The organism is Bradyrhizobium sp. 186 (assembly GCF_023101685.1).
Classification (GTDB): domain Bacteria; phylum Pseudomonadota; class Alphaproteobacteria; order Rhizobiales; family Xanthobacteraceae; genus Bradyrhizobium.
The window spans coordinates 6,143,624-6,201,294 of sequence record NZ_CP082164.1 but is presented as its reverse complement, the minus strand read 5'-3'; the positions used below and the strand labels follow the sequence as shown (position 1 = coordinate 6,201,294).

Sequence of the window (57,671 nt, the reverse complement as noted above, 5' to 3'; positions counted from 1 at the left end):
TTCTGCGTCTCCGATCAAATTGGCTTCACATTAGGTCTTCGGTTTTGCAATCGCGCGGGGCCACTTGCATGCTGTGCTCATTTTTGTGCGCACGCTCTCGAGGCCGCCGAGAGCGAACACTGCATCGGTGCCATTCCCAGTCCTGCTTGAAAGATGCACGGCTAGTTTGCCTTTGTCCGGAAGGGATTGCAGCAGCTGAACGACGTCGCCTCCGACAGCTACACCGGTCCCGGAGGCCACTGTGATTGCCGATACCGGAAGAGGTGGTCCATCGTTGATACGCAGAGAAATCGCATAGTCACCGCGGCCTGAGATGCCGGATCCTTCCACCGAGAGGTCGGTCCGCCCGCCGCGGCACCGGATCGAAAGCTTCATCGTGGGGCCGGGGCCGTCCCGGGATGATGTGGTTGCGTTGACTATCGGTGAATAGTCCACGGGCGATGTGGTTTCGCTAGTGATCCAGTTCTCTCCTTCAGCCTGGGGGCCGTCTCGAGGGACCATCGTGCGGGACAATCGGTCCAGGCATTCCTGGCGTTCCGCACGGTCCATCAGAGAGCACGCGCGAAGTTGCACCATGGGATCCTCTGCGCCTTGCGCCAACACAGCACCGTTTGTGATCGCGAGCGTGGTTGCGAGAGCGACCACTACTGACGTCATTGCGATGCCTGAGTCGAACGCGGCCGATCGAGCCAGGCCTGCGCTGCGGGAAAGCGCGTAAGGCCAGGCACCGTCGCGGCCAAGTTGATCGATTTCCACTTGGGATCAAAGCCTGGCTCCTGCAGCTTTTCCATCCGCGAAAATAGGCGATCGACGAAACGTGCGACCCGCTGAAAGCGGTTTGACTTCACCGGCCAGTTGAAGGCAACGAGGACAGTTGGAACAGCAATGGTCGCCACGTGTTCGCCTTGCTTGATCAGGTTGGGGTAATCAATTGCCTGGAGCGAAGATGGCAGATAATAATCCTCGAACTTGCTCTCATACGGGGTCGCCAGGAACTTGAATCCGGACTCCCAACGGCCACGCACAAAGGCATCCACGGGCTTTGACGTAATGAAAACGACGGCCGCCATCTCGCCCCTGCGCATCTGCTCGAGTGCGACTTGATGGGGAATGAAGGTCTTTTCGACCTCGAGGCCAAGCCGACTGAATATCAGCGGGCCTGAATAGGCTGCGGCGGTGCCCTGGGTGTTGAAGTTGACCTTCTTTCCGGCGAGATCGCTTAAAGTCTGAATTTCCGGTCGAACGAAGATGTGCAGTTCGGATGGAAACAGGTTGAGCACATAGGCAATCCGCTGCTGGATATCCGGGACCTGGCTCTTGTACTCTTCGAGCGCGTCGGAATTGATGACTGCCGCATCGATCCCTCGCAAATAGAGCAGCGAATTGACGTTTTCCGTTGCGCCGCGTGTCACGATGGGCAAGACATGGAGGTTGTTTCCATCATCGACCACCCGCGCCATTTCGGCGGCGAGCCGAATGGGAGCTCCTTCCAAGAGACCTCCGGCAAGTCCGACTGTCCAGGCGTTCATCGCCGTAGTTTCTGGCCTTGCTCGCTCGGCCGCGTTTCGGGCCGGTTGCGTCTGGAGCGTTCGAGAGTTCTGGGTCTGGGCGATCGCGGGGCAAGGCTCCGTGATGTGGAGCAGTGGGGCCAGCATGATGGCAAGAAACAATGCGCGCACTTCAACTACCCCGTTCATTGACGAACTCCCTGTCGAACTCAAATCCGGTCCGCCGCAAGTTTCGCCTGGAGATGTTGAGGCAGGTCGGCCCGATAGTGGATGTCAGCGCATGAGGATATCTCGTCCCTGCGCGACGATGCTGCTATTGACCAAGTGCGTCGACCCGCTCCTTTGCCTCCCTGATTCCTTTGGCTTCAGCTTTGGCGTAGAGTTCACGAGCCTTGGTCGCGTCGCTGCGCGTTCCATAGGCGCCCCATCTCGCAAGGACGTTAGGGTCATACGTTTCGGCAAGTGCGAAATGCGCCTGAGCACTACCCAGCTCGGCAGCGCGCTCCAGCACAGCTCGTGCCGCACCGATGTCGCCCTGCCCAAGCAGTCCGGTTGCGCGGGCCGTCAACCAGATAAGCTCCGGTGTGTGTTCATGCTCGAGTTTGGCGGTGCTGGGGACAGCCGCGGGTTGAACCGAACCGGTCGTCTGCGTTTCAATAGGTGGTACGCGGCCGACTTCGCCGGCCGTGACGACGCTAAGACTGGGAGAGGGGGCCTTCGCCTTGTTTGGCGTCGCCGCAACGTCTCGCAGCGACTGCTGAAACGGCTGCAGCGACAAGCCAAGCAGTCTGGCCCACGGCGGGCCCCACGGCGGGGGCATTCCCGCAGCTTCTTCGCTTGATTTGCCTGCCGTGGCACTCGTCTCAAGAATCCGGTGTGCTGTCGCAAGTTCTTGCTCAAGTCGGCCGGATCGATCGCGTTCTTGCCGAAGCAGTTCTTGCATCTCTATGGCTCCATCGTCGTTCGCCGCTGCTTGAGCTTCGTGCGCGAATAATTTGGTGCGCGTCAGCGAGAACTCCTGCGCCAGCCCTTCGGCTCTTTCGTGTTCCTCCTCAAGTGATAACCTCAATTTAGCGACGCTGTTTTCTGCGGTTCGCCGGATTTGTGCCATTTCCTCGTTCGCCTTGGCGATCTGCAAGGATCGGTTCTCGAGCTCGTATTGCATTGTTGCAAGATCCTCTTCCAGCCGCTTGGCACGGTTGCGCTCCTGCTGGAAGGTCTTCTGCAGCTCCACAAGCGCGGTCTCCGCTGCCTCTTTCGCGCTGATCGCTTCGGCGCTGGTCTTCGTAACCAGTGCCGACTGAGTCTCGAGCTCGCGGCGGGCGACTGTCAGAGTCTGCTCCGACCGGCTCGCTCGATCTCGCTCCTGCTGCGCAACCTTTTGCAGCTCCTGCAAGTCGCGCTTTGCTGCCTGCTTCAGCTCGCCACTGTCGTTGCCGGCTGTCAGCGCCGCTTGCAGTTCGAGGTCGTGTCGCGTCTGGACCAGTTCCTGCTCCAGCCGCTGCCCGCGTGCGCGCTCCTCATGTAGCGATTTTTGCAGCCTTTCCGATTCATTCCCGGCTGCTTCCGTAATGCTGAGCCATTGCTCGCGTACATGCTGTAGTAGTCCCAGGACGGAGTCCATCTCCTGCCGAGACGTTCGAAGGTCGCGCGCCAGCGTCTGCACCTTCCGCTGTTCCTGGGCGAGTGCTTGCCGCAACTCCTCCGTATCGCCGGTTTTTGCTTGTGCAAGTTGCACGGCGGTTGTGTTGACGGGTTGCGTGATCTGTGCCGGACGCGGCTGGCCTTCCCTTGTCGTCCGATCGAAGTCTGCCATCGCAGCGTTGGGCCGTAGCGTTGGCGAACTTAGCTGAAGGTCCTGCCATTCCGCGTAACCATTGGTTGTCGATACCCACGTTGCCGTCAGCATGGCCGCTGCAAACCATACCGGCTTAGTTCGCGCCCCGGCGGTTACATGCCAAAGGGAATGCGACGCAAGCCGCGCCTTGTCGCGGGGTTTGGGCAATTGAACCAAAAATCCCGCAGTTGATCCGAGATCATCGGTGGCAATGCCAGATTGTCCCCGCCGCGGCGCTTCTGCACCGATCAGCCACATGAATGTCGTGCCTCTATTCCTGCATTCCTGCCTAATCCGAGACGTCGAGCCGTTCCATATAATCAGATTACTATTTAAATTCAATATATAATTTAAATTAATCTGGCTATTAGCCGCGCTGGACTGCTTTCCCCGAGCCACGAGGTCAGCGCTCACACGCTCGCCAGCGGGGGGAGGTGCCTAAACGATTATGATGTCGGAGATTGCCAAAAATCGTTGGCGCGCGCCTCGATTCTTGAACTCGATCACTGCTCGAATTGCCAACAAAACGACGGCAACCGGCGTCGGTTGCGGCTCTCACGGTCTGTTACCATCGAGCCCGCGTGCGGCAGCCCGCCCCTGACCGGGATTTCCGTCCACGCGAGAACGAAACTGATCTCCGTCTATGTCCGGCGCCTCGCGCCTCGGCCCTGAGGACTCTTTCTCGGAGGCTTTCTAATTGGATAAGCTGTTGAATGAGTTTGAGCGCCGTATGGCGCAGAACAGCCAAGCTGCTGCAAAGCCGATTACTCACTGCGATACCCCCAAAAGACGTCCTTGCTGAGTCGATGCCCGGAAGCTCGGGTCTGTAGAACCATCTTTTTGGATAGCTATTCCGCTGACCGTTGGTCGTCAGTTCGGTTTACGACCATGCCGGAAGTATTTCGAGTATTCTCCGGTTGCACGCCAATTCGGTGGCAGCCATAAAGGCGCCTTCCAAAGGAAAGAGCGTAGATTCATCAACTGGCGAAAGGAACTCGTGAAATTAGCTAGCGTTCATCTTAGCGATGCTTGCGCGATTATCAATATCGGCACACGCTAATGAAAGCTCATTAAGGACACTTTCGTGGCGCTGGGCCAGCGTTCAGAACAGAGTTTTAGCGGCACTGCCGTCGCCTGATCGCGGATTGCTTACACCCCATTTGCAGCGGATCTCGTTTGGTGCAGACACGGTCCTGGTGCGTTCGGACGAAGAGCTCCGCGACGTCTATTTTCCGCACAGTGGAGCGGTCGCTTTCATGCTCGATATGCCGGATGGTCAGACTGTCGCGACCGCCTTGGTTGAGCGCGACGGGGCAGTGGGCTCGCTTTCTGTGCTGGGCCCGTCTGGCTCGCCGGTTACCGCGGTCGGCCGTGTAGCAGGTACAGCATCGCACATTAGTTCGGCCAACTTCCATGCCGCCTACATGCAAAGCTTAGCCATCCGGCAGATCGTGCAGGTTCATTGTACGCATACGACGAAGACCGCCTGATTGACGCATGCGCGCGGGCACGGCGAGCTCTATGATGGCGTTGCGAGAAGGTCAGGCAGCCTGCTGATCGGCGGGCTTGTCGGCTTGGCGCAGGAGCTTCCATTCCCAGGGCAGCAGTTCGTGCAGGTGCGAAGCGGGAAGATCGGCGATACGGGCGAGGACGTCGGCGAGCCAGGCCTTGGGATCGACGTCGTTGAGGCGACAGGTCGTGATCATCGTCAGCATGATGGCGGCACGGTCGGCGCCACGCTGGCTGCCGGCGAAGGTCCAGTTGCGCCTTCCCAATGCGATGCCTCTCAATGCGCGCTCAGCACAATTGTTGGTCAAGCAGATCCTGCCATCGTCGAGGAAGCGGGCGAAGTCGTCCCAGCGCCTGAGCATGTAGTTGATCGGTTTCAGGACCTCGGAAGAGCGCGAGAGGTTTTCGCGCTCACGCAGCAACCAGACGTGCATGTCCTCGAGAAGCGGCTTGCTCTTTTCCTGGCGCACGGCGCGCCGCTCGTCGGCGCCGCGGCCGTTGATGGCGCGCTCGATCTCGAACAACGCATCGAGGCGTCTGACCGCCTCCAGCGCGATCGGAGAGACCGGTTTGCCCTTCTTACCTTCCCGAGCATTTTTCTCGATGTCAGCCAGCTCGAAGAAGCCCCGCCGCGCATGGGCAAAGCAAAACGCCGGCGTAATCGGCAGCACCTTCTTCCGCGGGTCGAACAGCGGCTCGAAGCCGTTGTAGCAATCGGCTTGCAGGATACCGGCGAAGGCGGCCAGATGCTTCTGGGGATGCTCGCCTCGTCGGTCGCTCGAGGCGTAATAGACCGCCGCCGGCGGCGCAGGCCCGGCGAAGGGCCGGTCATCCCGCACATAAGTCCAGATCCGCCCGGTCGTGCACTTGCCCTTCGCCAGGACACGGATGGTGGTGTCATCGCCATGAAGGCGCTCGGCCGCGAGCACATGGCGTTCGATCAAGTGGAAGAGCGGCATGACGGCGAAGGTCACGTGGCCGACCTGGTCGGCCAGCGTCGACAACGGCAGGTCGATCCCCTCGCACTTGAAGCGCGCACTCTGGCGGTTGAGCGGGATATGCATGCCGAACTTGTCGAACACGATCGTCGCCAGCAATTGTGGGCCGATGAAGCCGCGCGGCGTGGCATGGAACGGCGCGGGCGGCTGGCTGATCTTCTCGCAATCGCGGCAGGTGAACTTCTCGCGTACCGTCTCGATCAGCTTGAAGCGGCGCGGGATCTCCTCCAGCGTCTTGGTCACATCCTCACCGATCTTCGCCAGCCGCGATCCACCGCAGCAGGCGCAGGTCGTTGGAGCCTCAATGACGACGCGCTCGCGTTCGATGTCATCCGGCCATGGCTTGCGCACCGGCCGCTTGCGCATGAAGGGGCGGACGTTCTGCGTCTTCGCCGCTGCGGCCTGCGCGGCAAGCTCATCCTCGCTCGCCGTGGTGACGAGTTCTTCGAGCTCCAACTCCAGCTGCTCGAGCAGCCGTGCCGTGCGCTCGGAGCGCTGCCCGTACAGTTCGCGTTTGAGCTTCTCGATCCGCAGCTCGAGATGCGCGATCAGCGCCTCGTTGTCCGACAGCTCCGCCCGCGCACTGGCAGCCACCGCCTCGGCTCGCAGCCGCGCCTCACGCTCGGCCCGCAGCGCCGCCAGGGCACTCACAAGGTCCGATGGAAGATCGTCTGGCTTCGATATCATGAAGCCATTGAATCAGATCAAGCAGCAGATTCAAACCGTAAAAGCGGCTATCCGACCCGCGTCGGACGCTGGGTTTCTTGAGGGTTGCGCCAATCGATCCCGGACAACAGATAGCTCAACTGCGCCGGAGAGATCGTTACCGATTCACCGGCAACCGATGGCCAGATAAACCTTCCTCTCTCGAGTCTTTTGGTAAACAGGCATGCTCCCTGGCCATCGTGCCAAATGACCTTCAAAAGATCGCCGCGTTTGCCCCTGAAGCAGAAAAGACCGCCGCCCATGGCGTCGCGCTTGAGCACTTCCTGCACGCGCAGAGCCAGGCTCGGAAAGCCGCACCGCATGTCGGTATGGCCCGTCGCCAGCCACACTCGCACGCCCGTCGGGATCGGGATCACGGTAGTGTCTCCAGCCCTCGCATGATCCGTAGCAAAACCGCGACATCGACGTTGCGATCCACGATCACGCGTCGGCCATTCGCGGTCACGACTTCCAGAGTGCCAGTCGCCGCCGGTGCCGCACGCTCCGTCGTCGACTGGACCTCCGACACAATCCGGGCCGGCACAAATCCACCGACCTGACAGCCGCCAAGCTGTCCTTCGCGATAGGCCTTGCGCCACGAAAACAGAAGCTGTTTCGAAAGCCCATGATGCCGTGCTGTCGCCGACACCAGCCGCGGACCCGAACAACTTTCCTCGACAATCCGCAGCTTCTCCGCAGCCGACCAGCGCCGACGCCGACCAGTCTCCACAATTTCAAGGCGACTCACTTGGCGACTATCAGTAAGGATATCCATACCGACAGTCAGCTACAGACCGGATGAACTCGCAAGACGGCCGTCCTCGGACGAGTACGGTTCATTCGCGTGCGCTGCTGCTGCAGCTTCAGCACGTCGCGGCTTGCAACGCGCTCCATCCCGCCGGATGGCGCGCTGGTTGCTGCAGCTACACCATATCATTCCCAATGGCCTGCTTCCGTTAACGCAGGAAGCACTTGCTCAGTTGCTCGGTGTTCGTCGGACCACGGTTACGCTGGCAATAGCCCGGCTGCGTACTGCGGGCGCAATCAAGTCGGACCGACGCGGTCTGATTGAGATCGACCGCGCGCGGCTCGCCATCTTGCATGTGAATGCCATGACATGATGCAGGCGCGGATTGATCGTATGTACAGCCGGGAACTATCCGAAGCCAGGATTGCGATTGAACCGGCGCACGCACCCGGCAATATTGCTCCAGGCCAACTCAGCAAGCGCGGCGCGCCCTAAGCCCTCGTCCGGCCAGCATTTGCGTGGCGTCACTTGCTTTTGGGCTTTGGCTCCGCGCCTCCGGCCGAAATATGCCGCGCGTCAGCACAGCGGAGCTGTGCCGAAGAGCTCCACCGGCCGGGTGACCGGCTCCTCGACCCAGGCTTCGCGCGCAAACCAGTTGTGGTTGGCACGACAGACCGGACAACGGGTATTCGCGTAAAACACGACGCTCCGCAGAAAAGTCTCCCCGTCGGATTCGATCCCGGTGGGGATCGCGTGTCCGGTTTGCGGGCATTTGACCATAATCATACCCATGTGAGCCTCCCTCAAATTGCTTGTTGTCGGTTCAAAAAAGACCGGCCGATTGGACTGCGCGTTTCTGACAGTGCGGGTTACTTGGGGGGCATCGCGCACTGCAACAGTTTGTCCGAGCTAGGGGCGGCTTGCTCGCGATCTCGCTTGTCCAACCGGCCGGATCGCTGCTTCAGCGAATCCCGGGCGGGTCCTTGGTGGCTGGGTAGCCGCGGATGCTGATTAGCCTGGCGCTATCAAAAGCTGCTGGGGCGGCTCTAACAATTGACCAATCTGAGTGCATGCGGCCTCGGAGCGGACTGAGCCACTCGCTGCGGAAAAGATCAGGATTTCTTCGATGGACCAATCGGCCAACGCTCTCACTGGCTTCACTCCACTCTTGATAAACCGTAAAATATTCTACGACCGGGTTGGGTGATGTGTCGTTCTTGCGCGACCATCAGATTTTATATGAGCCTCAACACCAGCCTGAGATCATTCGCGTTCGCAATCGTCGGGTTCGCCGATCCTTCGTAGGAACGGGATGAAGCGCGCCATTGCGGTCGTTGAACCAGGACGAGGCTTGCCTGTGCCGGCAGAACCATGCGCCCTGGTCGATGTGCTCAAAACTCCTTTGCTCAATCCTTCGCAGAAGAATCTGGTCTCAGCGGCGCCGCGCCAAGCATGTCCGCTATTTAATCTGGCTCTGTTTTATCGTGAAACAATTTGTGAAAGAAATTTTAAATTATAAAGCCTGTTGTTAATTTTCGCCAATGGCGTAAGCTAAAGTAACAAATTCCGTCCGACTGGAGGAAACGATGTGGGAGTTGGTTCATAAGAACGCATCCACCTCGACTGCGCGTCAGTTGGCCCAAGTTCGCCTGAAATTGTTAAGCATAGGCGAGCGGGAGCGCATTCTGCGAGAGCGGAGTGCTGATCGGGAGGCCCACCGATATCTGCTCAACGCTCACCGCCTGCTGGCGCGGAGGAGCTTTGTCGAAGACCAAATATTGAATATTGCTCCATCTGAAACGCGCGAGGGCGATCAGCTGGCGGCGTGAGGGACCGGATAATCGCATCGAAATCAATTGCAGCCTGAGGATGCGCCCCTACCGCACCAGGATGAGCGCATTGAGGCCGCAGGCAGATCAAACGAGTTGCGGCGCCAGCATCTCTGGGGGAGCTGCCGTTGAGTTCATCGGCCGCGCGAGTTTGTTTGGTGACGAGCACAGGGAGACGGACGTGCTGTCGCCGGCCAGAGCCCGATCGAACAGTGACGAGATAGATCTTTGTCAATATTGGCTGAAGCCGTGCTGGGTAAATCATCGCCCGAGAATATTTTGAGGCCGGCCGCAGATGCACTCTTTGCTCTGCTGGACGGCCGATCGGTTCTTTTCAGCGAGACAAAGCAGACGATCTACGAACTGGACCAAGTGGGGGCGTTCATTTGGTGCAGGTTGGTGGAAGATGCTTCCTTGGATGGCATTTGTCAGGAGCTTGGAAAGCTAGGTATTGACGAGCGCACAGCGCGCCAATTCACGCACCAAGCTATGAACGCCTGGCTTGACCGAGGGCTGCTCAATCTGGTCTGGCGAATGTCGACCCATTGTGCCTTATCGGCGACTTTAGGTCGACGCAGGATCAGCATCCGGGGTGCCAATCGGGACTTGTTGAAAGAGTTGGCGTGCCTGTTTTGTGCCCAGGACCACGGAGCAGACGACGACATCGTCATCGAGGTGATGGCGTTCGGAAATCAGGTGTACTTTCGCGGAGATGACGCGCGCGTCCAGAGATGCGGGGTCGACGCCCTGGCACCTACGATCAAAGCCTATCTCACCGACCGAATTATCCGGAGCGATCACTGCGCCTTCGCCCTGCATGCCGCCTCTCTCACGAAGGGCGATATGGGCTTGCTGCTGTGCGGTGAACCGGGAGCCGGAAAGTCAACCCTGACGCTGGAGCTGATGGATGCGGGATTTCAGTATGCTGGCGATGATGTCGCGCTGATCGGGGCTGATGGAATGATCTCCGGAATTCCGTTTGCTCTCACTCTCAAGGCGGGCTCGTGGGGATTGCTCTCGCGACTATATGGCGACTGGAAGGACGTGACGCATTGCCGGTCCGATGGCGCTCAGGTGCGGTATTTGCCAATTCCGGACGCGCACAACGGATGTCTTTCCGCCAGCTGGATCATCTTTTTGAACCGGGTTGCAAGCGGCTCCGTCGAGCTGACCGCGCTGGATCAGCTTGATTCAATGAAGCGACTCATTGAGAGCGCATTTGCCGTCGATGGGAGAATGTCGCAGGCCGGCTTTTTCGCTTTGAGGCGGATTGTTGCGGGCGCGCGATCGTTTCAACTTACCTATTGCGAGTCGGCGGAGGCTCGGGGGCTGCTGATGGATTTATGCAATGGCAAAGCATAGTGCGGCACTGACGAGCCTGTGCAATTGCTTGCGGGGCTTGCCGCCGGTCGATGTGGAGTGGACGTCCGTAATCGGGCTTGCAAACCAGACGTTGACGACGCCGGCGCTTATTGACTTCGTCGATCAATTTGCATCGGTGTTGCCGGAGGACGTCTGCACGTATATCCGCCAGATCTATCGCCGAAACGTGCTGCGCAACGATCGGTTGGCCGGTCAATTGGAAGAGGCTGTCGTTGCGATGAACGGCCAGGGAGTGACGCCGGTGTTGCTCAAGGGGGCCGCAGCGCTGGCCACCGCGCCTGATGAGCGACGCGGAGTTCGGCTGATGTGTGATCTGGATATTATGGTTGTCCCGGACGAAGCTGAAAGAGCGGTCGCCGCTCTGGGCGCGATCGGCTATGAAATTCATGATCAGGCGCCCCCCGAAAGCCGAAGATGGTATGTCGAGTTAAATCGGTCGCGGGATGTCGGAACCATCGATCTGCAGCGCGCCGCTCCAGGCCCTGCGTACCGCTACCGTGGCCCCGGACATGCTCTGAACCACTGCGTCCGCGCGCTGCTGGGGCGGGGGAGCGTATACATCCCGACGCCCACCTACCGAGCGCTCATGTTGATCATCCATGATCAGTTTCAAGACTATGGTTATTGGCTCGGCGATCTCGATCTGCGGCATCTTGTCGAATTGCGCGACCTGAACAATTCCGTCGAGGGCCTGGACTGGAAGGAGCTTTCCTCTCATGTCTCGGGCGAATTGATGAAGAACGCAGTCGAAACCCAGCTGCTCGCTCTCGCTGCGCTGCTTGGGGTCGAGATCCCACACTCGATGCGCTCCCGACTGATTCCTCGCCTCCAGTTCATGCGGCAATTGATGCAGGCACGCTTTCCGGCCACACGTGTGCCTTTTCTCGCAATGACAGTCCTGGACCTCAGAAATTATCGGAGGGAGGCGACCACTGGCTACGCGCCACCCACCGCGCGCCGGCCTGGATTGTGGTCGATGCCAAGAGCGGACACCTTACAGTTTTTGTTGAGGGCGGCCACCGCTATTCGTGTGGGAAAGGTCTGAAGCCAGCAACGTCACACGAGCGCCTTCGAGGGAGTGTGGAGCAGATTCCTTGACGGAACGGGTTTTCAATCAGCTGCGTTCCCGAACGTGCTCCAGGTCGGCAGGCTTCCGGATTCCGCCAAGCATTTTCAGGCAACTCTGCATCTGTGCAGTTGCGCAGGGTTAGGAATGCCCTTGACCACCAGCATTCCGATCGGACGAGTCGCCGTTCTCGCGAATCCTGAACTCCTCCAGCGTGTGCCCCGATTGAAGCGCGGCAACCAGCCAGCGAGGCTGCTTACCACGTCCCGACCAAGTCTCTGTCGGCTGGAGTGGATTGACGTATTTCGGCACGACCTTCGGGTATTTGCGGCGCGGCGGCAGGCCTTTTCCTGTCTCGGCCCCTCTTTCAACTCCACCGAATTGATCCGGCTGGTTGAGTTGCGCAAGACGTTTTTCGAGTTCCCGCTTCTCGGCCGTGATCTTTTCGGCAAGTATCTTTGTCAGCTCCTCGTGGAGGAGCCACAGTTCCTCAAAGTCCATGGCTTCGAGATCTTGCCGACGCATAGCATTCTCGTCACCGTTCGACTGACACCTGATCCATCTGTCATCCTCACATTTCGAGTATCGTTGCCCGACCGGCGAATGAACGATGGACCAAAGTCAGTCACTGCAAATTGACGCGACAATAAATAAATAATATATTATTTAATAATTATTGCGAGAATTATTTTATTAAATGGTCCGGGCAGATCATAATTTGCAGCGGATGCAAAGAGGAGGGGATAACCTTGATCGAGCATCCTCTTGGGCGGCTTCAAGATTCGATCAGCCGGTTTATCGTTCCCTCGGCTGCATTATCGGACATTCAGACCCTAAAGGCCCAAATCGAGCTCAGACGACGTGCGCTGAGGGACATTGAGGTTATTCGCTCCCGTTTGCGGCCATCCGAAGGTCGCGCAGCGATAAATCTGCCCAGAAGAAGGAATAGCAGCCTCACGCGCCAACGACATTCGTCGAGAATGTGGCGTTGTAGATTGCTCGTGTGGCCCGCTTGATGCATCCCTTTTGCCTTGAGTGGCGCTTGAACGGTTCCGCGGATGCACGTAGGGCGTGTGGTATTACCCCCTCCGCCATTAAATTATGCGGATAGCTCATTTTTCCGGCTTGATTGGCGGTTACGACGCAGTTATCTGGAACGCGAACTTTAGTTCGGTTCCATACATTTTTCTGGGTAAGTCGAGTTCACCGTCTTGATTAATGTCAGTTGGGGCATTATTAGATGGGCGCAACCACACGGTGCAAACATGTCAGCTAAGAAACTCGAATTAGAATCAATGTCCCTTGACGATCTCTGGTCGCTTCATGAGGAAATCAGCGGGATTCTATCGGACCGGATTAAGGCGGAAAAGCACGAGCTGGAGAAGCGCCTGGCGGTTCTCGGGGGCGGGATGGCTGTTTTGGCGGACTCAAGCGGGTCGGGCATGTCTCCGACTGCCAAAGCCAGACGCAAATATCCGCGGGTGCTGCCGAAATATCGGAACCCCCAGACGTCCGAGACCTGGTCGGGGCGTGGCAAGCGGCCGCGGTGGTTGGTTGCTGCCATGAAGTCTGGCCGGAGGATTGAGGAGTTCCGTATAGGGGATGCAAGTCCGAAGCTTCGTCAGCGGGCGTGACCTGATCTGCATTGAACGGTGGGCGGTTGTGATCAACTAGCCGGCGCAGCGCCATGATTCTGTACGCCTAATAGGCGTTGCGCCCCCGCAGCACTTCCATGGGAGTTCGCAGCAGGATTACGAGATCCAGCTGAAGGCCCCAGTTGTCGATGTACCAGAGATCGTATTGTACACGTGTTTCGATCGTGACGGCTGTGGGGGTTGGGCCGCGGCAGCCGTGCACTTGGGCCCATCCGGTCAGTCCTGGCCTAACCCTGCGGCGAAGGGCGTAGTTCCGCACGAGCTTGTCAAATTCTCCGTCGTGAGCCAGGGCATGAGGACGCGGACCCACCAGCGACATGCTGCCGTCGAGAACATTTAGCAGCTGTGGCAGTTCATCGAAGCTTGTCCGGCGCAGCCATTTGCCGACGCGGGTGACGCGTCGATCGACGGGGTTGGCCTGAAGGATCACTGGACCATCCTCGAGCACATGCATCGTCCGGAATTTGCGGATCAAGAATATCCGGCCGTTAAAACCACAGCGTTGTTGGCGAAAGAATATAGGGCCTGGGGAATCCAGCTTGATCGCGACCGCAGCCAGCGCAAGCAGCGGTGCCAATATCGTCAAGGCGAGTCCCGCGCCGACAAGATCAATCGTTCGCTTGGTCGCGCATTCGAGCGGCGTAAGGGGACCGCGCTGGAGTTCTACGCAAACGGCACTTCCAAGACTCCGCGTCGGATGTCGAAGTAATTCGGATGTTGTGCCGACCGGCACGAACATGATCGGGAGCGGCAATACCCGTAAATCGGCAACGAAGGCCCGAAGTTCGTGCCATCGCTCCGGGTTAGTTTCCACCACCACCTGGTCGAGCTGGGAACTGCGAATGTAGTCGACCACGCGGGCGGTGAGCCGCCTTCGACAGGCCGCACCGAATCCAATCGGAGGCAGGCTGAACCGTCCCTTGACGCAATAACCGTGCATTGCCAACGTTTCAGACAACCCGGCGTTTTTCGAGAGCGGTTGATCGCTGATCAGAACAATATTTGTGCTGGCGAATTTTCTGCCGCTCAGGCCCCTTCCCAGAAGCGCCCTAACTCCCCACCGCTCGGCCATAAGCAAGCCGAGGCCGAAGGCGGCGAAGAGTGGGCCTGCTTCTTGAGAAGAGCCCGGACGAATTGCAAAGCCGGACACGGCCCAAATCAGGACGAACAATGACGTCCACGCCAAACAAACCGCCCGAATCTGATTTCGGAGGACGAGGAGCTCAAATGGCCGATACAGGCCGCGGGTCTTCAACAGGCAAACGAGACAAGCTGCGCTGACTAGCGCCAAGCCAAGTGCGTTACTCAAGTCGCCTGCAGCCTGCCCGTTTTGAACTTGGTACAGCAACGTAGAAACGAGGCTCGCAAATAGAATGGTCGCGATATCCGCACACAGCGCCACGTATTCGATCGAGTCATAGCGGAGGGGCCATTTGTGCTGGCGCGGTACTGCCGGCGTGGGACTGACACGATCCGTCTCATCCCGGTCGGGGAAATGTCTGTTCACGAAATTCATTGTCGGGACACCCCGAGATTTACTATTTAATTTATTATTAAGTGATTGAATCTATCAAGTAGAAAATCGCGATTCACGCCATTTAAATGTGCGTGCGCTATCCCGTTGTCTCCGGATCCTCCTCGATCGCCTGTTCATTGAATTAAATAGCCTGGGAACTACCCGCGCCGTTCCCTGTCCCGGGGTCCTGGTCAGCGGCGGCAATCCCGTTCCGGGCGCTGGAGCTCGCAACGCAGTCGGATGTTGTTTCCGTCCTCAGGTCTTGAGGTCGCAATTTCATTCGCTGAGGGCTGTGCCTCGGAAGTGAGATTTCCTGCACGCAAGTCGCCGTCACGGGGCCAGAGGAACTTTATCGAGAACCCTGTCGAGAATGCCGCGCGCGCATGCTATCGAGGTAGGTCGGATCCAACTCCGAAATTAGGCTCTCGAGATAGATCTTTCCCTCGCCTGAGGCTGACCGGTACGCGGCCACAAGCGCTGGTCTGATAGTAGGTCGATGCGTAACGACGAGGCTGACGTCCCGCTTGATTAAATCCCGAAATTCAGGCTCCCGTACCACAGCATCTGTAGCGAGCGCGACGGATAGCCTTAACGGAAGCAGAAACATATCGTTCGGCGCAGTATAGTACGACATCTTGAGCATGGCTGCCGTCTGGGTCGAATTCTGCTTAGACGCCGCCGCCAGAATGAGCCAAATGTCGCCGCGAAGCGGCGAAGAGCGCAATGACCGGGCAAACGCATTCGACGCTGCTGGAAGTGCCGTCTTTTGCTCGTCCGCGGCGAGAGCCGGATCCCCGCGGGACGCTGAGGGCCATGCTGCTGCGGCCGAAAAAGCTGCCGACAAAGAAGACTGACCTCCGAGATACCACCCAGGGAGGACCATCCATATCGTTTGCATGATCAGCGCTATTCCAAAAACCATCAGGGCAACGCGTGGCAAAATGGTGACAAACGCTGACGCGAGCCTTGGACGAGACGCCGGAACTGGGCCGGCCATCCAGTCCGACGCCTCTGTCGATTCCAAGGATATGACCTCCCGGCTCGCACCGGGGACGCTTTGACCGAACGCCAACCCAAAAAGCGCAGCGACCAAAAGCGATGCGCCCAACCCCAGAATTCCATGGTCGGCAAAGGCTAGTATTGGCAGTGCAATCGAAGCGCCGGCGCCCAAGGCTGGGTACACATAATTGTAAGCTCGTGACAGAGAACGCCTGATCAGAATACAAGCGCCGAGCATTGCTATAACTACGAGGCCGCAAAGGAAGGCCCAGCCCATGTCTATAACAATTGTGGCGGCAGCCGTTGGCCTTTCTCGCGGGACGCCGATTCCAATGTCCCGATAAAGCGGCAAAAGGACCGTCGAAGCGCCGGCACCGGATCCCGCCGGCCTGACGTCCTGTAGCATCCGTTCTGTCGCGATCTGACTGCTCGTTGACAAGGCGATCGTCAGATCGGTGTTCGTCCTGAACGGAATGACCGTTACGCTGGCAATAAAAAATATTGCGGCGGTTGCGAGAACGCCAGCGGTACCCCACACGCCCAAGAACCACCTGCGAATAGCGAACACCGAGAGCAAGATTCCTGATCCCAGGAGGGCGGCAACGACGGCGGTGGAGTTAGTTCGAATGAGCAGCGCGGCCAAGCAGACAATCATTGCGATGACCGCGGCGGACAGAGCAGGGACCGCGGCTGGCGCAATTGTTCCTGGCCGACTGTGCCGCCGTAATTGATCGACTGCGCGTATTGCCGTCGCGCAGGAGAGCAAGACGCCGAGCACTGCGACGGTTGAGCCATCGGGCCCGGCGATAACGGTTGCTTCCTTGCCGAACCACATGGCTGTCGCAATAGTGGTTATCGACAGTAGAATGTGCAGGACTTGCGCCGCGCGATATCGGTCAAGCGTGATGACTGCAGTGACGAGGGCGGCGGTGAGCACAGCGCAATACTGCGCGAGCGAGAACATAGTCGCCCCGGTATCGACCGTGATTTTTTCGACGAGAGGCTCGTTCAAGGCCGCCGATGCAGTCGCCCAGATCGGATTGCCGAGTGTGTCCACGGGCATCGGCACTGCCTGTAGCGCCATCCAGAGCGCGGGAGCCGCGAGTACAACGACCAGACCAGGTCGGAGCAGCCTGGCGAGCCCGAGGGAGGTGGATGATGGAAAGATCGCTACAACTAGCGCGGCTATTGCAAGTGTGAACGATGCCAATCCCAAGCTTTGCAGGCTTTCCGGCATTGCGAGCGCCGCGGTGATCGCCACTAACTCGGCCAACATGGCAAGCCGGATAATCATGTAAACACCATCATGTGGTGCGGCCACTCCGCTGATCCGCTCGCCGGAGAACGGGGAGGCCGCTACGAGACAGCCTCAAGAGCCGGAAAGACCATAACGGATGTAGTGGCTGTCATGATAGTAGTAGCTCCGGTGCCCGTCGTATCGAGCCATGGCCTTGGTATCCGTTTTGCTGAGAACTGCCCCAATCAGCGATTCGTGAACGTTGGGTGCGGTGTGTAGAGCGTGCTGCACGACATCGATTTTGGTCCGGCCCCATTCGACGACTAGAATGTAGCAGTCGATTAGAGATGAAGTGGCTCGGACATCAACCAACGGGGTCAGGGGAGGAAGGTCAACGATGACGTAGTCATAGTCAGCTCGCAAACGGTCGAACAGCTTGCTTATCGCGTCGGCGCACAGAATTTCGCTGGTGTGAAGCAGGGGGCCCCGCCGCACGGCGGGTAGAAATGCAAGGTTGGTCGTGGGATCCCGCCAAATTGTGTCCGCCAGGGATCGGCTGCCGTTTGCAACTTCGATGAGTCCGTTGACAGCCTTGGGCGCAAAGATCGCAGAAAGTGAGGGATTCCTGAGGTCGCAATCGACGATGATAGCTTTCTTGCCGGTGTGCCCGATCAATTGCGCGAGCGAGGCTGCAATCGTAGTCTTCCCCTCATTCGGCAGGGCCGAGGTAATGCCGATGACCTGAGAGGAGATTTTCGCCGGATTGTGGTCGATGGCTAGCTTGATGGAACGGATTGCCTCGGTATATCGAGATAGCGGCATCCCGACCACGGTCCGATGAATTGCCGTTGGAGACGGAACTATCCGTTGCTGAACATCATCATCGGTTGGCTGGGAGCGAACTGGTAGCTTCGCGGATTTGCGGGCCGGCAACAATGGTACCAAGGATAGGCAAGGCAATTCCAACACAGTTTCCACTTGTGAAGAGGTACGAAAGACGCGATCCATGAGGTCTCTGAGGAGCGCCAAGCCGAGGCCCAGCGCGAGACCGCCGAGAATGCCGAGCGCCAGTACCAGCCTTGTCTTCGGCTTGCTCTTGCTCGCCGGCGGCGAAGCGGGAAAAAGTAACCGCGTTTCTGAGATAGAAAATGTCTCCTGCTGTGCGGATCCCATGTAACGCTGCAGGAAGGTCTCGTACAAACTACGCAAGCCCTTTGCCCGGCTTTCCAAATCCTTGATAGTCAGCTCAGCCGAATTGACTGAGCGGGACCGCGAAACGGCCGCAGATAGCTGCTTTTCGACTTCTTGCTGCCTCTGGTTGGCGAGCTGGAACTCGCTTCGGCTGACTTCGGCAAGTCTTTTGACTTCGTCGAAAATGGAGACGCGGAATTCCCGCGCGCGGTTCCGGATATTGACAACTGCCAGGTGGTCGCGACCCACCCTGGCCGACAACTCGGCCTCACGCCTCGTGAGTTCTAGATACTGCTGACGCAGCCCCGTAATGATCTGACTGTTCATAGCATCGGCCCCGACAGCATCCATATTGGCCATCGAGGACGGCTTTGTCGGATCGGAGGCAAGGAGAGTTTCGTAGCGAGCCAACTTGGCCGTGGCCTCGGAGATCTGGGCGCGTGCGGCACCCAATCGATTGTTGAGTTCCGTGATCTGCTGTTCGTCGATGGGCTTTCCGTCCGAGGATACGATATTGTTCTGGGCCTTGTAGACGTCGACGGCACGTTGTGCAGCAAGGGCTTGGTCACCAAGATCGCGCAGCCTGTCCTGCAGCCAGCTTGTTGCCCTGCGATTGGCATCGAATTTTGCATTGAGCTGGTCCGCAACATAAGTATTGGCTACCGCGTTGACGATCTCCGCGGCTCGGGTTGCGGTGCTCGAATTGAAGCTGATCTCAATGACGTTGCTGAACCCGACACGCCCTGCCGAAAGCCGATTCAGAAATGCGTCTACGAGTGCGTCCGACAGTCCGGTCTGCGTATCGGACGGGTCATCCTTCTTCCGCTCAGGCGAGGCCCATGACCGAATTCGCTGCCAGAGCGACTGTAGAGATAGCCCTGACCCATTGAAGTCCGGATCGTCCGCCAGTTTCAACTGGTCGATGACCGCAACCGCAGTGGCCTTTGATCTAAGGAGTTGAAGCTGGGTTTCGGTTTGACTGAGATCGAAAGTCGGGTCGGCGATAAGTGACTGCTGCTGGACGAATTGAGGCTTTGGATTAGCCAACAGGATCTGAACCTGCGCGGTATAGGTTGGAGACGCCAACCGGAGGTAGAGCAGGCTGGCTGCAGTTACGAGCCCAGCAGTGACAAGGATCACGAGATATTGGCGTCGCAGGAGCCCGATGCCGAAATTGATGACGTCGCTGATTCCTCCGCTGTCCGCCTGAACGGGTTGGGCCAGCCCGGTCACAGGCAGCCGTACGCTATCCGTGTGTCGAAGATTGTTCTGGAGCATCACGTACCTGTCCGACGGTGGGTCACGTTGGGCCGCTCGCCCGCAGACCAACGTTTAAGGGGACGCGCGGGCGGTGGGGATTATATGCATATAAAAATCTGCTTGCCAAATTAAATAAATCATATATTAATTGAAATGAAATTGAAAATGACGATGGGTTTGCCGTTTTCGGCCCGGCGTTGGCAAAATAGAGGATGTTCTAGGGGTTACGGTCTGGCCGGCATTTGCATTCGAGAATAATGTCAGCGTTTCGAGACGGATCGGCGGGCGGATGATTAAATTCCGTCGGATATTTATGGTCCGTCGCAACGAACCCGCGATGGGGAAATTGAGCGCCGGCAGGAGGGTGCCCAATGCTGGAACTGCGATCCTTGGCGATCCCTGATGTCAAAGTAATTCGAACAGTCCGGTTTTCCGATGCCCGCGGCTACTTCTGTGAGACCTTTCAGCGATCGGCTTTTGCGGAGAAGGGAATCCTCCATGATTTCGTTCAGGATAATCAATCCGGTTCAGATCGGGTCGGCACGGTGCGCGGCTTGCATTTCCAGCGACCGCCCTTCGCCCAGGCCAAGCTCATACGGGTGTTGAACGGGGCCATTCTCGATATTGCCGTTGATCTCCGGCGTTCATCGCCCAACTTCGGCAAGCACATCGCCATCCAGTTGGATAGCGAAAGCGGTGAGCAGCTGTTCATTCCGAAGGGATTCGCGCATGGGTTCTGTACCCTGCAGCCCAAGACCGTCGTCTTGTACAAGGTCGACCAAGTCTACGCCCCGAGCCATGACGGCGGCGTCTATTGGGCTGATCCCGCATTAGCGATCAAGTGGCCGGTCACACCGTCAGAGGCTCAGATATCGCCAAAGGACCAGACCCTTCCTGCGCTCAGCCAGCTTGCTTGCGTTTTCGAATAGTGGAGATGAGTGGAATGCGTATCCTGGTGACCGGCGGAGCGGGCTTTATCGGTTCTGCTGTGTGTCGCCGTTTGGTGCTGCAGACCGGTGCCGCGGTGGTCAACATCGACAAGTTGACATACGCAGCCGACCTGACTTCGCTGGCGAGCATCGAGGGGCTGGGGTCTTATGCGTTCCTGCAGTCAGACATCTGCGATCGCGAGGCTATGGATCTCGCGTTCGCCGACTACGAGCCGGATGCGATCGTACATCTTGCCGCCGAAAGCCACGTCGACCGTTCGATCACAGGACCCGAGGCCTTCGTCAGCACCAATATAGTTGGTACCTACACGCTGTTGGAGGCGGCCAGGACCTACTACGAACGTCTGCCGCTTCCGCGGCGGAAGCAGTTCCGCTTCATCCACGTATCGACAGACGAAGTCTACGGGTCATTGGGGCCGGAGGACTTGTTTCGCGAGGACACGCCCTACAGGCCGAGTTCGCCGTATTCGGCCAGCAAGGCGGCCTCGGACCACCTCGCACTCGCGTGGTTTCGAACCTACGGTCTGCCGGTGATCGTATCGAATTGTTCGAACAATTACGGGCCGTACCAGTTCCCGGAAAAGCTCATCCCGCTGACGATCCTCAATGCGCTCGACCGGAAGCCGCTACCGGTCTATGGCGACGGCAGAAATATTCGCGACTGGCTTCATGTCGATGATCATGCCGCTGGCTTGATAAGACTTCTGTACGAAGGAAGACCGGGCGAGAAGTACAATTTCGGCGGAGATGGCCAGCGATCCAACCTGGAGGTGGTCACCCGGATTTGTGACCTGGTGGATCGGTTATCCCCGGGCGCGGGAGCGAGACGATCTCTCATTACGTTCGTGCCGGATCGTCCGGGACATGATGCGCGCTATGCAATCGACGCGTCGAAGGCGCATCGCGAACTTGGCTGGGAACCGACCAGAACCTTCGAACAGGGCTTGGCCGAAACGGTCGGATGGTATCTCAACAATCGTGCATGGTGGCAGCATGCTCGCTGCGGTGTCTATGACGGCTCGCGTCTGGGTCTCCTCGTTGCCCAACATTGAGGTGAAAATGACAGATCGACCCATCCTCATTGCCGGGCGGAATGGTCAGTTGGCAAAGTGTCTTCGTGATCTCGCTGCAATGCGAGGTCTGCCTGCGGTGGCTCTCGGGCACCGAGAACTCGATCTGGAGAACCGCGAGGGGATCGACAAGATCATCGAATCGATCGCGCCGTCTGCAATCATCAATACGGCCGCTTATACGGCGGTTGATCGCGCTGAATCTGAAGCAGCGAAGGTGTTCAGCATCAACCGCGATGGCGCGGCGACGCTGGCAAATGTCGCTTGGCGAATGAACATTCCACTCATCCATCTCTCGACCGACTATGTATTCGACGGCGCGAAACCGGATGCGTACGACGAAAGCGACATCCCCGCGCCGTTGAACGTCTACGGCGCGTCGAAGCTTGCCGGCGAAGCTGCCGTATTGGCCGCGCATCCGCTCGCAACCGTGATCAGATGCTCGTGGCTTTACAGCCCGTATGGCAGCAACTTCGTTCGAACGATGCTGCGGTTATGCGAGACTCAGCCCATCGTAAGGGTTGTTCGGGACCAACACGGAAATCCGACCTACGCATACGACCTCGCAGAGGCCGTCCTTCGGATCGCAGAACGGTCAGTAACAGTCGATCGCAGGGCCGCAGCCGGCATCTTTCATCTCGCCGGTCAAGGCGAGACAAGCTGGCACGACTTTGCGAAGGCAATCTTCGACGAGCTTTCCCGTCGTGGAGCGCAGATTCCGGTGCTTGAGGCGATCACGACTGAAGAGTTTCCGACCGCTGCGCGTCGACCTCGAAACTCGCGCCTGGAGTCATCCAAGGCCGAACGCGTGTTCGGAATTCGACTGGCGTCCTGGCGCCATTCACTCGAAGCGTGTCTTGACCAGCTGGTCGGAGAAGGAGAAGCCGATGCTGAAGGGAATCGTGCTGGCTGGCGGCAGCGGAACGCGCCTCTATCCGATCACGCACGTGGTCAGCAAGCAGTTGCTCCCGATCTATGACAAGCCGATGATCTATTATCCCCTGTCGACGCTGATGTTGGCAGGGATCCGCGAGATTCTGATTATTACCACGCCGTCAGACCGGTGTCAGTTCGAGCGGTTGCTGGGGGACGGGAGCCAATGGGGCATTCGGCTCAGCTATGCGGAACAGACCCGTCCCGCCGGTCTCGCGGACGCCTTCATTGTTGGTGCCGATTTCATCGGCAGCGATCGCGTGGCGATGGTGCTTGGAGACAATATCTTCTTCGGCGATGGCCTGAGCGAACTGCTTGCGAGGGCGGCAGGACGTGAGCAAGGCGCAACAGTTTTCGCTTATCACGTGCGGGACCCGGAACGATATGGCGTCGTCGCGTTTGATGAGGCGGACCGTCCAGTATCGATTGAGGAGAAACCCAGACGGCCAGCTTCGAACTGGGCAATTACGGGACTGTATTTTTTCGACAATCGCGTTGTCCGCTACGCCCGTCGCGTCGAGCCATCGCCGCGCGGAGAGCTCGAGATTACCGATCTTCAGATGCGCTACCTTTCGGCCAGCGCGTTGCACGTTGAGCGCATGGGGCGGGGGTTTGCCTGGCTGGATACCGGCACGGTCGAGTCTCTCATCGATGCGGGGACGTTCGTGCAGACCCTCGAAAAGCGGCAGGGAATGAAGATTGCCTGTCTCGAGGAGGTTGCCTTCAGACTCGGCTTTATCAATCGCGATCAACTTATCGCGCTGGCGCAACCATTGGAGAAGAGCGGCTACGGCAAATATCTGAGCGAAATCACCCGGCTAACGCATTTCGCTTCGCAATAAACGCCCTCAACCGATATTTTTGTAGTTATGTTAAATCCACGCGCATTTGAATTGACTGGCAGTTTAAAATAGAATTAAAATATATATAGAAGATTTATTTAATCGGTATAGCCATGCTGGTTCAAAAGGAGAGCGTCTTCGGTCGGGGAGCCCGGGCCCTTTTTCCAGGGGAAGATATTCCCGCCTTTTTGCGAGAAGCGCCGTTCTGGAATGCATTCGATGGCTCCGATCCGCCCGGCCGGTGGGATCCGCCGTTTGCTCATCCGCCAGCAAGTGACGCCACTTTCTTCCCGCAGTCGTCTCGGGCCAGTTCGGGCGATCCGCCAGACCTGCGCGGCGTTGTGTCCCGCCATTTCGCGGCATCTTCCCAGTCGCGATTGTCTGCTCTGCTGTCTTCGACGTCTTTGACGAGCCGCCATCAGGGCTTGGTGCCGACGTTCCCATCTGTGGCAAACGAAGGGACGCCGCCGACATCATCATCGATTTCGACCCCGGACACCAACCACTGGACCAATTCCAGCGGCGGAGCCTGGAACGTCGCTACGAACTGGAGCGCCGGCGTCCCGGGGATCATAGACTCTGCGTTCCTCGATGCGGCAGGAGCGTATGTCGTCACCAGCACGGCCAATGTCGATATCATGAGCCTGGTCGTTGATGCAGGCGCGACGCTTTCGTTCGGTGCCGGGTCGCCATTTATCGTCGAAGGCGATGTAGTGAACAATGGGACTGTCGAAGCTGGATCGCTTCTTGGGAATCGCATTGCTACGGGGGACTTCAAGGGCGACGTCAGCGGCACAGGATCTTTCGAAATTTCAGACAAGGCAATCCTGGAGATCGGAGATTCGGTTTCCGGGCAGTTCTTGAATGGATCGTTCTCCGGCATAACCGTGTCGTTCGACACAGGAATTGGCACGCTTGTCCTCGATCAGTCGGCCAAGTTCCACGGGCTGATCGCAGGTTCGTCCCCGGGGGCATCGCTTTCTTCGCAGAACCTCATCGACCTGAAGGATCTACCCTTCACATCGTCGATGTCGGCGACTGTCAACTACGACAACAGCTCGAATATCAGCGTAGTCGATTTCAGCAATGGTGCGGCCAATGTCACCTTGCTGTTCTCGGGGATGGACTCGAATTGGAATTTCAAAAGCGATGGGCAGGGAGGCACCCTTCTGTCCGATCCACCCACGAATCCCATCGTACTGGAAAACCAGAAGCCAGGCACGCCGAAAAGCGTCTGGCAGATTCAGCCGGGTGACAATTCGAATCTGACCCAGGGGTTTGCGACAGCAATCAGCACCAATGTCGGCGGGACGGTCCAACTCAAGATCAACAACCTGACCGGCAACCCGAACTATCGCGTCGATGTTTACCGGCTGGGCTATTACGGCGGCGATGGTGCCAGATTGGTTACGAGCCTGCAGCATCAGGCCGCAGCTGCGGTCGTCCAACCCGCTCCATTGCGAGACCCGTCGAGGGGCCTCGTAGACGCCGGCAACTGGAGCGTGACCGACTCCTGGAGCGTGCCGACCGATGCGGTCTCGGGCGTCTACATCGCCAGCGTCGTCAACGGCACTGAGATTTTCCAGATCCCGTTCATCATAAGGAACGACGCTTCGCACAGCGACGTCGTTCTCCAGACAAGTGATGAGGACTGGCAAGCCTACAACGGCTGGGGAGGGGCCAATCTTTATTTCGGGAACGGCCCGGGCATCAACGGATCAGCCTTCGCGGTCAGTTACAATCGCCCCCTCGTAACGCGTGACGGCGAGGGAACCTTTTCCGAGGGGGGAGACTCCCCGTTCACGGCTGAGTTTGCGGCCATTCAGTGGCTCGAGCAAAACGGGTACGATGTCTCCTACATTTCTGGAATCGATGCTGCGACAAACGGCTCGTTGTTGCTCAATCACAAAGTCTTCATGGACGCGGGGCATGACGAGTATTGGACCGAAGCTCAGCGCGCCAACGTAGAGGCCGCAGCGCATGCTGGCGTGAACCTTGCGTTTCTAACAGGCAACGAGATCTTTTGGAAAACAAGGTTGGCACCCAGCATCGATGGCAGCGGATCAGCCAGCCGCACACTCATTAGCTACAAGGATACGCACGCAAATGCGCTGATTGATCCAACAGGACAGGCGACCGGAAATTACTCTGACCCGCGGTTCGGTCCGCCTCTTCCCTCGAATGAGTTGACCGGTACATTGTTCGCGGTCAACGCATTTCGGTACGATACGATCGCGATACCGTATCCAATGACCCAATTGCGCTTCTGGCGCAATACGGCCGTCGCGCAAACGTCACCCGGGCAGACCGCCTCGCTCGTACCGGGCCTGTTAGGCGTTGAATGGGACACCGCGCCGGACAACGGATTTCGCCCAGCGGGGTTGATCAGTGTCTCATCTTCAACATTGCAGGTGAATGGACAGTATCTCCTTGATTATGGCAACACGTTCGCAGATGGCACAGCGACCCACAATCTCGTAGTGCATCGGGATCCCGTTAGTGGTGCACTGATATTCTCGGCCGGTTCAATCAACTGGCCATGGGCGCTTGCTAGCGACCACGACGGACCGGCGACTCCGGTAGATCCGAACGTACAGCAGGCGATGGTTAACCTGTTCGCCGACATGGGGGTTCAGCCGGCGACGCTGCAAGCGAACTTGACTGCCGCGACCCAGTCGACAGACGGTACGGCGCCGACCTCTGGTATCACCAATCTCTCGGCTGCCAGCGTTGTCGAGGGACAATCGATCACGGTGACGGGAACGGCCGCTGACGCGGGTGGAAAGATTGCCGGCGTCGAAATCTCCACGAATGGCGGAACAAGCTGGCATCCGGCCAACAGTAACGTCGGCGCGGCGAATGTGACGTGGTCATACACGTTCGTCACAGGGGCTCAGGGAACATATAACCTCAAGACCAGGGCAATCGACGACAGCCTGAACCTGGAAACACCGGATGCAGGGGTTACCTACACCGTCACGCCGTCTTCCAACCTGACACTCTTCAATATTACCGATACGCCTGCCGCGATCTCAAATAGCGATTCCGGCTCAGTTGAGCTTGGTGTCAAATTCGTCCCCGCCGTGTCGGGCAAGATCACCGGGATTCGCTTTTACAAGGGGCCTGAGAATACCGGTACCCATATCGGTGATCTCTGGACCACAAACGGCAGCCTGCTTGGGAGCGCCACCTTCACCAACGAGACGGCGAGCGGCTGGCAGCAGGTTAATTTCGCCACTCCGATCACTGTTAACGCTGGTGTGACGTATGTTGCTTCCTATCACACGAACACGGGTCACTATTCCTCAACCGATTTCTACTTCATCAACTATGGAGGCCTTACGAAAGGGGCGCTCACTGCGCCTGGCAGCAGCCTCAACGGCGTCTTTGCCTATGGCAGTGGCCCGATCTTCCCCGACGACGTTTCCTCTACGAAAGCCGCAAATTACTGGGTCGACGTCGTTTTCTCTGATTCAGGCACGACGTCGCCGCAAGCTAACGGGGACAGTGGATTCACGGTTACCCAAAATGGTGTGCTGAACATTCCGGCATCAGCGCTGCTAGCGAACGACACCAACCCGTCCGGATTGGCTTTCTCACTTACTGGCGTCAGTAATCCGGTCAATGGAAGCGTAAGCTACAATGCGCAAAACCAGACCGTGACCTTTACCCCTGCCAATAGCTATGCCGGGACAGCGGGTTTCGCCTACACGATCACAGACACGAGCGGCCAAAGTGGGTCCGGCCAGGTATCGCTCAACGTCAATTATCCGGTCTCTGCGCAGAGCTTGTTCGGCACCAATGATGCGCCAGGGGCCCCCAATTCCGGCGACACAAGCCCCGTCGAAGTTGGAGTCAAGTTTACCGCATCCGTGAGCGGGACAATAACCGGCCTGCGCTTCTACAAGGGATCTTTGAACACCGGTCCCCATGTTGCGGATCTCTGGAGCTCGACTGGTACCCTGCTTGCGACTGCCACGTTCACGAACGAGACAGCCAGCGGCTGGCAGCAGGTCAACTTCTCCACCCCTGTGGCCATCACGGCAGGCGCCACCTACGTCGCGTCCTATCATACCAACGGTAACTATTCCGGTAGCCAGAACTATTTCACGACATCGCTTACCAACGGCCAGTTAACGGCTCCGGCTGGCGGCAATGGTGTCTATAGCTACGGATCCGGAAGCGTTTTCCCGACCAGCACCTATAAAGCCTCCAACTACTGGGTCGACGTCGTCTTCAATGGGTCCTCCACCACCAACAATACGCCGCCAACCGCGGTTGCTGACGTCGGTGATGCCACCGAGAAGGGCGGCGTGAACAACAGCACCGCTGGCACAGCGGCCACCGGCAACTTGCTGACCAACGATACCGATCCCGACTCGGGCGATACCAAGACGGTCGCCGCCGTCAGCTTCGGCTCGACCAGTGGCACACTCGGCTCAGCGCTCTCTGGAGCGCATGGCAGCCTCGTGCTCAATGCCTCGGGCACCTTCACGTATGCGGTCAACGAGACGGATCCGGCTGTCCAGGCCTTGCGATTGTCGACCAACACGCTGACCGATGTCTTCAATTACACGATGCGCGACACCGCTGGCGCCACGTCATCGACCACGCTCACCGTTACAATTCATGGCGCCAACGACGCGCCAGTGCTGGCCGTCCAGACCGGCGATCAGACCGCGATAGTCGGTACGTCATTCTCCTTGACGCTGCCTGCGGGCACCTTCACCGACGTTGATTCCGGGGAGTCTCTCGCTTACACGGCGACCGCCGCCGACGGCACGGCACTTCCCGCATGGCTGACCTTCAATGCCTCGACACGGACCTTCAGCGGTACACCAACGTCCACCAATGCTGGCACCCTCAGCATCAAGACCTCGGCCACCGATCTCGGTGGTCTGTCAGCCAGCGAGACGTTCAATCTCACGGTGACGACAGCGCCCTCAACCGTGAGCCTGTTCTCGAACTCGGACACACCGGCCAGCCTGTCGGATTCCGATGCGTCGCAAGTCAATCTTGGCGTGAAACTTTCGTCCTCCGTGGCGGGCACGATCACCGGCATCAAGTATTACAAGAGTGCAAATGACCCCGGGACTCATACGGGCTCGTTGTGGAGCAGCACCGGCACGCTGCTGGCGAGCGCGACGTTCACCAACGAGGGCAGCAGTGGCTGGCAGACCGTCACGTTCAGCAATCCCGTGTCGATCGCGGCTGGAACGACCTACGTGGCGAGCTTTCACAGCAACGGCCATTATGCTTCCACCACCAACTACTTCACCGCCGCTCGCACCAGCGGTCCGCTCACGGCTCCGGCTAGCGGCAATGGCGTCTACACCTACGGAACCGGCAATCTGTTCCCAACCAGCTCGTATAACGCCAGCAACTACTGGGTCGACGTCGTCTTCAATGGGTCCTCCACCACCAACAATACGCCGCCAACCGCGGTTGCTGACGTCGGTGATGCCACCGAGAAGGGCGGCGTGAACAACAGCACCGCTGGCACAGCGGCCACCGGCAACTTGCTGACCAACGATACCGATCCCGACTCGGGCGATACCAAGACGGTCGCCGCCGTCAGCTTCGGCTCGACCAGTGGCACACTCGGCTCAGCGCTCTCTGGAGCGCATGGCAGCCTCGTGCTCAATGCCTCGGGCACCTTCACGTATGCGGTCAACGAGACGGATCCGGCTGTCCAGGCCTTGCGATTGTCGACCAACACGCTGACCGATGTCTTCAATTACACGATGCGCGACACCGCTGGCGCCACGTCATCGACCACGCTCACCGTTACAATTCATGGCGCCAACGACGCGCCAGTGCTGGCCGTCCAGACCGGCGATCAGACCGCGATAGTCGGTACGTCATTCTCCTTGACGCTGCCTGCGGGCACCTTCACCGACGTTGATTCCGGGGAGTCTCTCGCTTACACGGCGACCGCCGCCGACGGCACGGCACTTCCCGCATGGCTGACCTTCAATGCCTCGACACGGACCTTCAGCGGTACACCAACGTCCACCAATGCTGGCACCCTCAGCATCAAGACCTCGGCCACCGATCTCGGTGGTCTGTCAGCCAGCGAGACGTTCAATCTCACGGTGACGACAGCGCCCTCAACCGTGAGCCTGTTCTCGAACTCGGACACACCGGCCAGCCTGTCGGATTCCGATGCGTCGCAAGTCAATCTTGGCGTGAAACTTTCGTCCTCCGTGGCGGGCACGATCACCGGCATCAAGTATTACAAGAGTGCAAATGACCCCGGGACTCATACGGGCTCGTTGTGGAGCAGCACCGGCACGCTGCTGGCGAGCGCGACGTTCACCAACGAGGGCAGCAGTGGCTGGCAGACCGTCACGTTCAGCAATCCCGTGTCCATCGCGGCTGGCATCCCCTACGTCGCGAGCTTTCACAGCAACGGCCACTATGCCTCCAGCACCAGCTACTTCACCACCGCTCGCACCAACGGTCCGCTCACGGCTCCTGCGAACTTCAATGGCGTCTACACCTACGGAACAACCAATCTGTTCCCGACCAGCTCTTATAACGCCAGCAACTACTGGGTCGACGTCGTTTTCAAGGGATCCAGCGGCAGCAACCAGCCACCGTTGGCTACGAATGATAGCGGCTTCGACGCCACCCAAGGCATCCCTTTCACCATCGCCGGGGCGGCACTGCTCGCCAACGATACCGATCCGAACGGCGACGCCTTGACGATCACTGGTGTGAGCGGAGCCGTCAACGGGACTGCCAGCTTCAACCCCCAGGACAATACGGTGACCTTTACGCCGGCGAACGGCTTCACCGGGCCGACTTCTTTCAACTACTCCATCTCGGACGGCCAGGGTGGCAGTGCAAGCGCCTCCGTCAACGTGACGGTGCATGCGCCATCATCCAACGTGTATAGCCTGTTCAGCTCCAATCCCACACCGAGTGTTGTATCGGCCAACGATGGCAGCGGGATTGAGGTCGGGATGAAATTCCAGGCGTCCACCTCAGGGGATATCACCGGACTGCGTTTCTACAAGGGACCGTCCAACACGGGGACTCACGTTGCAGATCTGTGGAGCAGTACCGGCACGCTTCTGGCCACGGCCACATTCGCCAGCGAAACGGCAAGTGGCTGGCAGCAGGTCAACTTCAGCTCTCCGGTGACGATCGCTGCAGGGACCACGTATGTTGCGTCCTACCACAGTGCGGGCGGTTACTCATCCGATCCAAACCTCTTCGCCAGTTCCGTCACGAGCGGGCCGCTAACGGCTCCGTCATCTTCATCCAGCGGCGGCAACGGCATTTACGCTTACGGGACCGATAGTCTGTTCCCGACAAATAGCTTCAATGCGACGAGCTACGCCGTCGACGTACTATTCAGACCTCAACTAGCAGCAGCATAGGAGACGTAAAATGCACGCCGAACTTTATACCGACGGAATCGAAGAAATTACCGTCAGCGGAACCATCGTCCGCGTCGACCTGGTCAGCCTTTCACCAACGGAGCGTGACGCCAACAATGTCCCGAAACGCGTGTTTTCTCAGCGCCTGATCTTGTCGGTCGAGTCCTTCGCCAATTCGGTCGATGTGATGCAGAAGGCACTTCAGGGGCTGGTCGACGCGGGCGTGGTCCGGCGCAATCAGCCGGCTGAGTCGCACAACGGTGCGTCGGTCGTTCGCGATGCGCTAGCACCCAACACACCACGGCCTCATAATGTCTCTTCGAATTTCCGGTGAAATCGATGCCGCCGACGGCGCGGAGGGCCGGGTCGTGGACGCGCCTGGATCGGCAACGCAGACAGCATTGGAATGCCTGTCCAAGATTTCCGGTCATCATGGCATCGACCTGCCGGTCGAGCGTCTGAAGCACGCCTACGCCGTCGCCGCCCCGCCCTCGTTGAATCTCCTATTGCGCATGGCGAAGGATGCAGGCCTGCGTGCGAGAAGCACGAAAATGGACTGGGGTGCGCTGATCCGTCTCGGAGAAGCCTATCCGGCCCTGGCTCGGCTCGCCAATGGCAACTGGATCGTTGTCCTTGGTGCAGGACTGGGAGCTGAGGGCACTGAGGTCGTCAGTATCTTCGACCCGCTCGCCGACCGCAAGCACGAGGTCTTGGTGGTCGACCGGGACCGATTCTGTGCCCAATGGGCCGGCGATACGATCCTGATCAAGCGCGAGCAGTTGACGCAGGATGGTCGGAGGAGTTTCGGCCTCCGGTGGTTCGTACCGGAATTGCTTCCTCAATGGCGACTGTTTAGAGACGTCGCGATTGCCGCCATCCTGCTCTATGCGCTGGGTCTCGTCATCCCGATCTTTTTCCAGCTCGTCATCGACAAAGTTCTGGTTCACGAGAGCTTCACCACGCTCTACGTACTCTCGGCAGGGGCGGCCGTGGCACTCATATTTGACGCGATATTCGGCTTTTTGCGGCGCTACCTGCTGCTTTATGCGACCAATAAGGTCGACATTCGCGTTGCTACAAAGACGTTCGGTCATCTCCTCGGGCTGCCCGTCACCTTCTTCGAGCACATGGCAGCGGGAGTCCTGGTCAAGCACATGCAGCAAGCGGCCCGGATCCGCGAGTTTCTGACCGGCCGACTATTTTTAACCACCCTCGACGCGCTTTCGTTATTCGTCTTCCTGCCGGTACTTGCGCTCTACAGCCTCAAATTGACGTTTATGGTTCTGGCTTTCACTGCCACAAGCGGCGCTGTTGTCGGCCTGCTCATGGGCCCTTTCCGGCGACGTCTTTATGATCTTTACCAGGCGGAAGGTGCGCGGCAGGCTCTCCTCGTCGAAACAGTTCACGGTATGCGCACGGTGAAGTCGCTGGGCATGGAGCCCGTGCAGGGCAGGATTTGGGATAGCCGCTGTGCACAGTCGGTGGCCATGCGATTCGGTGTCGAGAAGATTTCCGCAGGCGCCCAGGCGCTCACCGGATTTCTCGAGAAGATCATGACGCTTGGGATCATCGCTGTCGGAGCACTCGACGTCTTCGCTGGAGAAATGACAATCGGCGCGCTGGTCGCCTTTAACATGCTGGCCGGGAGGGTCTCCGGACCACTGGTCCAGCTCGTGACCATGGTGCACGAATACCAGGAAGTTGCTCTTGCCGTGAAAATGCTCGGCGAGGTGATGAATCAGAAGCCTGAGCGGGATGGCAGGAAAGATGGGCTGCGGCCCGACCTCGCCGGAAAAATCGAGTTCGAGAGCGTTTCTTTTCGCTACGGAGTTGAGGGAGCGCCGGCGCTTGATGATGTCTCATTCACCGTCGAGCCAGGTTCGATCTTCGGAATCGTGGGCCGGAGCGGCTCTGGCAAGACGACGCTCACAAGGCTGATTTCGGGCATGTATCCGGTGCAGCAGGGGCTGCTGCGTATCGACGGATATGATTCGAGGGAGCTCGACCTCGCACACCTGCGCCAAAACCTCGGAATTGTCTTACAGGACAATTTCCTGTTTCGCGGGACGGTTCGCGACAATATCGCCTGCGTGAAACGTGACGCGACCTTTGCCGAGGTCGTCGCTGCGGCGCAGCTCGCAGGGGCCGACGAGTTCATCGAGCAGTTGCCCCGTGGGTTCGACACCATGCTCGAGGAAGACGCCTCGAATCTGTCCGGCGGGCAGAAGCAGCGGCTCGCGATTGCGCGGGCTCTGATCGTCAATCCACGGATCGTAATTTTCGATGAAGCGACGAGTGCCCTCGACTCCGAAAGCGAAATGATCATCAAGCGCAATCTCCGCCGTTTGGCGGCAGGGCGTACTGTCATCATCGTCTCGCATCGGTTGTCGATGCTGACCGAAGCAAGCCAGATCCTGGTGATGGACCGCGGCCGCATCGTCGACGTGGATCGCCACGACCATCTCCTGTCTAAATGCACTATCTACAGGCATTTGTGGAACCAACAGATGAAGCAGATTGCATGAAGGAGACAAGGCAACCACGCGCGGATGCGAAGCCGGACGGTCTCGTTCTGGCCAGAACGCTCGAGCGGCGGCGAAAGCTATTCAGGCCGGTGCCGAGGCGAGCGCCAGTGATCGCCGAATTCCAGTCCGATGCAACCGAGGTCGAGCAGCAAGCGCCGCCGCGGCTCGCGCGTGTCACCCTCTACGGCGTGCTTGCACTGATTGCCTTCGCGGTCACCTGGGCATCCGTTTCGCAAGTGGAGATGATCGTCACGGCGCAGGGAAAATTGACCACGACACGTCCCAACCTGGTCGTGCAGCCGTTGGAAACGTCGATCATACGCGAGATCCACGTCAAGGCCGGTGATCGCGTCAACCGCGGCGACGTTCTGGCTACCCTCGATCCGACTTTCTCGCAGGCGGATCTCGATCAATTGCGCGGCAGGGTGGCTGGTTTCGATGCGTCGATCGACCGCCTGGGCGCCGAATTGAATGGAACCGAGTATGCCGCAAAAGAGCTCACGAATGCGGATCAGATCCTGCAGGGCAAGTTGTTCTTGCAGAGGAGAGCCGCCTATGAGGCGCAGATCCAGAACTACGACGCACAGATCGCTTCCGCTCAAGCCAATCTTAAGACAGCGCAGAACGAAGAGGCGGTTCTGATTCAGCGTCTCGACACGATGCGTTCAATAGAAGCTATGCGCACCACGCTGATGGACAAAGAGGTCGGTTCGAGGCTGAACTTTCTACTGTCTCGCGACGCACGGCTCGAGGTTGAGAGCAATTTGGCGCGCGTTCGCGGCAGTATCGCCGATACCACCCATCGGCTGGACAAGGCCCGCGCTGACCAGAAGGTCTTCGCCGAGGAGTTTCGTCGCGCCACTTATCAGGAACTGGCGGAGACGGTGCCGAAGCGCAATAGCGCAGCAGAGGAATTGAAGAAGGCCGAGCTTCGTCGACAGTTGATCGTCCTGCAGGCGCCGGCAGATGCCGTGGTGCTGGATATCGCAAACCGGACTGTCGGCTCGGTGGTTCGCGAAGCGGAAACGCTGTTTGTCCTGGTTCCGCGTGACGTGCCTCTTCAGGCGGAGGTCAACGTCGAGGGGCGGGATATCGGTCAGGTGGCGCTTGGACAAGCGGTCCGGATCAAGTTCGAAGCGTTTCCTTTCCAGAAATATGGAACTGCAACCGGAGAAGTCCGCGTCATCAGTCAGGACACGTTCTCGCCGGATACGAAGGCCGAAGGTGCGCGCCGCGCGCCAGCTCCCTATTACCGCGTACTGGTCGATTTGTCCGACACGCACCTTCGGCTGCTGCCTGAGCGCGTTCAACTGATTCCGGGTATGGCGGTGACGGCCGAAATGAAAGTCGGCAAGCGCACCGTGATTTCATATTTCCTGTACCCGTTGCTTCGCGGCCTGGATGAAAGCATCCGGGAATACTAAGGCATTCAGGGCAGACGGCGATCCAATGAAGGCAGTTCCAGCGGCACCGTAGCACGCGCTGCTGGAATTTTCGGCCGATTGCAAGCCATCGTCCGGCGGCCGCGACCACCCAAATGATCCGATGGCGCACAGGACCGCAATGGCCCAAGTGCGCGCCGACGGAATGCGCTGGATTGTTCGTTAGCGGCGTGAAGATCTAACGGCGATGCGAGTACGAGCAGTCCCTCTGCCATGCTCCGCTAATGCGCGATCTGCCCGTCTCACTTTGCACCAGATCTCGCGGTGCGAGCCATGGGCCGGTCGAAGGCGAACGTCTTCGCGCCTGGTCCGCGCCAACACCGGTTGCGAACGGGAGTGGGACCCCCGGCTGAGCCTCGCGCAGCGGCCGCACGCCCAGATGTTGGATCACGATGCCGGCGCGTTGCAGGTCCGTTCTCTACCTCAAATTTCGAACCGATTGCTCGGAAATTCGGAAATTCTGCGCGTCGAGACCGCAAAGCGGGCTCGGCCGCTGAGGTGTAAAATAATGACTTCAATTAATTCGACTTGCGCGAATCTAACTCAAAATGCCCCGTGTTCGTAGGCAGTTGCGCGCTTTCAAAATCAAATAAGATAGTCACTTGAAAATAACGACGGGCCCTGTATTATCGGAGTAATAAATTAAATATAGACATTAAATAAATTAAATTATCGTGTTTCCTCGCAGGAGCCGTGATGCGTCCGCAGTGTCGATGTTCGAACATGGTCGAGACCGTGGCTCTCGCGAGCGCGGCCATGCACAACCGGCAGCGCACGCAGCATTTATCAGGAGCCAGAGCGCATGTGGTGGCAAAACATCAGTACCAAAATACTGCTCGCCGAGCGCTTGATTATGAAGGACGCGTCTCATGATCTTCGTAACAGTCGGTACGCAAGTCCAGTTTGATCGTCTGATCCGAACGGTCGACGAATGGGCCGGTGCACGGTCAAGAAGCGATGTTTTCGCTCAGATCGGGCCATCAAACCATCAATTCAAGCACATCCGCACCGAACGATTCATTGACCCCAGCGGATTCAGAAATTGCGTTGAGGCGGCAAGCTTGGTGATCGCTCATGCAGGCATGGGCTCCATTATCACCGCCCTCGAGCTTGGGAAAGGAATCATTGTCATGCCACGTCGTGCGAGCTTGGGCGAACACCGAAACGATCATCAGGTCGCAACGGCAAAACAGTTCGCCGCACAGGGCCGTATTGAGGTCGCTTTTGAGGAAAGGGAATTAGCCGACAAACTGGATCAATTGGACGCCCTCAAACGGTGCGAACGCCTCGGTGGTGAAGCATCGCCGCAGCTGATCCTGACAATTCGGACCTTTATTGAAACGGGACATGTTCGTTCCCAACCTACCGGCGCTTCAGCTTAGGCGGTCAACATGGAGCTACAAGACAGTCGAGCCTCTTCTCCTCTCCAATCGTGCCGGAACGATGATGGAGGGGGCCGCATACGCCAACAACGAAGATTGCCGAAAGAGCGCGCAGCTCTGCTCGACGTCCCCCCGTGATCGTGAGTTGGAATGTCCGAGACACCCTGCGCGTGTGCCCGCGTTCATTCTCGATCGGGTATTGGCCAGCAGTTTGGCTATCGCCAGAGCAAGCGGGGCGATAGCCAAGTCAATTCAACATTTCACCCGATTTTCAATCACTGGTGCAGTTATGTCGAACGACACAATTGGAATTGGAGTTATTGGATACGGCTATTGGGGACCGAACCTGGTCCGCAATTTCGCTGCTCATCCCTCGGTACGTCTAATCGGCGTATGCGACTTTGATTCGGAAAAGCTCGCGGCCAGCAAGCGGCTTTATCCAGGGGTGATAACGACATCCTGTTGCGACGAACTGCTCAAGAACCCAGCCGTCGATGCCGTGGCCATAGCTACGCCGGTTCATACACACTATGAACTGGCTCTATCCGCACTCAAGGCGGGCAAGCATGTTCTGGTGGAGAAACCGCTTGCACAAAATTCAGATCTGGCCCGACGCCTGATCGATGAAGCGGCTCGGCGCGGTCTGACATTGAGCGTGGACCACACTTTCGTCTACACGCCGGCCGTGCGGAAGATCCGCGAGCTTTTGGTTAAGAAGGAACTTGGTAATGTTTATTACTACGACAGCACACGCGCGAGCCTTGGCCTGTTCCAGAGCGATGTCAATGTGATCTGGGACTTGGCGGTGCACGACATTTCGATCATCCACTACATCTTCGATGAGCAGCCCGTTGCGGTTTCGGCGACAGGATCATGCCATGTGGTCGGCTCGCCGGAAAACATGGCCCATATCACATTGTTCTTCGATAGCGCATGCGTGGCCCACATTAGCGTGAACTGGCTCTCGCCAATCAAGGTCCGCCAGACGTTCATCGGAGGCAGCAAGAAGATGATCGTTTATGACGATCTTGAACCGACGGAGAAGATCAAGGTGTATGACAAGGGTATCACCGTCGATGGCCCCTCCGACAATGCCCATCAATTCCGGATCGGTTATCGGGCTGGCGATATGTGGGCGCCCCACGTCTCCCCCAAGGAAGCGCTACAGGTCGAGGTCGAGCACTTCATCGATTGTGTGCGTAGCGGCACGCGACCGATTTCAAGTGGCATGTCTGGACTGCGGGTGATCGAGGTCCTGGAGGCGGCATCCCGCTCAATCGCCGAGCACGGCAAGCCGGTCCTGCTGAAGCGGCAGCAGCGCTGGATCCCGGAACGTGCGACGGCGACGGTCTGAATCATTGGCGGGCGACATTCAAATGCGCGAACAGCGCGACGGTCTTGCGATGAGTTCGGTACAACGTTCCATCCTGTTCTCGGCGGTCGATCGCTATGGCAGTCTTGTGTTGTTCATGGTCGCGACCGCGGTCCTCTCTCGTCTGCTATCGCCGGCCGAATTCGGAGTATACGCGGTCGTCAATGCCGTCACCGCGGTAATTGGCGCATCCTTTCAGGAGTTCGGGGGCGGAAATTATCTGATTCAGAAGCGTGAATTGTCTCCAGCCGATGTTCGCTCAGCTTTCACCATCGCGCTCGGGATCTCAGTAGCGATTGCGCTTCTTCTGTTTGTTCTTGCGAGCGCGCTCTCGGATCTCTTCGCCCAGGACGGTCTCAAGAGGGGCATCGAGGTATCGGCGCTGAATTTTCTCCTGGCACCATTCTCCGGGACAATTTCTGCCTTGCTGCGCCGAGAAATGAAATTCGGTACGTTAGCCATTTGCAACTTCGCAGCGGGTGTGGCGGTTGCTCTGGTCTCGATCGGACTCGCGATGGCGGGATTCAGCTATATGGCCCCAGTCTGGGGTGCCCTGGCGGGAAGCGCTATTCTGACCCTGGCGCTGCTCGCCAGTCATCGAGACTTTAAAGTACTGCGGCCCTCGCTCCTCAAACACCGCGACATCATCAGCTTTGGCCTTTATGCCAGCGGGGTCAGCGTCATCAACGTCTTCTACAATCTGGCGCCCCAGCTGTTCCTTGCAAGAATTCTGGACTTTATGTCCGTCGGTCTGTACAGCCGCGCGATTAACCTAACGCAAACGTTCGACAAGCTCGTTACGCAGGTATTGAACCCTGTGATCATGCCGGCGATTGTCGCAAGGCGCCAAGCGGGGGACGACCTGAAGGCCGTTTATCTTGAGGCGATCGAGCTGCTTTCCGGCGCGCATTGGCCTTTCCTGATATTCGTGGCCATTATGGCGCGACCGATCATCACGATCTGGCTCGGCGAGACGTGGCTAGAGGTCGTGCCTCTCGTGCGCCTGCTCTGCATCGCAAACATGGCACTTTTTGCAGCATGCTTGAGTTATCCCATACTTGTAGCGGTTGGAAGCGTGCGGGACGCTTTGATCTCCTCCTTCATCTCGCTACCTCCGTCGCTGCTTGTAATTTTTGGCGCATCCATCTTCGGTGTGCAGGCTGTCGCCGCCTCCGCAGTTTTGACGTTGCCCTTCCAGGCTGCCGTCGCGATCCATTTTATCGGGCGGCATCTAGGCTTCAGGCCAAGAGACATTACTCGCGCGCTGATGAAGAGCGGTGTCGTCACGGCGGTAACCGCTTTCGGCACGTCCGGCTGTGCGGCGCTGATGGAGGCGGGAATCGTGACATCGCTTGCCGGTTTGGCCTCGGGATTGTGTGCTGCGGCGCTTTGCTGGTGGCTAGGGCTGCTACTGACCGGCCACCCGCTACTGCATCAGCTCCATCTCGCCGCAGCTAGTCTCGCCCGTGTTGCACCCAAACTGAGGCCATCGCGTTCGGCCCTGTAGGGCCTTCTGGCGATTTTTGGAGGTGGAGATGCCCATCACAAGCGACGTAAAGCTCGGCAGAGACGTCAAGATCTTTCATCCCGATCTCGTCAACCTCTATGGCTGCTCGGTCGGCGCCGAGACCAGGATCGGAACCTTCGTCGAGATCCAGGCGGGGGCAAAGATAGGTGCGCGTTGCAAGATTTCGTCGCACAGCTTCATCTGCGAGGGCGTCACGATCGAGGACGAAGTGTTCGTCGGACATGGTGTGATGTTCACGAACGACAAATTTCCGAAGGCAACAACCGCGGATGGTCGTCCTCAGCAAGCTTTGGACTGGACACTGCAGCGCACTCATGTCGGCAGGGGAGCTTCGATCGGCTCGAACGCCACCATTCTGTGCGGTGTGACGATCGGTGCGGGTGCCTCCGTGGGCGCGGGGGCGGTGGTGACGAAGGATGTTCCGCCCGGCGTCATCGTCGCCGGAGTGCCCGCTCGGGTTCTGTCCGCAGCTGAAAACACCGTTCTGGGCGATCGAGGCTCGTCAGTCGCGCGTCATAAACAATTTTAAATCGAAAGATATATGTTGTCTAATTCAATGCTTGAATAAATATAATAATACGAGTTAATTTGTTTCTATAATTTTGCTCCAATCCAAGGTCTTGAATCTTGATACCCTTCCTGGATTTGAAAGCCCAATATAGCCAGATCAAGCCAGAAGTCGACGCCGCGGTAGCGAGAGTCGTCAGCAGCGGGCACTTTGTGCTCGGGCCGGAGGTGACGGCGTTCGAGGGACGCTTTGCGGATTATTGCCGGACCGCCCATTGCCGCGCGGTGAACACCGGCACTTCGGCGCTTCACCTTGCCTTACTTGCGGCGGGCGTCGGCCCCGGTGACGAAGTCATCACAGTATCCATGACGTTCGTCGCGACAACCGCGGCCATTCTCTACAGCGGCGCCAGGCCGGTGTTTGTCGACGTCGACCCACTAACGTGGACGATGGATCCCGGCTTGATTGAAGCTGCGATAACGCCGCGGACCAAAGCGATCCTGCCGGTTCACCTCCACGGGCTGATGGCCGACATGGATCCGATAATGGCGATCGCGCGCCGTCACGGTCTGGTCGTCATTGAGGACGCCGCGCAGGCGCACGGCGCGGAATACCGGGGACGCCGCGCAGGCTCGATTGGCGATCTGGGATGCTTCAGCTTTTATCCCGGCAAGAATCTTGGAGCGTTTGGCGAGGGTGGGGCGGTCGTAACCGATCGGCCTGACTTCGCGCGACACGTGTCACTGCTGCGGGACTGGGGGCAGGAGGCGAAATACGACCACGTCATCCGCGGATACAACTATCGCATGGACGAAATTCAGAGCGCGATACTAAACGTCAAGATGGACTACATCGAGCGCTGGACGGAAGCGCGTCGGTCGCTCGCTAAGCGATACGATGCACTGCTATCCGATCTCCCATTCGCGCGTCCCCAGCCGCCCCGCCACGCCCGTCATGTGTATCACGTTTATGCGGTCAGATTGCAGCGGCGCGACGACGCGCTGACGCTATTGCGTGATGCCGGCATTGGTGCCGGGATCCACTATCCCGTTCCGGTGCATCTGCAGAGAGCCTATGCAGAACTCGGTTATGGTGCCGGCGATCTTCCCGTGACGGAGATGCTTGCGAACGAGTTCCTCTCTCTTCCCATTTATCCGGAGATGCTGCCGGAACAGCCGACCGAAGTTGTCGCTATATTGGGGAACGGGGCGGTCCTGCGGCCCAGCGAGGCCGTCAGCGACCGGGCGGAGCATCCACAAAGCGTCATGACATGGTCCCACAACAGGAGAGCGTCTTGATTGATCTCAAGGGAAAGCGCGTTCTGGTCACCGGCGGGGCGGGATTCATCGGCTCCCACATCATTGATCAGCTCTGCGACGAGGGCTGTATCGAGATTGTTGCCATAGACAACATGATAAGAGGCCGGCCGGAGAATCTCCGGCGCGCGCTCGGGCGCGGACCGGTGAGATTGGTTCAGGGCGACATACGCGATCGCAAGCTGATGGAAGCGTTGGTAAAGGCCGCCGATATCGTTTTTCACCAAGCGGCACTCCGCATCACGCATTGTGCAGCCGAACCACGCCTGGCCAAGGAGGTCATGGTGGATGCCACCTACGACCTGCTGGAGCTGTGCATCAAGCACGACATTGAGAAAATCATCGCAGCCTCTTCGGCATCCGTATATGGCATGGCCGAGGAGTTTCCGACGACCGAGCGGCAGAATTCGTACAACAACCGAACTCTCTATGGAGCCGCCAAGGCGTTTAACGAAGGGCTCCTGCGGGCCTTCAACGATGTAAGCGGCCTCGACTATGTGGCATTCCGATATTTCAACGTCTACGGCAGCCGGATGGATATCCACGGACGGTACACCGAGGTCTTGATCCGCTGGATGGAGCGCCTGGAAGCCGGATTGCCTCCCATTATCTTTGGCGATGGCCGTCAGACCATGGATTTCGTCCACGTCCGCGACATCGCGCGTGCCAACATCCTTGCGGCCAGGGCAAAGGTTACTGATGAGGTCTTCAACGTGGGGAGCGGCACTGAAACCAGCCTGACCGAGCTGGCGACGGTGCTTGCGTCCGTGATGGGACACCGCGGCTTGACACCCGAATTCGCGCCGGAGCGCTCGGTCAATCCGGTGCCGCGACGGCTGGCATCGACGGGCAAGGCGGAGCGTTTGCTGGGTTTCCGCACCACGGTCTCGCTTGAGCAGGGGCTCGCCGATCTCGTGAAATGGTGGCGATCCGAACGCGACCTCGCTTCGGACCGCCAGCGACAGGCGGCGGCATCGTGATTGAGGCCGAGGCGGAACGCGCGGCCGTGCCATCCGGATAGATTTCGTTGGTGCCGCCCATGGCAGCTTAGCAGGGGTTCGCGCTGAGACTGACGGTCCCCGCGGCAGCCTCAGAGAGGCACGGAAGTCTGATCCATTCCACCGGGCCAGCCATGATTTCGATCGTCGTCCCAGCCCACAACGAGAGTTCCGTGATTGCGCGGACGTTGAGCCAATGGGTCGGCAAGCCAGGTTCGGACGAGCTGCGCGTGATCGTCGTTTGCAACGGCTGTACAGACGACACCGCGAATATCGCCCGGCGTTTCGGCCCGACCATCAAGGTTGTGGAGTCGGACACCGCAAGGAAGACCCACGCTCTGAATCTTGGTGATCAAGTCGCGGACATCTTTCCGCGGATTTATGCTGACGCCGATATCGTTATTACCGTTGATGCCATTCTAGCTTTGGCAAGACGCCTCAATGAGGGTGACGTTTTGGCGGTCGCGCCTACGGCAGAGATCAATCTGGCGGGCTGTTCCTGGCTGGTTCGCAAATACTTCGGAATTCGGTCACGGCTGCCGTCCTCGCGCGAGGGAATCGGCGGTTCAGGCGTGTACGTCTTGTCCGAGGCTGGACGCAGGCGGTTCGCGCAATTTCCAGACATCACTGCTGATGACACCTATGTTCGACTTCAGTTCAGACGGGAAGAGCGGGAAACTCTGGCCTACGTGAGGTCCACGGTGTTCGCCCCACGCACTCTGCTGCAGCTCGTCACCGTCAGAACACGGGCCTATAGGGGAACATTCGAACTCGCCCGGCGCTTTCCCGAGCTGCGCGCAAACAAGGGAGCGGCCAATAATTGGACGCTCGTTACACTGTTCAAAGAACCTCGCTTGTGGCTCGGCTTGTTGATCTATTGCTGGGTCAACATTGCTGCTCGATGTAACGCTACCAGAGGCGGCCGACCTGGAGATCATCTCTGGCAACGAGACGAGACTTCGCGGGTGGCGCTGCCGGATTCGATCAAATGAGGCCCTAATTCCGTTGGGCGCGTGATAGGAAAATCGAACGCGTCGCGCCATATAAAATGCTTGATTTTAAATACCCCGTTTGTTAATTTAAATGGTAATTCAATATTAAATGCAAGCAATTCGAGGCTTTCGATCCGCCCATTCAGGGGGAGCTCGCGAATCTTGCAGCATCTTAGGGAGGCCAGCCAATGCTTCGGAGCCCGGTCTTTCACCACGACACGGTGCTGAACCCCAATACGGAGCGGTCACGCAACGTACGGCCGAAAGTGCTGGCAGTCTCTTCGGGTGGGGGCCATTGGGTGCAGCTGTTGCGGATCAAACCCGCTTTCGAGCATTGCGATGTTACGTTCGTCACCGTCCATGAATCTTATCGCGCGCAGGTGCCCGACCACAAGTTCTACCTCGTCAACGATGCTAACCGCTGGACCAAGATCGCGCTTTTGAAAGCAGCGCGCAGAATCGCCTGGATCGTTTGGAATGAAAAGCCGGACATCGTAGTCTCGACGGGTGCCGCTCCGGGATATTTGGCGCTGCGATTCGGACAAATGATGGGTGCGCGCACCATCTGGCTCGACAGCATCGCCAACGTTGAGCAGCTTTCGATGTCGGGAGACCGCATTGGCCATTGCGCCGACCTCTGGCTAACGCAGTGGCCTCATCTGGCGCGACCCGATGGACCGCACTACACAGGCGCGGTGCTATGAGGCTTCGCGATGGGCGGAACGCCGGGATATCTTCGCTTCATCCACACGGTTGATGAGTGGGCCAGTGGGGCCGAGCGACTCGGCACACACGCATCCGCACGACCGCACGCATTGGTTTGTCGGATAGATACTGTTGTTGTGGGCGGAAACGAGCAATGTGGAGTGGCAGAGACGCAGATATCCCAGGCACGCGCCTTCAAATTCTGGGCTTAACCGCAGCGTGGCGCCGCGCGTGCAACGCAGTTCATAGACATCGGACCTCGTCAAAGGAAGTGGAAATGAAAGGATCTCACGCCGGCGCGCATGTAATGGAGGCGGAGTACCTGCCGAATAATCGGGCCGCCAGCAGTGAGCTGGAGCAGGGCCCGGCGCAATTCGTGAAGTGGCGGCGCGTGGAACGCAAGCTCGTTGCGGTCAGCCCGCGAGAGGGGGTTGCGTCGTGATTCCGATCGCACTGCCGCTCCTCGCCGACGAAGAAGCTGGTGCCGCGCGCGCAGCCGTTCTATCGGGCTGGGTGTCGCAAGGTCCGCAAGTCGCCGCCTTCGAGCAAGAATTCGCCACCCTTGTCGGCGCACCCTTCGCATGCGCTGTATCAAATTGTACCACAGCCCTGCAGCTCGCGCTGGCGGCGCTGGACATCGGACCCGGTGATGAGGTGATCACACCGAGTCATTCTTTCATCGCAACGGCCAACTCGGTCCGGTTTCAAGGCGCAACACCCGTTTTTGTAGACATCGATCCGTTAACCTACAACATTGATCCCACCCGGCTGGTGGAAGCGATAACCCCGCGAACGCGCGCGATCATCGCCGTCCACCAAATGGGCATGCCTTGCGATCTTGCAGCAGTTACTGCGATAGCCGACAGTCATGGCATTATCCTGATCGAGGATGCAGCGTGTGCTGCCGGCAGTAAAATCCGCATGAATGGGCAATGGGAGTCGATTGGGAAACCGCATGGCCGCATCGGCTGCTTTTCCTTTCACCCTCGGAAAGTGATCACAACCGGAGAAGGCGGAATGCTGACCACCGCCGATCCGGAGCTTGATCGCAAATTCAGACTGTTGCGCCAACATGGCATGAGCGTCCCCGACACGGTGCGGCATGGTTCGCCTCAAGTAATCTTCGAGGATTATCTGGTCGTCGGGTACAATTACCGCATGACCGACATACAAGCGGCGATCGGTCGCAAACAGCTCGAACGCCTTCCGCAACTGGTGGCGCAACGCCGCGCCGTCGCTGCCAGATACACCGAGCTACTCTCCAATTTCGACGGTCTGCGCGTGCCGGAGGAGCCCGAGTGGGCCAGGTCCAATTGGCAGAGCTATTGCGTGCGTCTGCCTGACCACCTCAACCAGCGCACCGTGATGCAAGGCCTGCTCGATAAGGGAATCGCGACACGACGGGGGATCATGTGCTCGCACCGCGAACCCGCTTACGCCAATGGGAAGCAGCGCCATGATCTCTGTCAATCCGAACTCGCGCAGGATCGATCGATACTGCTGCCGATTTACGCGCAAATGAGCCAGGAGGATGTCAATCGAGTCATCGATGCCCTGCTGCAGCATATCCGAATAGCTTGATAGTCAGGATAATGGGAATGGCGAAGGTCGATATTGTTGTCCCCTGTTACAATTATGGGCGCTTCCTTGAGGCTTGCGTGTCGAGCATTCTCAGCCAATCCATTTCGGATTTGCGCGTACTTATCATCGACGACTGCTCCTCGGACGATTCGGTGTCAGTCGCAAGGAAATTGGAGCAGAGCGACCCGAGGGTGACGGTGAGAGCGCATTCGCGCAATCATGGTCACATCAATACGTTCAATGAAGGAATCGCGTGGGCATCATCCGAATACTTCTTGCTCTTGTCCGCTGATGATCTGCTGGTTCCCGGAGCCCTCCAGCGGGCAACGGAGATCATGGACGCAAACTCCGACGTTGTTCTTACATATGGAGAATGCATCCTCTGGTTTGACGATTTGCCGTTTCCTACGTTACCTGCGGGCGAGAACCATTCTTGGACACGGCAAGATCTGATAAAGGAAATGTGCACCACAGCCAGAAATGACGTTCCTTCAGCGACCGCAATTGCGCGGACACGGACACAGAAGGCGATCGGCGGATACCTCACGTCGCTCCCTCACGCCGGCGATATGGAAATGTGGTTACGTTTTGCTGCGCACGGCACAGTTGCCCAGATCAATGCGGTGCAAGCAATCTATCGCAAGCATTCGATGGCAATGTCCAACGCCTACTATGCCAAAAGAATGCTAGATTATCGGCAATGCCTGCTTGCGTTCGATAGCTTTTTTGATGAATGCGAGGATCGCGTTCGAAATGCGCGGAGTTTACGTGCCCTGGCCCGTCATACATTGGCTGACCAAGTGTTTCGCAGCGGGATCGGATTGTTGCGACGAGGCCGCGTTAGTGACGGCCTTGGCCACATGCGCGAAGCCATGACTATGGATCGCCGGTTGCGTTACTTTCCTCCAATTTGGCGAGTGCTGAAGATTCCGGGCAAGGATGGCCGCCGATGGGCGTTGTCCGTTATCAGGGGAGCGCCGGGCAAGCTATTGGAGTGATGAACATCTTCCGGGCTCGCGGAAAACAATCATTTCGCTTCCAGGAACCGTGCGGGTCATCAGATGGAATCAAAACAGATGCGATGCCCAATCCTCCTTGCTTGTGACAGGCGCTATGCGATGCCACTTGCGACGACCCTACGGTCAATTGTGGAGACGGATAGGAGCGGCGAACCGTTCGAGTTTCATGTGCTTGTCGACGGTGTTTCCGAGCGTATTCGAAAGAGGATACTCGACTCCCTTCCGCATGGTTCTGCGTCGATCCGATGGATCGAAGTGAACCTGGAAACGTTCCGGGATTTTTCGACGATTGGGTACATTTCAAAAGTCACCTACGCCCGGTTCCTCGTCCCGCGTATCTTTCCAGAGACTGTCTCCAAAGTATTGTATCTAGACTCCGATATCCTTGTTCTTGATGATTTGCAGGCGCTCTGGACAACAGATCTCGAGGGAAATGTTCTTGGCGCAGTTTTGGACGGACTCGACTCTCAGCTGAAAAATCAAACCATTCGCCTACCGGTACCTCGCGTGCAGAACTACTTTAACGCCGGTGTACTTCTGATAGACCTGCACCAATGGCGAAAGGCGAAAATCTCCGAAACAGCATTGGAATATCTCAAGCGCTTTCCTGGATCGCCTTATTCGGATCAAGACGCGCTGAATGTTGCGTGCGATGGCGTTTGGAAAAAGCTCGCTTCCCGATGGAACTATCTAGCCTACAACACAGAGCTCGATGTCTCTGAATTGGCAGGCGAGTACAAGCCTAGCATAGTTCATTTCACAACCTGGAATAAACCTTGGAGAGCTGGCGTTCCGAACGCGAATGCCGCATTGTACGACTCGTTTCGGAGCCGCACGCGGTTCGCGCGCAACTCTATGGACAAAATGGAAAGCACCCTGCGTATCGGTTGGTCCCGCATTAAAAGCTTCCAGGACGGGAGACGAGGCAAATCAGCTCGCTCGGAAGAGGTGGTCGATCCCTAGATTGATCGGAGTAGCTCAAATGATCAAACGGTGTCCTCTTTAACCATTCGATCGCGATGTTGGCTGACTGAAAAGTAATACTCTGGGTGAGGACCGCGTTCCGGGCGGAACCGATTAGTTGGACTTTTGAAGTCGATGCTCGCCCTGAACGTGTGTGTGGGGCCGCCGACTCGGGCCATCTAAGCAGCGGTCAAGAGGAAAGCTACCTGATCTCCCTGTTGTTCGAGATTCAACTTCTCCGCTCGTTTGGCAAACCTTCTCAACTCGTGCCGGCTAAATAAATCGCTTGGCCCGGATGTGAGCGGCTTAGACCTTCTATACATCTCGCTGCCCCAGAACTGAAACGCAGTAGAATCGTCAATCGATTGTTTAACAGACAGGCTGCAGCGCTTCGCTAATGCGTTCATCCCCTTGCGAGAGGGAATTACAATATGGCGCGGTGCATCCAGTTGGACCCAATTCGGGCCGTACTCCATCCATGCATGCGAGGACGATGTTGGGATGCGAACCAGGATGCGGCCCCCGGGCGCAAGTAGCTTTCTTGCATTGCCAAGACTTTGGTCCGGATCAGGGACATGTTCTAACGAGTGATTGAACATGATGAAATCAAACTCGCCGGACATGCTTTGAAGTTCCGATTTGTGAATCGTCACGGTGCCTGATGCTGATTTGGAAATATAAGGGTCTATTCCGGTAAGATTCTTGAACCCTGCCGCAGACATTCTGTGAAGGAGCCTCGCAGAGCCGCAGCCAACGTCCAGCACCCGAGAGCCAGGATCAATTCCAAAATCTCCGATGACCCCTACGATGGGATCGTACCTCACAAGGGACGCCACGGCTCCCAATACGCTTTTCATGCCAAATGCATGCGCATCCCTGATTGCGGTAAGCCGCGAATTTCGCGGAGGCGTGGTGAACGAATAATAGCCACTGGGGTAAAAACGACTCTCGTCTGCTATTTCCGACAGGCGCTGAATCGTTCCACAATCAATACATTCCTGGTATTCAAATCGCTCTCTTGTGCCAAACATCATCTCAACAAATATGTGACGGGAATGTTCGCCGTCTGACAAGCAAGCTTTACAAATCATCTCAGGTACCCAGCCATAGCAGAGGTTCGAATCCGGCTTAGCCATCATCGGAGAAGCCGGAACGGGTGTAGTGATTGTCGCTATAATAGCCGCAACGAAATTGACGAGTTCGCCGGGTTCGTCGACCAAACCCGCCAGTCGTTTTCTATTTTAGGAAGATGAATTTGACTTTGTCCGCGAGGCGAGTAAGCCGGCTGCGTTCGCTGCGCGCTCTCGGTTTTTCCATACCCGGTGAGCCATCTGAAGCCTTCTCGACAAGGGTCAGACAGTCCAAATTCCGGGCTTTGTCCCAATCTATGGTAACTTGCTCGAGCACACGCAAACCAGATCTATTCGCAGCGTGGGCAAACATATTTCTGCTCATAAAATTGCGCCAATGGGGATTGCTTCTGTAATCCGAGCCTGGGTATTTGTCTAAGTTTGAATGATGGAACAGTGCGCGGCCGCCGGGTCGCAGGATACGACACGCATCCTGTAGGTATGAAAAGACGGCATCATATTCAAAATGCACCATCGCATCAAAACAGAATATCGCAGAGACGGATCCATCCTCGACGGGATAGAAATCGTAGCCACTATTGGTATGCGCGCTTACTTCAGGAACATCCGAGAATCGTTCCTTGCAATGTCGCACATTCTCCTCAACGACATCCATCAGGACGAGCGATCGAAGCGTGGTCTGGTCTCGCTTCGTGCTCAACAAACGAGCGGAATGCCGACCGTGCCCGCACGCGAGTTCGACGGTTGATGTCGTATCCAATCTCTCGAACAAACGTCGGAATGGCGTCCGCGGCTTCCAAAACGGGTCGGTCCAGGCATCCGATTCCGCTTTATCGTAATAGTCTGTGATCTTCCAATCGTGCGCGATCTCTAAAGTTCGCGAGGAAACCGTGGCCATCCCATCATCTCCATATTTAATCACGTGCGGTAACCAATTATTTCGGGCGATCTCGATATAGCACAAATTAATCTGGGTATTAACCCCGGCGTAGAATCTCAGTTCAGCGCATTCTGTGGGGACCGGGTGGCAGACTCCAGCGGAACATAACACGAACGGGCCAGTGTTTTGGAGGTGACGGCACGGATGAGAGGTGGGATGGGCAGCGAAGCTATCTGGTCCCGGCATCTCGCCGCGCGACGCCCGCCCCCTTCAATCGGGCTCTGGCATTTAATTAGATCGTGGCGGCGTAAGCCTGTTTTCTTTGGTCAATTAATGTGATTTAATTGCGGTCAACCAGAATATTGACGTCGGTTTTTTAAATCCCGGTCGGGGCCGACATGCGAGGCTATCAGTCTTGGAACTAAAGCTCGGTGCCGCCAGATCAGGCCAAGGGCCAATCGCGCGCGCCGTCGAGATCGCGCAATTTCTCCTGGGGCAGGGGAGGTCGCCGCCTTTCAAACCTGGTTTGTGGCCTACTGCAATGTCAATCACTGTCTCGCGATCAACAGCCGGAACTCTCGCTAGACATGCTGGCGTGTCGAAGCCAGGGCTCTGGCCTCGACTGACCAGGAGCTTTTCATGACGTCCCAAGCACATCGGCCCAATGCTGAAGGGGTAGCTGAAGGTCCCCTCGTCACGGTCGTGATGTGCGTTTACAACGCAGGGGAATATTTGCGGCCTTCGTTGTTGAGCATAATTGATCAGACGTATAGAAATTTGGATATCCTCATTATCGACGACGGCAGCACGGACGGCTGCTTCAACTCGGTTCAAGATTTGCTGGCAGACGGGCGTATTCGCGTGATCCATCAAGCGAACGCAAGCAAGCCTGTGGCGATCAATCGAGCGCTCGATCAGATCCGCGGCGAGTACTACGCAATTCAAGACGCGGATGACATCAGCTATCCAACGAGAATTGAAAGACAGGTTCGTGCGCTGCTCACCAGGCCGCATTTGGCTGCCGTATTCTGCGGTAACGAGCTGATCATTGAGGGGAGATTCATGGCCCCCGTGTTTGCACCGAGAGGAGAGGACGACTGCCAGTCTGAGATTAGAGCCTTTCGAATGCCTGCCCTTGATCCCACAGGAATGTTTCGAACGTCATTGATCGGCCATTTGCGGTTCGAGCCTTCATTGCAGGTCGCCGAGACCTACGATTACATATTGAGAATTGGCGAAGAGCATCCGATGATTGTATTGGGCGAGTGCCTTTACGCGTACCGCATTCTTCCCAATTCACTCACCCGACGTGCGCCAGCGTGGCGCAAGCAATTCGAGGCTGAGGCCTTCAGGCGGGCCTGCGAGCGACGAGGTTTGCGGTTCGAGCCAGAATGCGATGATAGAGGCCACAGGTCCCGTAATAGCTTGCTGGATAACAATATCGCCGCCCATTTCATCAAGAGCGTGCTGGATTCACGTCGGTCAAACCGTCGTTTGTCAGCGCTAAGGACGGGTTGGCAATGTGCTTGTTTGCATCCCGCGGATCCACACTATTACAAGGCGCTTGCTTATGCGCTGATTCCACCCAGCGTGGCGAGCCGCCTACGTCGTGACTTCTTGGCGATTCCTTTGGAGACGACGAAATGAAGCGCCTCTTAGGCGGAGCGGTCGTTTTGATGCGGCGGCTCAATTTTGAGCGCTGCTTCTTGTTTGCGCAATGTCTTCGGCATTCGAGGTATTCGCTTTGAGCCGCAAAAGCTTTGAATTGGATTCGGATTTTCAACGTACCTATCTGCAGGATCGCCAGCAGAGTGCAGTTAGGCGCGCTACAGGCGGTTCGCCCTCACGTGCCGAACTATATCTCAAACTATTATTGGTCACAATTTTTTTGCCCGAGGGTCTGTCTTTCTTCGTCGGTGACTTTCGCCTCACCGTCGCTCGAGTTCTGATTTTTGTTTTATCCATCGCAGCGATATCGCGGCTCTCCCAGCGCAACCCGCGAGCTGTAGTCTGCGTTCCATCGGATATTCTCGCGCCGGTTGCGGGCGTCTGGATGATGTTGGCTGCCACCGTAACGGATGGTTTCACGGGTCTTAAAGGAGCGGGGATCGAGGCAATTTCATTCACCGGCGCATATTTGAGCTTCCGGTATCTTCTCGGTCCGGTCGATAGCTCCGTGCGAATCGCACGCTTCTCTTCCAAGCTGATTATTCTGATTGTCGGTGTCGCGCTTCTCGACTCTCTGACTGATAGACTGTTCACCTATGACTTCATCAAAGGAATTACTGGTTATGTGAAGCCCAGTTATGAAGGTGCGTTCGCGTTGAAGTCCGAGACTTTGTTTAGGGAAGGGGTCATTCGTGCCATGGGTCCAATGGAGCATTCGATATTATTCGGTGCCGTTTGTGTTTGGTTCGGGACCTTGGCGCTCACTACGTTTAGGCCCCAGGTGTTCGGCTGGGGTGTTGCAGGGATCGCGCTGGTAGGTGTCTTGGCTTCGCAGGCGCGGAGTCCATTACTTGCCTATGTGATCGGATTTGCTCTCGCGATTTTTTATGCTGCAACCCCTCGCTTTACAACCAGATGGAAGTTGGTCGGACTGGCTGTGACTTGTGTTCTCCTTACTGTTTTCACTTTCTCTGGCAACCCGGTCGTAACGCTTGTACGCCTTGGCGGGGTAAGTCCGGAGGCGGCCTGGTACCGTCAAGCGATCTGGGAGACCGGGGGGCCTGTAGTACTCGGTTCGCCGATCTTCGGAATTGGTTTGAACGGCGACTGGAATTGGCAGTCTCACGGCGCGCTTGTGAGCGGGAGCGTGGATGCTTTTTGGCTTGCCGCCGCAATGAATTACGGAATTCCTGGGAGCGTATTAATCCTTTTGACGCTTGTAGGCTCATGCGGGCTTGGTTCGATCGATAGATCGCCTTACCTTACTCCCGAAGAAGGACGGCTATCAGTGGCGCTCGGAATTGTCATAGCAACTATCGTTTTTCTGGGGTTCATGGTTCACTTTTGGGGCATCTGTTTCATCCTTATCGCTGTCTTTGCCGGAATGCGAGCGAACCTCGCGGAAACGGCGGTGCTGCGCGATAGAGCCGCAAGAGCGGCGGAAACTGGATATGATTCGATTACCGGAGGCGTTTTACTGCAGGGCGGTGACGCGCGTGCCGCGCAGAGGAGCTCCGTTGTTCTCGGGTGATCGCTCGGGAATCTAGGCGCTGGCAACCATGGCGATCGTCGGGATATCTCGCGCTGCGTCAGTTTGAACCTGGGATGTCGATCATGACCATCCAAAATATTCAAGTTCCGACGTTTGATCTGGGGCCTCAGATTCCCCGCGTTATTCATCAAATATATTTCTCGAAAAATCCGTTACCGATCGTCTTGGCAAGGAATATACAAGCCATCAAAACAATGAATCCCGGCTGGGAACACAGACTATACGACGATCAAGCGATGGCTACCTTCATCGTCGAGCATTACGGCCTAGAAATTGCGAACCTGTTCTATAAGATCAATCCGCAGTACGGAGCGGCGCGAGCGGATCTCTTCCGCTATCTCCTCATGTACAAGCGCGGTGGGGTCTATCTTGATATCAAAAGCACAACGGTCGAGCCTCTCGACGGAGCCATTCGACCAAACGACAGGTTTATTCTGTCACGTTGGCGGAATAGCCCTGGCGAGCCGCACGCGGGCTGGGGTGTGCACAAAGAGTTTGAGGCTAACCGGAAGCGCGAATTTCAACAGTGGCATATCATAGCCGCTCCCGGTCATCCGTTTCTAAAGGCAGTGATCGAGCGGGTTTTGACAAACATCCAAAATTACCGATCGTGGGTGCATGGCGTCGGAAACAAGGGCGTCTGGAGAACAACGGGCCCCATAGCGTATATGCTGGCCATCGAGCCGCTGATGAGTAGTAACAGTTACCGCATGGTCGCAAACGAGACGGAGCTGTCATTGCAATACAACGTGTGCAGCGATCCCTCTAATCTTTTCGGTAAGCATTACGGGTTACTATCAGACCCCATAGTCTCGATGGATGGATGGCTTTCCATTCCAGCGCATCATATCTATTCTCAGGTGCGCAATGTCTATCGCCAGTTTCTTTTAAAGCCCCCGGCGTAGCGCCCGACCCGCCCGTTGCTCCAATGGGCCCTAAGGGCTCAAACCCCTAGGCCCTAACAGCCGCTGGATGAAAGTTCATTGGTCAATGAGTGCAAGCCTTGCACCCGCGACAACACGGCATGTTTGCATGCGCGAAACGCCGAAATTCACGATCTTACAACGATGCCTTGCGTAGCGGATCGTCGTGCCGACCGCAGTCGGAATTGAATTAAATGAATTGGATAATAATTACAATGTCTGGTAATTAATATGGAGGCCCGGCGCTATGGCGGGAGCTGCGATACGATGTTGAATTCTGAGGAGCCGGCTGTGTTTGTCGGAGCAGGGCAGGGCGGTCACGTTGCCGAGGTGGCTGATCTTATCGTAGGTTTTTGCGAGCCGGTTGCGCCGTGCGGGGGATAAAATGAATCAGCGCCCGCTCTCCGGCGGCCAAGCAGCGCGGCGGATTGCTTTCGCCACGATCGGCGACGCAAGCGAGGTCAGGTTCTGGTCCGGCACGCCATTTCACATGGCGAAATCGCTCGCAAACGAAGGTCATGAGGTGGTCCATATCGGTCCCCTCAGCGCACCGATCTTACCTCTATACAAGACGTATTCCAGACTTTGCCGTGCCTTTCGCAGGCAAGGCCTCTCCCCATTTCATGCGGGGCCTGTCGTTGCACAGTATGCAGCGGACGCTGCACGCAAAATCTGCGCGGTCTCACCCGACTTCGTCTTCGCGCCCGCCGGCTCCAACTTCGCCTGGGCAGTGCCTACGGGCGTTCCCCTCGTCTATACGTCCGATGCGACCTTTCGGCTTGTCGACAATTACCACCCTAACTATCGGAACTTGTCACGCAATGCTCGGGAGATTGCTGAACGCCTGGAACGCGACACCATCGCACGCGCGGATCTTGTCCTCTACCCGTCGGAATGGGCCGCCGAATCTGCTGTTAGAGATTACGGTGCCGACCGCGCGCGGGTGCATGTCATTCCCTGGGGCGCCAACCTCGAAGAAGCACCCAATCGTGACTCTGTACTTGCGTGCCGCAAGCCGGGTCCGTGCCGGCTCCTGTTCATCGGTGCCAACTGGGAAGAGAAGGGCGCGGACATCGCGATCGGGACTGTCGCTGAACTAAAGGACAGGGGCGTGGAGGCGGAGCTCGTGATCTGCGGATGCACTCCGCCCAAGCCAGTCACCCAGGATGGCCTGACGATCATCCCGTACCTGGACAAGAATGATCGTGAACAGCGCAAGCGACTGGATCAACTCTATCGCGACGCGGATTTCTTTCTGTTGCCGACCCGGGCAGATTGCTACGGCATCGTGTTTTGCGAAGCGGCAGCCCATGGCGTACCGAGCATTGCACCGGCCACCGGTGGCGTCTCCTGCGCTATCCGCGACGAGGAGACGGGAATCTTGTTACCGCCCAATGCGACGAAGGCGGACTATGCGACGGTGATCTCCCAGATCTTTGCTAACAAGGACCGGCTGGCACGCCTGAGGCAATCGAGCCGGGACGCCTTCGAGGCTCGATTGAACTGGCAGGCTTGGGCCCGGCGCGTCTCAGATCTGATTCAAACTCTATGATTGTCCTGAATTATCATGAGCTGGTGGAAGCCTCGCCTTCGAATGCGTGGTGCCTGACGCATGAAATGTTCGAAGCGCATCTTGCGCTTTGCGAGGAAGGGCTGGTCTCGCCTCAGAGTTTTCTGAAGCATTGCTCCGATCCGAAACCCAGCCGTACCGGTGCGGTCCTGTTAACCTTCGACGATGGATTTCTTTCGGACTACACGCATATCTATGCCCGTTACATGACGACCGGTCGTATTCCAGGTTTCATGTCCTTTATCCCGGTCGGCTTTGTAGGCTCGCCGGGACGTATGAGTTGGGAGATGATCGAGGAGCTTGGCAGGGGCGGCGTTGCGATCGGTTCACATGGCATGGCCCACGTCGATTTGACGACTGTCTCGGACGTAAAACTCGAGCGCGAGCTCAGACTGTCGAAGTCGATGCTCGAGGATCGCCTCGGACAACCAGTAACTCTTTTCGCTTTCCCATACGGGCGGTTTTCCCGACGAGTCTGGGAGGCGGCGCTGAGAGCTGGCTATACACACCTCTTTACAATCCAGCTTGGGTATCATCGCGGATTCGAATCTTTTCTCTATTCCCGCCTTTGTCTGACGAACAGCATGGATGCGGAGTACATGCGCCACCACTTGCTTGATCCGGATGCGATGCGCGGCTTTTCCTGGAGGATCAGCACTAAGCTCGGGCTCTATCGTCAACTGATGCGCTGGCGGTATCGATAGCGCTTGGTGGCAGACATTTGATTGGCGAGAACTCTCGCAGAAACTCGGCAAGACAAGATAGGAGACGCCGAGACGTTTACGGCTCTGGTGACGCGGGGCTGGCTGCGCCCTCGCGGTTTTGCAGTACAATCGGCGGCTTGTCTCGCGCGGTGGCGCGTTCATGATTTCGCATGGCGCCTACGGCCGCGGGACGAGGTTTTCGAGGATGAGCCGATCGCCCTGCCAACTCGCCCAGCGCACGTTCTCCCATTGCACGATCTTTATTCGCCGACCCTTGACCACGTCGAATAGCAATGGCCTGTAGCGGAAGGAACCACGCACGAAGTAGACGTTTTTCAGGCTCACCGAAGGGCCGCCGCCTGCTGGGATACGTAGTCCGAAACGGCCGCCATCGAACAATACGTTCTCGAAGACGTGTGACCCGTACGCCCACGATGAAGGCCGCCTTGTTCTGAGAGGCAGATTGAGCACTCATAAGCACGTGTTTAAGAGCGAGCTTAAGAGCGATTGATGGGTCAGATTTCGGTGCTGACGGGGCCGGAACGCCGACGGCGTTGGAGCGAGGATGAACGATGCCGGATCGTTGCGGAGGCCTTTGCGCCGGGATCGTGTGTGGCGCAGGTTGCGCGGGATCACGATATTTCGACGGGGCTGATTTACACCTGGCGGCGCCGGCTTCGCCAGGACCTTGCTGACCAGGGCTTTGTGGAAGCGGCGATGGAAGCGGAGCCGATCAAGGAAGCGGCACCGTCCGGTGAAGTGATCGTGGTGGAATTGACGGGGAGCGGACGGATCAGGATTTGTGGGTCGGCGCCGCCCTTGCTGGTGTCGGCGGTGTTGAAGGCGCTGCGATGATTCCGATCCCCTCTGGCGTGCGGGTATGGCTGGCGACGGGCCATACCGATATGCGGCGCGGCTTTCCGAGCCTGGCTTTGCAGGTGCAGGAGGTCTTGAAGCATGACCCACTGGGGGGTCATTTGTTTTGCTTCAGGGGGCGCCGTTCAGATCTGATAAAAATCATCTGGCACGATTCTCAGGGAGCGTGCCTGTTTACAAAAAGACTCGAAAGAGGAAGATTCATCTGGCCTTCGGCTGCCGGTGAAGCCGTGACGATCTCTCCGGCGCAACTTTCTTACCTGCTGTCTGGGATCGACTGGCGGAATCCTCAAGAAACTTTGCGTCCAACGCGAGTTGGATAGCATTCTGCGATTGAACCTGCCGGGAAATCTGATTCACTGGCTTCATGAGTTTGAAGCCGGATGACCTTCCTTCGGACCTCGCCAGCGCCCAGGCGGCGCTGTTGATCGAACGTGAGGCGTTGCGGGCTGAACGCGAAGCGCGGCTGAGGGTCGAGGTCGAACGCGATGCGGCCGCGGCGAAGGTCACCCGGATACAGGCCGAAGCCATCAATTGGCAAGCCGAAGCGGCCAACGCGCGGGCGAAGCTGTCGGACAACGAGGCGCTGATCGCGCATCTCGAGCTGCGGATCGAGAAGCTCAAACGCGAACTGTACGGGCAGCGCTCCGAGCGCACGGCACGGCTGCTCGAGCAGCTGGAGTTGGAGCTCGAAGAACTCGTCACCACGGCGAGCGAGGATGAGCTTGCCGCGCAGGCCGCAGCGGCGAAGACGCAGAACGTCCGCCCCTTCATGCGCAAGCGGCCGGTGCGCAAGCCATGGCCGGACGACATCGAACGCGAGCGCGTCGTCATTGAGGCTCCAACGAGCTGCGCCTGCTGCGGTGGATCGCGGCTGGCGAAGATCGGTGAGGATGTGACCAAGACGCTGGAGGAGATCCCGCGCCGCTTCAAGCTGATCGAGACGGTACGCGAGAAGTTCACCTGCCGCGATTGCGAGAAGATCAGCCAGCCGCCCGCGCCGTTCCATGCCACGCCGCGCGGCTTCATCGGCCCGCAATTGCTGGCGACGATCCTGTTCGACAAGTTCGGCATGCATATCCCGCTCAACCGCCAGAGTGCGCGCTTTAAGGCGGAGGGGATCGACCTGCCGTTGTCGACGCTGGCCGACCAGGTCGGCCACGGGACCTTCGCCGTGATGCCGCTCTTCCACTTGATCGAACGCCATGTGCTCGCGGCCGAGCGCCTGCATGGCGACGACACCACCATCCGTATCCTGGCGAAGGGCAAGTGCACGACCGGGCGGATCTGGACCTATGTGCGGGATGACCGGCCCTTCGCCGGGCCTGCGCCGCCGGCGGCGGTCTATTACGCCTCGAGCGACCGACGAGGCGAGCATCCCCAGAAGCATCTGGCCGCCTTCGCCGGTATCCTGCAAGCCGATTGCTACAACGGCTTCGAGCCGCTGTTCGA

General features: G+C 57.8%; 49 protein-coding genes (2 of these 49 running past the window's edge). 35 read left to right on the top strand and 14 right to left on the bottom strand.

Going from position 1 to position 57,671, the window contains the following annotated elements; genetic code table 11:
- From IVB18_RS29785 to IVB18_RS29775, 3 genes are all read right to left on the bottom strand, one after another.
- On the bottom strand, position 1 holds a 1-nt sliver of the coding sequence (locus IVB18_RS29785) for a DsrE family protein (RefSeq protein WP_247983949.1). The gene continues 599 nt to the left of window position 1, outside the view; a 1-nt sliver of its 600-nt coding sequence is all that appears in the window; only part of the start codon is in view: it crosses the left edge, with 1 base visible at position 1; its stop codon lies off the left edge, out of view.
- A gap of 652 nt (positions 2-653) precedes the next feature.
- Positions 654-1,697, bottom strand: coding sequence for a TAXI family TRAP transporter solute-binding subunit (locus IVB18_RS29780; protein WP_247991767.1), 1,044 nt, complete (start codon positions 1,695-1,697; stop codon positions 654-656).
- Between the two features lie 124 nt (positions 1,698-1,821).
- Positions 1,822-3,603 carry a hypothetical protein gene (locus IVB18_RS29775; protein WP_247983948.1) on the bottom strand — a complete coding sequence of 594 codons (1,782 nt, stop codon included), beginning with the start codon at positions 3,601-3,603 and terminating at the stop codon, positions 1,822-1,824.
- Between the two features lie 767 nt (positions 3,604-4,370).
- Between IVB18_RS29775 and IVB18_RS29770 the strand changes: the two genes are divergently transcribed.
- Positions 4,371-4,835 carry a cyclic nucleotide-binding domain-containing protein gene (locus tag IVB18_RS29770; protein WP_247983947.1) on the top strand — a complete coding sequence of 155 codons (465 nt, stop codon included), beginning with the start codon at positions 4,371-4,373 and terminating at the stop codon, positions 4,833-4,835.
- Between the two features lie 51 nt (positions 4,836-4,886).
- On the opposite strand, the gene IVB18_RS29765 is transcribed toward IVB18_RS29770, so the two are convergent.
- The 3 genes from IVB18_RS29765 to IVB18_RS29755 are packed head-to-tail and all read right to left on the bottom strand — an operon-like array spanning position 4,887 to position 7,332.
- Positions 4,887-6,539, bottom strand: coding sequence for an IS66 family transposase (locus tag IVB18_RS29765; protein ID WP_247983904.1), 1,653 nt, complete (start codon positions 6,537-6,539; stop codon positions 4,887-4,889).
- A 47-nt stretch (positions 6,540-6,586) separates the two neighbouring features.
- Complete coding sequence (gene tnpB / locus IVB18_RS29760; RefSeq protein WP_063676425.1) at positions 6,587-6,934, bottom strand: IS66 family insertion sequence element accessory protein TnpB; 348 nt, start codon at positions 6,932-6,934, stop codon at positions 6,587-6,589.
- Complete coding sequence (locus tag IVB18_RS29755; protein ID WP_247983905.1) at positions 6,931-7,332, bottom strand: transposase; 402 nt, start codon at positions 7,330-7,332, stop codon at positions 6,931-6,933. The genes tnpB (IVB18_RS29760) and IVB18_RS29755 overlap by 4 nt, the downstream gene beginning before the upstream one ends.
- Before the next feature lie 139 nt (positions 7,333-7,471).
- On the opposite strand from IVB18_RS29755, the gene IVB18_RS52000 reads away from it, so the two are divergent.
- Positions 7,472-7,678: a helix-turn-helix domain-containing protein gene (locus tag IVB18_RS52000; protein WP_346732560.1), complete on the top strand. Its 207-nt coding sequence runs from the start codon at positions 7,472-7,474 to the stop codon at positions 7,676-7,678.
- A gap of 203 nt (positions 7,679-7,881) precedes the next feature.
- Here IVB18_RS52000 and IVB18_RS29745 read toward each other — a convergent pair whose 3' ends face one another.
- A complete protein-coding gene (locus IVB18_RS29745) occupies positions 7,882-8,097 on the bottom strand; it encodes a hypothetical protein (protein ID WP_247983946.1) in 216 nt (71 codons plus the stop codon).
- Between the two features lie 520 nt (positions 8,098-8,617).
- Here IVB18_RS29745 and IVB18_RS29740 point away from each other — a divergent pair.
- From IVB18_RS29740 to IVB18_RS29725, 4 genes are all read left to right on the top strand, one after another.
- Complete coding sequence (locus IVB18_RS29740; RefSeq protein ID WP_247983945.1) at positions 8,618-8,824, top strand: hypothetical protein; 207 nt, start codon at positions 8,618-8,620, stop codon at positions 8,822-8,824.
- 67 nt (positions 8,825-8,891) lie between these two features.
- Positions 8,892-9,134 (top strand): hypothetical protein, encoded by a 243-nt coding sequence (locus IVB18_RS29735; protein ID WP_247983944.1) that lies wholly within the window; start codon positions 8,892-8,894, stop codon positions 9,132-9,134.
- A 237-nt stretch (positions 9,135-9,371) separates the two neighbouring features.
- A complete protein-coding gene (locus tag IVB18_RS29730; RefSeq protein WP_247983943.1) occupies positions 9,372-10,496 on the top strand; it encodes a PqqD family peptide modification chaperone in 1,125 nt (374 codons plus the stop codon).
- Positions 10,483-11,562, top strand: coding sequence for a nucleotidyltransferase family protein (locus IVB18_RS29725; protein ID WP_247983942.1), 1,080 nt, complete (start codon positions 10,483-10,485; stop codon positions 11,560-11,562). The genes IVB18_RS29730 and IVB18_RS29725 overlap by 14 nt, the downstream gene beginning before the upstream one ends.
- 162 nt (positions 11,563-11,724) lie before the next feature.
- On the opposite strand, the gene IVB18_RS29720 is transcribed toward IVB18_RS29725, so the two are convergent.
- Positions 11,725-12,108 (bottom strand): H-NS histone family protein, encoded by a 384-nt coding sequence (locus IVB18_RS29720; RefSeq protein WP_247983941.1) that lies wholly within the window; start codon positions 12,106-12,108, stop codon positions 11,725-11,727.
- 740 nt (positions 12,109-12,848) lie between these two features.
- Between IVB18_RS29720 and IVB18_RS29715 the strand changes: the two genes are divergently transcribed.
- Complete coding sequence (locus IVB18_RS29715) at positions 12,849-13,217, top strand: H-NS histone family protein (protein WP_247983940.1); 369 nt, start codon at positions 12,849-12,851, stop codon at positions 13,215-13,217.
- A gap of 67 nt (positions 13,218-13,284) precedes the next feature.
- Here IVB18_RS29715 and IVB18_RS29710 read toward each other — a convergent pair whose 3' ends face one another.
- The 3 genes from IVB18_RS29710 to IVB18_RS29700 form a co-directional block, all read right to left on the bottom strand.
- Complete coding sequence (locus tag IVB18_RS29710) at positions 13,285-14,754, bottom strand: exopolysaccharide biosynthesis polyprenyl glycosylphosphotransferase (RefSeq protein WP_247983939.1); 1,470 nt, start codon at positions 14,752-14,754, stop codon at positions 13,285-13,287.
- A gap of 349 nt (positions 14,755-15,103) precedes the next feature.
- Complete coding sequence (locus IVB18_RS29705; RefSeq protein WP_247983938.1) at positions 15,104-17,074, bottom strand: hypothetical protein; 1,971 nt, start codon at positions 17,072-17,074, stop codon at positions 15,104-15,106.
- A gap of 48 nt (positions 17,075-17,122) precedes the next feature.
- Positions 17,123-19,459 carry an AAA family ATPase gene (locus IVB18_RS29700; RefSeq protein ID WP_247991766.1) on the bottom strand — a complete coding sequence of 779 codons (2,337 nt, stop codon included), beginning with the start codon at positions 19,457-19,459 and terminating at the stop codon, positions 17,123-17,125.
- Between the two features lie 353 nt (positions 19,460-19,812).
- Between IVB18_RS29700 and rfbC the strand changes: the two genes are divergently transcribed.
- The 20 genes from rfbC (at position 19,813) to IVB18_RS29600 (ending at position 46,955) form a co-directional block, all read left to right on the top strand.
- Positions 19,813-20,370: a dTDP-4-dehydrorhamnose 3,5-epimerase gene (gene rfbC, locus IVB18_RS29695; RefSeq protein ID WP_247983937.1), complete on the top strand. Its 558-nt coding sequence runs from the start codon at positions 19,813-19,815 to the stop codon at positions 20,368-20,370.
- 14 nt (positions 20,371-20,384) lie between these two features.
- Positions 20,385-21,443 (top strand): dTDP-glucose 4,6-dehydratase, encoded by a 1,059-nt coding sequence (gene rfbB / locus IVB18_RS29690; protein ID WP_247983936.1) that lies wholly within the window; start codon positions 20,385-20,387, stop codon positions 21,441-21,443.
- Positions 21,444-21,450: 7 nt separating this feature from the next.
- A complete protein-coding gene (gene rfbD, locus IVB18_RS29685; RefSeq protein ID WP_247983935.1) occupies positions 21,451-22,440 on the top strand; it encodes a dTDP-4-dehydrorhamnose reductase in 990 nt (329 codons plus the stop codon).
- The gene (gene rfbA / locus IVB18_RS29680) at positions 22,349-23,236 is read left to right on the top strand and encodes a glucose-1-phosphate thymidylyltransferase RfbA (protein ID WP_247983934.1); all 888 of its coding nucleotides are present in this window, start codon (positions 22,349-22,351) and stop codon (positions 23,234-23,236) included. Before rfbD ends, rfbA begins: the two co-directional genes overlap by 92 nt.
- 113 nt (positions 23,237-23,349) lie before the next feature.
- Complete coding sequence (locus IVB18_RS29675) at positions 23,350-30,624, top strand: DUF4082 domain-containing protein (protein ID WP_247983933.1); 7,275 nt, start codon at positions 23,350-23,352, stop codon at positions 30,622-30,624.
- Positions 30,625-30,634: 10 nt separating this feature from the next.
- Positions 30,635-30,958, top strand: a complete 324-nt coding sequence (locus IVB18_RS29670; RefSeq protein ID WP_247983932.1) for a hypothetical protein — start codon at positions 30,635-30,637, stop codon at positions 30,956-30,958.
- Complete coding sequence (locus IVB18_RS29665) at positions 30,936-33,149, top strand: peptidase domain-containing ABC transporter (RefSeq protein ID WP_247983931.1); 2,214 nt, start codon at positions 30,936-30,938, stop codon at positions 33,147-33,149. The genes IVB18_RS29670 and IVB18_RS29665 overlap by 23 nt, the downstream gene beginning before the upstream one ends.
- Positions 33,150-33,256: 107 nt before the next feature.
- Complete coding sequence (locus tag IVB18_RS29660) at positions 33,257-34,573, top strand: HlyD family type I secretion periplasmic adaptor subunit (RefSeq protein ID WP_247983930.1); 1,317 nt, start codon at positions 33,257-33,259, stop codon at positions 34,571-34,573.
- Between the two features lie 887 nt (positions 34,574-35,460).
- Positions 35,461-35,973 (top strand): glycosyltransferase, encoded by a 513-nt coding sequence (locus IVB18_RS29655; protein ID WP_247983929.1) that lies wholly within the window; start codon positions 35,461-35,463, stop codon positions 35,971-35,973.
- Positions 35,974-36,262: 289 nt separating this feature from the next.
- The gene (locus tag IVB18_RS29650; RefSeq protein ID WP_247991765.1) at positions 36,263-37,327 is read left to right on the top strand and encodes a Gfo/Idh/MocA family oxidoreductase; all 1,065 of its coding nucleotides are present in this window, start codon (positions 36,263-36,265) and stop codon (positions 37,325-37,327) included.
- A 22-nt stretch (positions 37,328-37,349) separates the two neighbouring features.
- Positions 37,350-38,852 carry a lipopolysaccharide biosynthesis protein gene (locus tag IVB18_RS29645; protein WP_247983928.1) on the top strand — a complete coding sequence of 501 codons (1,503 nt, stop codon included), beginning with the start codon at positions 37,350-37,352 and terminating at the stop codon, positions 38,850-38,852.
- Positions 38,853-38,880: 28 nt separating this feature from the next.
- Positions 38,881-39,402: an acyltransferase gene (locus IVB18_RS29640; protein WP_247991764.1), complete on the top strand. Its 522-nt coding sequence runs from the start codon at positions 38,881-38,883 to the stop codon at positions 39,400-39,402.
- A gap of 98 nt (positions 39,403-39,500) precedes the next feature.
- Positions 39,501-40,679, top strand: coding sequence for a DegT/DnrJ/EryC1/StrS family aminotransferase (locus IVB18_RS29635; protein WP_247983927.1), 1,179 nt, complete (start codon positions 39,501-39,503; stop codon positions 40,677-40,679).
- Positions 40,676-41,677: an NAD-dependent epimerase/dehydratase family protein gene (locus IVB18_RS29630; RefSeq protein ID WP_247983926.1), complete on the top strand. Its 1,002-nt coding sequence runs from the start codon at positions 40,676-40,678 to the stop codon at positions 41,675-41,677. The genes IVB18_RS29635 and IVB18_RS29630 overlap by 4 nt, the downstream gene beginning before the upstream one ends.
- Positions 41,678-41,829: 152 nt before the next feature.
- Positions 41,830-42,687 (top strand): glycosyltransferase family 2 protein, encoded by an 858-nt coding sequence (locus IVB18_RS29625; protein ID WP_247983925.1) that lies wholly within the window; start codon positions 41,830-41,832, stop codon positions 42,685-42,687.
- 188 nt (positions 42,688-42,875) lie between these two features.
- Positions 42,876-43,391 carry a UDP-N-acetylglucosamine--LPS N-acetylglucosamine transferase gene (locus IVB18_RS29620; protein ID WP_247983924.1) on the top strand — a complete coding sequence of 172 codons (516 nt, stop codon included), beginning with the start codon at positions 42,876-42,878 and terminating at the stop codon, positions 43,389-43,391.
- A 278-nt stretch (positions 43,392-43,669) separates the two neighbouring features.
- Entirely contained in the window at positions 43,670-43,834 is a 165-nt protein-coding gene (locus IVB18_RS29615) for a hypothetical protein (RefSeq protein WP_247983923.1), read from the top strand.
- Positions 43,831-44,973 (top strand): DegT/DnrJ/EryC1/StrS family aminotransferase, encoded by a 1,143-nt coding sequence (locus IVB18_RS29610; protein WP_247983922.1) that lies wholly within the window; start codon positions 43,831-43,833, stop codon positions 44,971-44,973. Before IVB18_RS29615 ends, IVB18_RS29610 begins: the two co-directional genes overlap by 4 nt.
- A gap of 17 nt (positions 44,974-44,990) precedes the next feature.
- The gene (locus tag IVB18_RS29605; RefSeq protein WP_247983921.1) at positions 44,991-45,971 is read left to right on the top strand and encodes a glycosyltransferase family 2 protein; all 981 of its coding nucleotides are present in this window, start codon (positions 44,991-44,993) and stop codon (positions 45,969-45,971) included.
- Between the two features lie 63 nt (positions 45,972-46,034).
- Positions 46,035-46,955 (top strand): glycosyltransferase family 8 protein, encoded by a 921-nt coding sequence (locus IVB18_RS29600; RefSeq protein ID WP_346732559.1) that lies wholly within the window; start codon positions 46,035-46,037, stop codon positions 46,953-46,955.
- Positions 46,956-47,134: 179 nt separating this feature from the next.
- Here IVB18_RS29600 and IVB18_RS29595 read toward each other — a convergent pair whose 3' ends face one another.
- Positions 47,135-48,175, bottom strand: coding sequence for a class I SAM-dependent methyltransferase (locus IVB18_RS29595; protein ID WP_247983919.1), 1,041 nt, complete (start codon positions 48,173-48,175; stop codon positions 47,135-47,137).
- 16 nt (positions 48,176-48,191) lie between these two features.
- On the bottom strand, positions 48,192-48,944 hold the full coding sequence (locus IVB18_RS29590) for a class I SAM-dependent methyltransferase (protein WP_247983918.1): 753 nt from the start codon (positions 48,942-48,944) through the stop codon (positions 48,192-48,194).
- Positions 48,945-49,565: 621 nt separating this feature from the next.
- Between IVB18_RS29590 and IVB18_RS29585 the strand changes: the two genes are divergently transcribed.
- The 5 genes from IVB18_RS29585 (at position 49,566) to IVB18_RS29565 (ending at position 55,343) form a co-directional block, all read left to right on the top strand.
- Entirely contained in the window at positions 49,566-50,573 is a 1,008-nt protein-coding gene (locus IVB18_RS29585; protein WP_247983917.1) for a glycosyltransferase family A protein, read from the top strand.
- Between the two features lie 70 nt (positions 50,574-50,643).
- Positions 50,644-52,125 (top strand): O-antigen ligase family protein, encoded by a 1,482-nt coding sequence (locus IVB18_RS29580; RefSeq protein WP_247983916.1) that lies wholly within the window; start codon positions 50,644-50,646, stop codon positions 52,123-52,125.
- Between the two features lie 83 nt (positions 52,126-52,208).
- Entirely contained in the window at positions 52,209-53,051 is an 843-nt protein-coding gene (locus tag IVB18_RS29575) for a glycosyltransferase (RefSeq protein ID WP_247983915.1), read from the top strand.
- Positions 53,052-53,454: 403 nt separating this feature from the next.
- Positions 53,455-54,621, top strand: a complete 1,167-nt coding sequence (locus IVB18_RS29570; RefSeq protein ID WP_247983914.1) for a glycosyltransferase family 4 protein — start codon at positions 53,455-53,457, stop codon at positions 54,619-54,621.
- Positions 54,618-55,343, top strand: coding sequence for a polysaccharide deacetylase family protein (locus tag IVB18_RS29565; protein WP_247983913.1), 726 nt, complete (start codon positions 54,618-54,620; stop codon positions 55,341-55,343). The genes IVB18_RS29570 and IVB18_RS29565 overlap by 4 nt, the downstream gene beginning before the upstream one ends.
- A gap of 177 nt (positions 55,344-55,520) precedes the next feature.
- Here IVB18_RS29565 and IVB18_RS29560 read toward each other — a convergent pair whose 3' ends face one another.
- Positions 55,521-55,742: a hypothetical protein gene (locus tag IVB18_RS29560; RefSeq protein ID WP_247983912.1), complete on the bottom strand. Its 222-nt coding sequence runs from the start codon at positions 55,740-55,742 to the stop codon at positions 55,521-55,523.
- A 111-nt stretch (positions 55,743-55,853) separates the two neighbouring features.
- Between IVB18_RS29560 and IVB18_RS29555 the strand changes: the two genes are divergently transcribed.
- The 3 genes in view from IVB18_RS29555 to IVB18_RS29545 are tightly spaced (at most 44 nt apart) and all read left to right on the top strand, a layout consistent with a single transcriptional unit that may run on beyond the window.
- Positions 55,854-56,198: a transposase gene (locus IVB18_RS29555; RefSeq protein ID WP_188106852.1), complete on the top strand. Its 345-nt coding sequence runs from the start codon at positions 55,854-55,856 to the stop codon at positions 56,196-56,198.
- Complete coding sequence (gene tnpB, locus IVB18_RS29550) at positions 56,195-56,542, top strand: IS66 family insertion sequence element accessory protein TnpB (RefSeq protein ID WP_082758020.1); 348 nt, start codon at positions 56,195-56,197, stop codon at positions 56,540-56,542. Before IVB18_RS29555 ends, tnpB (IVB18_RS29550) begins: the two co-directional genes overlap by 4 nt.
- Positions 56,543-56,586: 44 nt before the next feature.
- Positions 56,587-57,671, top strand: the 5' portion of a protein-coding gene (locus tag IVB18_RS29545) for an IS66 family transposase (protein ID WP_247983911.1). The gene runs 652 nt beyond the window's last position; only the first 1,085 of its 1,737 coding nucleotides appear in the window; it begins with the start codon at positions 56,587-56,589; its stop codon lies off the right edge, out of view.

Bases quoted from the DNA above. Each gene is read 5' to 3' on its own strand.
- IVB18_RS29780 (WP_247991767.1), bottom strand. From the start codon at position 1,697: ATGAACGGGGTAGTTGAAGTGCGCGCATTGTTTCTTGCCATCATGCTG.
- IVB18_RS29775 (WP_247983948.1), bottom strand. From the start codon at position 3,603: ATGTGGCTGATCGGTGCAGAAGCGCCGCGGCGGGGACAATCTGGCATT.
- IVB18_RS29770 (WP_247983947.1), top strand. From the start codon at position 4,371: ATGCTTGCGCGATTATCAATATCGGCACACGCTAATGAAAGCTCATTA.
- IVB18_RS29765 (WP_247983904.1), bottom strand. From the start codon at position 6,539: ATGATATCGAAGCCAGACGATCTTCCATCGGACCTTGTGAGTGCCCTG.
- IVB18_RS29755 (WP_247983905.1), bottom strand. From the start codon at position 7,332: ATGGATATCCTTACTGATAGTCGCCAAGTGAGTCGCCTTGAAATTGTG.
- IVB18_RS29745 (WP_247983946.1), bottom strand. From the start codon at position 8,097: ATGGGTATGATTATGGTCAAATGCCCGCAAACCGGACACGCGATCCCC.
- IVB18_RS29740 (WP_247983945.1), top strand. From the start codon at position 8,618: ATGAAGCGCGCCATTGCGGTCGTTGAACCAGGACGAGGCTTGCCTGTG.
- IVB18_RS29735 (WP_247983944.1), top strand. From the start codon at position 8,892: ATGTGGGAGTTGGTTCATAAGAACGCATCCACCTCGACTGCGCGTCAG.
- IVB18_RS29725 (WP_247983942.1), top strand. From the start codon at position 10,483: ATGGCAAAGCATAGTGCGGCACTGACGAGCCTGTGCAATTGCTTGCGG.
- IVB18_RS29720 (WP_247983941.1), bottom strand. From the start codon at position 12,108: ATGCGTCGGCAAGATCTCGAAGCCATGGACTTTGAGGAACTGTGGCTC.
- IVB18_RS29715 (WP_247983940.1), top strand. From the start codon at position 12,849: ATGTCAGCTAAGAAACTCGAATTAGAATCAATGTCCCTTGACGATCTC.
- IVB18_RS29710 (WP_247983939.1), bottom strand. From the start codon at position 14,754: ATGAATTTCGTGAACAGACATTTCCCCGACCGGGATGAGACGGATCGT.
- IVB18_RS29700 (WP_247991766.1), bottom strand. From the start codon at position 19,459: ATGCTCCAGAACAATCTTCGACACACGGATAGCGTACGGCTGCCTGTG.
- rfbC (WP_247983937.1), top strand. From the start codon at position 19,813: ATGCTGGAACTGCGATCCTTGGCGATCCCTGATGTCAAAGTAATTCGA.
- rfbB (WP_247983936.1), top strand. From the start codon at position 20,385: ATGCGTATCCTGGTGACCGGCGGAGCGGGCTTTATCGGTTCTGCTGTG.
- rfbD (WP_247983935.1), top strand. From the start codon at position 21,451: ATGACAGATCGACCCATCCTCATTGCCGGGCGGAATGGTCAGTTGGCA.
- rfbA (WP_247983934.1), top strand. From the start codon at position 22,349: ATGCTGAAGGGAATCGTGCTGGCTGGCGGCAGCGGAACGCGCCTCTAT.
- IVB18_RS29675 (WP_247983933.1), top strand. From the start codon at position 23,350: ATGCTGGTTCAAAAGGAGAGCGTCTTCGGTCGGGGAGCCCGGGCCCTT.
- IVB18_RS29670 (WP_247983932.1), top strand. From the start codon at position 30,635: ATGCACGCCGAACTTTATACCGACGGAATCGAAGAAATTACCGTCAGC.
- IVB18_RS29665 (WP_247983931.1), top strand. From the start codon at position 30,936: ATGTCTCTTCGAATTTCCGGTGAAATCGATGCCGCCGACGGCGCGGAG.
- IVB18_RS29655 (WP_247983929.1), top strand. From the start codon at position 35,461: ATGATCTTCGTAACAGTCGGTACGCAAGTCCAGTTTGATCGTCTGATC.
- IVB18_RS29650 (WP_247991765.1), top strand. From the start codon at position 36,263: ATGTCGAACGACACAATTGGAATTGGAGTTATTGGATACGGCTATTGG.
- IVB18_RS29645 (WP_247983928.1), top strand. From the start codon at position 37,350: ATGCGCGAACAGCGCGACGGTCTTGCGATGAGTTCGGTACAACGTTCC.
- IVB18_RS29640 (WP_247991764.1), top strand. From the start codon at position 38,881: ATGCCCATCACAAGCGACGTAAAGCTCGGCAGAGACGTCAAGATCTTT.
- IVB18_RS29625 (WP_247983925.1), top strand. From the start codon at position 41,830: ATGATTTCGATCGTCGTCCCAGCCCACAACGAGAGTTCCGTGATTGCG.
- IVB18_RS29620 (WP_247983924.1), top strand. From the start codon at position 42,876: ATGCTTCGGAGCCCGGTCTTTCACCACGACACGGTGCTGAACCCCAAT.
- IVB18_RS29615 (WP_247983923.1), top strand. From the start codon at position 43,670: ATGAAAGGATCTCACGCCGGCGCGCATGTAATGGAGGCGGAGTACCTG.
- IVB18_RS29605 (WP_247983921.1), top strand. From the start codon at position 44,991: ATGGCGAAGGTCGATATTGTTGTCCCCTGTTACAATTATGGGCGCTTC.
- IVB18_RS29600 (WP_346732559.1), top strand. From the start codon at position 46,035: ATGGAATCAAAACAGATGCGATGCCCAATCCTCCTTGCTTGTGACAGG.
- IVB18_RS29590 (WP_247983918.1), bottom strand. From the start codon at position 48,944: ATGGCCACGGTTTCCTCGCGAACTTTAGAGATCGCGCACGATTGGAAG.
- IVB18_RS29585 (WP_247983917.1), top strand. From the start codon at position 49,566: ATGACGTCCCAAGCACATCGGCCCAATGCTGAAGGGGTAGCTGAAGGT.
- IVB18_RS29580 (WP_247983916.1), top strand. From the start codon at position 50,644: ATGTCTTCGGCATTCGAGGTATTCGCTTTGAGCCGCAAAAGCTTTGAA.
- IVB18_RS29575 (WP_247983915.1), top strand. From the start codon at position 52,209: ATGACCATCCAAAATATTCAAGTTCCGACGTTTGATCTGGGGCCTCAG.
- IVB18_RS29570 (WP_247983914.1), top strand. From the start codon at position 53,455: ATGAATCAGCGCCCGCTCTCCGGCGGCCAAGCAGCGCGGCGGATTGCT.
- IVB18_RS29565 (WP_247983913.1), top strand. From the start codon at position 54,618: ATGATTGTCCTGAATTATCATGAGCTGGTGGAAGCCTCGCCTTCGAAT.
- IVB18_RS29555 (WP_188106852.1), top strand. From the start codon at position 55,854: ATGGGTCAGATTTCGGTGCTGACGGGGCCGGAACGCCGACGGCGTTGG.
- tnpB (WP_082758020.1), top strand. From the start codon at position 56,195: ATGATTCCGATCCCCTCTGGCGTGCGGGTATGGCTGGCGACGGGCCAT.